General features: G+C 49.0%; 46 protein-coding genes, 1 tRNA gene and 1 pseudogene (2 of these 48 running past the window's edge). 15 read left to right on the top strand and 33 right to left on the bottom strand.

What is annotated here, in order from left to right; all coding sequences use genetic code 11:
• The 5 genes from ACR32F_RS05600 to ACR32F_RS05580 all read right to left on the bottom strand — a co-directional run.
• Positions 1–1,588, bottom strand: partial view of a polynucleotide kinase-phosphatase gene (locus ACR32F_RS05600; RefSeq protein WP_440116938.1) — the 5' portion only. The gene continues 1,091 nt to the left of window position 1, outside the view; 1,588 of the gene's 2,679 nt are visible here — the first part of the coding sequence; the start codon lies at positions 1,586–1,588; its stop codon lies beyond the left edge, outside the window.
• Positions 1,585–3,168: a 3' terminal RNA ribose 2'-O-methyltransferase Hen1 gene (locus tag ACR32F_RS05595; protein ID WP_440116936.1), complete on the bottom strand. Its 1,584-nt coding sequence runs from the start codon at positions 3,166–3,168 to the stop codon at positions 1,585–1,587. Before ACR32F_RS05595 ends, ACR32F_RS05600 begins: the two co-directional genes overlap by 4 nt.
• A gap of 94 nt (positions 3,169–3,262) precedes the next feature.
• Entirely contained in the window at positions 3,263–4,063 is an 801-nt protein-coding gene (locus ACR32F_RS05590) for a nucleotidyltransferase domain-containing protein (RefSeq protein ID WP_440116934.1), read from the bottom strand.
• Positions 4,064–4,140: 77 nt separating this feature from the next.
• Positions 4,141–5,634 carry a TROVE domain-containing protein gene (locus ACR32F_RS05585; RefSeq protein ID WP_440116932.1) on the bottom strand — a complete coding sequence of 498 codons (1,494 nt, stop codon included), beginning with the start codon at positions 5,632–5,634 and terminating at the stop codon, positions 4,141–4,143.
• A 114-nt stretch (positions 5,635–5,748) separates the two neighbouring features.
• Positions 5,749–5,847, bottom strand: a tRNA-Asn gene (locus tag ACR32F_RS05580).
• A gap of 258 nt (positions 5,848–6,105) precedes the next feature.
• Between ACR32F_RS05580 and ACR32F_RS05575 the strand changes: the two genes are divergently transcribed.
• Both ACR32F_RS05575 and ACR32F_RS05570 read left to right on the top strand, forming a co-directional pair.
• Positions 6,106–7,461, top strand: coding sequence for a helix-turn-helix transcriptional regulator (locus ACR32F_RS05575; protein WP_440116930.1), 1,356 nt, complete (start codon positions 6,106–6,108; stop codon positions 7,459–7,461).
• Positions 7,409–8,302, top strand: a complete 894-nt coding sequence (locus ACR32F_RS05570) for a WYL domain-containing protein (RefSeq protein ID WP_440116928.1) — start codon at positions 7,409–7,411, stop codon at positions 8,300–8,302. Before ACR32F_RS05575 ends, ACR32F_RS05570 begins: the two co-directional genes overlap by 53 nt.
• A 52-nt stretch (positions 8,303–8,354) precedes the next feature.
• On the opposite strand, the gene ACR32F_RS05565 is transcribed toward ACR32F_RS05570, so the two are convergent.
• The 5 genes from ACR32F_RS05565 to ACR32F_RS05545 form a co-directional block, all read right to left on the bottom strand.
• Complete coding sequence (locus ACR32F_RS05565) at positions 8,355–8,852, bottom strand: hypothetical protein (protein ID WP_440116926.1); 498 nt, start codon at positions 8,850–8,852, stop codon at positions 8,355–8,357.
• Between the two features lie 306 nt (positions 8,853–9,158).
• Positions 9,159–9,899 carry a hypothetical protein gene (locus tag ACR32F_RS05560; protein WP_440116924.1) on the bottom strand — a complete coding sequence of 247 codons (741 nt, stop codon included), beginning with the start codon at positions 9,897–9,899 and terminating at the stop codon, positions 9,159–9,161.
• A complete protein-coding gene (locus tag ACR32F_RS05555; RefSeq protein WP_440116922.1) occupies positions 9,896–10,594 on the bottom strand; it encodes an ABC transporter ATP-binding protein in 699 nt (232 codons plus the stop codon). Before ACR32F_RS05555 ends, ACR32F_RS05560 begins: the two co-directional genes overlap by 4 nt.
• On the bottom strand, positions 10,587–11,003 hold the full coding sequence (locus ACR32F_RS05550) for a GntR family transcriptional regulator (RefSeq protein WP_440116920.1): 417 nt from the start codon (positions 11,001–11,003) through the stop codon (positions 10,587–10,589). The genes ACR32F_RS05555 and ACR32F_RS05550 overlap by 8 nt, the downstream gene beginning before the upstream one ends.
• Before the next feature lie 293 nt (positions 11,004–11,296).
• Positions 11,297–12,163 (bottom strand): aldo/keto reductase, encoded by an 867-nt coding sequence (locus ACR32F_RS05545; RefSeq protein ID WP_440116918.1) that lies wholly within the window; start codon positions 12,161–12,163, stop codon positions 11,297–11,299.
• A gap of 512 nt (positions 12,164–12,675) precedes the next feature.
• Here ACR32F_RS05545 and ACR32F_RS05540 point away from each other — a divergent pair.
• Complete coding sequence (locus ACR32F_RS05540) at positions 12,676–14,682, top strand: S9 family peptidase (RefSeq protein ID WP_440116916.1); 2,007 nt, start codon at positions 12,676–12,678, stop codon at positions 14,680–14,682.
• A 221-nt stretch (positions 14,683–14,903) separates the two neighbouring features.
• Here ACR32F_RS05540 and ACR32F_RS05535 read toward each other — a convergent pair whose 3' ends face one another.
• The gene (locus ACR32F_RS05535; RefSeq protein ID WP_440116914.1) at positions 14,904–15,596 is read right to left on the bottom strand and encodes a stalk domain-containing protein; all 693 of its coding nucleotides are present in this window, start codon (positions 15,594–15,596) and stop codon (positions 14,904–14,906) included.
• 508 nt (positions 15,597–16,104) lie between these two features.
• Between ACR32F_RS05535 and ACR32F_RS05530 the strand changes: the two genes are divergently transcribed.
• Positions 16,105–17,295 (top strand): MalY/PatB family protein, encoded by a 1,191-nt coding sequence (locus tag ACR32F_RS05530; protein WP_440116912.1) that lies wholly within the window; start codon positions 16,105–16,107, stop codon positions 17,293–17,295.
• A gap of 287 nt (positions 17,296–17,582) precedes the next feature.
• On the opposite strand, the gene ACR32F_RS05525 is transcribed toward ACR32F_RS05530, so the two are convergent.
• The 5 genes from ACR32F_RS05525 to ACR32F_RS05505 form a co-directional block, all read right to left on the bottom strand.
• A complete protein-coding gene (locus tag ACR32F_RS05525; RefSeq protein ID WP_440116910.1) occupies positions 17,583–18,608 on the bottom strand; it encodes an alpha/beta hydrolase in 1,026 nt (341 codons plus the stop codon).
• 80 nt (positions 18,609–18,688) lie between these two features.
• Positions 18,689–19,720, bottom strand: coding sequence for a hypothetical protein (locus ACR32F_RS05520; protein WP_440116908.1), 1,032 nt, complete (start codon positions 19,718–19,720; stop codon positions 18,689–18,691).
• Positions 19,721–20,038: 318 nt separating this feature from the next.
• On the bottom strand, positions 20,039–22,066 hold the full coding sequence (locus ACR32F_RS05515) for a hypothetical protein (RefSeq protein ID WP_440116906.1): 2,028 nt from the start codon (positions 22,064–22,066) through the stop codon (positions 20,039–20,041).
• On the bottom strand, positions 22,041–22,943 hold the full coding sequence (locus ACR32F_RS05510; RefSeq protein WP_440116904.1) for an ABC transporter ATP-binding protein: 903 nt from the start codon (positions 22,941–22,943) through the stop codon (positions 22,041–22,043). Before ACR32F_RS05510 ends, ACR32F_RS05515 begins: the two co-directional genes overlap by 26 nt.
• Positions 22,936–23,325 (bottom strand): GntR family transcriptional regulator, encoded by a 390-nt coding sequence (locus tag ACR32F_RS05505; protein WP_440116902.1) that lies wholly within the window; start codon positions 23,323–23,325, stop codon positions 22,936–22,938. The genes ACR32F_RS05510 and ACR32F_RS05505 overlap by 8 nt, the downstream gene beginning before the upstream one ends.
• Positions 23,326–24,000: 675 nt before the next feature.
• On the opposite strand from ACR32F_RS05505, the gene ACR32F_RS05500 reads away from it, so the two are divergent.
• Entirely contained in the window at positions 24,001–24,831 is an 831-nt protein-coding gene (locus ACR32F_RS05500; RefSeq protein WP_440116900.1) for a futalosine hydrolase, read from the top strand.
• On the top strand, positions 24,828–25,670 hold the full coding sequence (locus tag ACR32F_RS05495; RefSeq protein WP_440116898.1) for a 1,4-dihydroxy-6-naphthoate synthase: 843 nt from the start codon (positions 24,828–24,830) through the stop codon (positions 25,668–25,670). The genes ACR32F_RS05500 and ACR32F_RS05495 overlap by 4 nt, the downstream gene beginning before the upstream one ends.
• Before the next feature lie 487 nt (positions 25,671–26,157).
• On the opposite strand, the gene ACR32F_RS05490 is transcribed toward ACR32F_RS05495, so the two are convergent.
• Together ACR32F_RS05490 and ACR32F_RS05485 are read right to left on the bottom strand one after the other, a co-directional pair.
• The gene (locus ACR32F_RS05490; protein ID WP_440116896.1) at positions 26,158–26,778 is read right to left on the bottom strand and encodes a pyroglutamyl-peptidase I; all 621 of its coding nucleotides are present in this window, start codon (positions 26,776–26,778) and stop codon (positions 26,158–26,160) included.
• Between the two features lie 21 nt (positions 26,779–26,799).
• On the bottom strand, positions 26,800–27,801 hold the full coding sequence (locus ACR32F_RS05485; protein WP_440116894.1) for a Gfo/Idh/MocA family protein: 1,002 nt from the start codon (positions 27,799–27,801) through the stop codon (positions 26,800–26,802).
• A gap of 412 nt (positions 27,802–28,213) precedes the next feature.
• Between ACR32F_RS05485 and ACR32F_RS05480 the strand changes: the two genes are divergently transcribed.
• The 5 genes and pseudogenes from ACR32F_RS05480 to ACR32F_RS05460 all read left to right on the top strand — a co-directional run.
• Complete coding sequence (locus ACR32F_RS05480; RefSeq protein ID WP_440116892.1) at positions 28,214–29,932, top strand: AraC family transcriptional regulator; 1,719 nt, start codon at positions 28,214–28,216, stop codon at positions 29,930–29,932.
• Between the two features lie 199 nt (positions 29,933–30,131).
• Complete coding sequence (locus ACR32F_RS05475; protein ID WP_440119698.1) at positions 30,132–31,106, top strand: FecCD family ABC transporter permease; 975 nt, start codon at positions 30,132–30,134, stop codon at positions 31,104–31,106.
• A 2-nt stretch (positions 31,107–31,108) separates the two neighbouring features.
• The gene (locus tag ACR32F_RS05470; RefSeq protein WP_440116890.1) at positions 31,109–32,125 is read left to right on the top strand and encodes a FecCD family ABC transporter permease; all 1,017 of its coding nucleotides are present in this window, start codon (positions 31,109–31,111) and stop codon (positions 32,123–32,125) included.
• 104 nt (positions 32,126–32,229) lie between these two features.
• A complete protein-coding gene (locus ACR32F_RS05465) occupies positions 32,230–33,177 on the top strand; it encodes an iron-hydroxamate ABC transporter substrate-binding protein (RefSeq protein WP_440116888.1) in 948 nt (315 codons plus the stop codon).
• 162 nt (positions 33,178–33,339) lie between these two features.
• A pseudogene (locus ACR32F_RS05460) lies at positions 33,340–33,447 on the top strand (ATP-binding cassette domain-containing protein); the annotation flags it as partial.
• A gap of 47 nt (positions 33,448–33,494) precedes the next feature.
• Here ACR32F_RS05460 and ACR32F_RS05455 read toward each other — a convergent pair.
• The gene (locus tag ACR32F_RS05455; RefSeq protein WP_440116886.1) at positions 33,495–35,066 is read right to left on the bottom strand and encodes an ATP-binding protein; all 1,572 of its coding nucleotides are present in this window, start codon (positions 35,064–35,066) and stop codon (positions 33,495–33,497) included.
• A 558-nt stretch (positions 35,067–35,624) separates the two neighbouring features.
• Entirely contained in the window at positions 35,625–36,512 is an 888-nt protein-coding gene (locus ACR32F_RS05450) for a tyrosine-type recombinase/integrase (protein ID WP_440116884.1), read from the bottom strand.
• A gap of 156 nt (positions 36,513–36,668) precedes the next feature.
• Between ACR32F_RS05450 and ACR32F_RS05445 the strand changes: the two genes are divergently transcribed.
• Both ACR32F_RS05445 and ACR32F_RS05440 read left to right on the top strand, forming a co-directional pair.
• Positions 36,669–36,869 (top strand): cold-shock protein, encoded by a 201-nt coding sequence (locus ACR32F_RS05445; protein WP_440116882.1) that lies wholly within the window; start codon positions 36,669–36,671, stop codon positions 36,867–36,869.
• A 150-nt stretch (positions 36,870–37,019) separates the two neighbouring features.
• Positions 37,020–37,292 carry an HU family DNA-binding protein gene (locus ACR32F_RS05440; RefSeq protein ID WP_440116880.1) on the top strand — a complete coding sequence of 91 codons (273 nt, stop codon included), beginning with the start codon at positions 37,020–37,022 and terminating at the stop codon, positions 37,290–37,292.
• Positions 37,293–37,604: 312 nt separating this feature from the next.
• Here ACR32F_RS05440 and ACR32F_RS05435 read toward each other — a convergent pair whose 3' ends face one another.
• Complete coding sequence (locus ACR32F_RS05435; protein ID WP_440119697.1) at positions 37,605–38,255, bottom strand: Vat family streptogramin A O-acetyltransferase; 651 nt, start codon at positions 38,253–38,255, stop codon at positions 37,605–37,607.
• 243 nt (positions 38,256–38,498) lie between these two features.
• Positions 38,499–40,892 carry a glycoside hydrolase family 95 protein gene (locus tag ACR32F_RS05430; RefSeq protein ID WP_440116878.1) on the bottom strand — a complete coding sequence of 798 codons (2,394 nt, stop codon included), beginning with the start codon at positions 40,890–40,892 and terminating at the stop codon, positions 38,499–38,501.
• A gap of 299 nt (positions 40,893–41,191) precedes the next feature.
• On the opposite strand from ACR32F_RS05430, the gene ACR32F_RS05425 reads away from it, so the two are divergent.
• Both ACR32F_RS05425 and ACR32F_RS05420 read left to right on the top strand, forming a co-directional pair.
• On the top strand, positions 41,192–41,692 hold the full coding sequence (locus ACR32F_RS05425) for a MarR family winged helix-turn-helix transcriptional regulator (protein WP_440116876.1): 501 nt from the start codon (positions 41,192–41,194) through the stop codon (positions 41,690–41,692).
• A 29-nt stretch (positions 41,693–41,721) separates the two neighbouring features.
• Positions 41,722–42,663 carry an NADP-dependent oxidoreductase gene (locus tag ACR32F_RS05420; RefSeq protein ID WP_440116874.1) on the top strand — a complete coding sequence of 314 codons (942 nt, stop codon included), beginning with the start codon at positions 41,722–41,724 and terminating at the stop codon, positions 42,661–42,663.
• Positions 42,664–42,877: 214 nt separating this feature from the next.
• Here ACR32F_RS05420 and ACR32F_RS05415 read toward each other — a convergent pair whose 3' ends face one another.
• The 11 genes from ACR32F_RS05415 to ACR32F_RS05365 form a co-directional block, all read right to left on the bottom strand.
• Entirely contained in the window at positions 42,878–42,961 is an 84-nt protein-coding gene (locus ACR32F_RS05415; protein ID WP_440119696.1) for a stalk domain-containing protein, read from the bottom strand.
• Positions 42,962–42,986: 25 nt separating this feature from the next.
• Positions 42,987–47,375: an alpha/beta hydrolase fold domain-containing protein gene (locus ACR32F_RS05410; protein WP_440116872.1), complete on the bottom strand. Its 4,389-nt coding sequence runs from the start codon at positions 47,373–47,375 to the stop codon at positions 42,987–42,989.
• Between the two features lie 31 nt (positions 47,376–47,406).
• Positions 47,407–48,957, bottom strand: coding sequence for an extracellular solute-binding protein (locus ACR32F_RS05405; RefSeq protein WP_440116870.1), 1,551 nt, complete (start codon positions 48,955–48,957; stop codon positions 47,407–47,409).
• A 142-nt stretch (positions 48,958–49,099) separates the two neighbouring features.
• The gene (locus tag ACR32F_RS05400; RefSeq protein WP_440116868.1) at positions 49,100–51,469 is read right to left on the bottom strand and encodes a DUF4962 domain-containing protein; all 2,370 of its coding nucleotides are present in this window, start codon (positions 51,467–51,469) and stop codon (positions 49,100–49,102) included.
• 34 nt (positions 51,470–51,503) lie between these two features.
• Entirely contained in the window at positions 51,504–52,271 is a 768-nt protein-coding gene (locus tag ACR32F_RS05395) for an SDR family NAD(P)-dependent oxidoreductase (protein WP_440116866.1), read from the bottom strand.
• A gap of 31 nt (positions 52,272–52,302) precedes the next feature.
• Positions 52,303–54,141 carry a cache domain-containing sensor histidine kinase gene (locus ACR32F_RS05390; RefSeq protein WP_440116864.1) on the bottom strand — a complete coding sequence of 613 codons (1,839 nt, stop codon included), beginning with the start codon at positions 54,139–54,141 and terminating at the stop codon, positions 52,303–52,305.
• The gene (locus tag ACR32F_RS05385; RefSeq protein WP_440116862.1) at positions 54,138–55,175 is read right to left on the bottom strand and encodes a response regulator transcription factor; all 1,038 of its coding nucleotides are present in this window, start codon (positions 55,173–55,175) and stop codon (positions 54,138–54,140) included. The genes ACR32F_RS05390 and ACR32F_RS05385 overlap by 4 nt, the downstream gene beginning before the upstream one ends.
• Positions 55,176–55,217: 42 nt before the next feature.
• A complete protein-coding gene (locus ACR32F_RS05380; RefSeq protein ID WP_192264128.1) occupies positions 55,218–56,096 on the bottom strand; it encodes a carbohydrate ABC transporter permease in 879 nt (292 codons plus the stop codon).
• 12 nt (positions 56,097–56,108) lie between these two features.
• The gene (locus ACR32F_RS05375) at positions 56,109–56,993 is read right to left on the bottom strand and encodes an ABC transporter permease (RefSeq protein WP_440119695.1); all 885 of its coding nucleotides are present in this window, start codon (positions 56,991–56,993) and stop codon (positions 56,109–56,111) included.
• A gap of 89 nt (positions 56,994–57,082) precedes the next feature.
• Positions 57,083–57,292, bottom strand: coding sequence for a tautomerase family protein (locus tag ACR32F_RS05370; protein WP_440116859.1), 210 nt, complete (start codon positions 57,290–57,292; stop codon positions 57,083–57,085).
• Positions 57,293–57,496: 204 nt separating this feature from the next.
• On the bottom strand, positions 57,497–57,671 hold the 3' portion of the coding sequence (locus ACR32F_RS05365) for an S-layer homology domain-containing protein (RefSeq protein WP_440116857.1). Its footprint extends 6,797 nt past the window's final position; only the last 175 of its 6,972 coding nucleotides appear in the window; the start codon falls outside the window, past its right edge; it ends in the stop codon at positions 57,497–57,499.

The following is a 57,671-nucleotide window of genomic DNA, read 5'->3' as shown; positions in this document are numbered from 1 at the left end:
CTTCCTCCAACGGTACGGTAAAATGGGAAAACGTATCAATCGCCGTCTTCGCTACCTCAGCATGAATGGACACATCCATCCGCGACCCGGTTTGCACTGTGAAGCCTTCCTTGAATTTACGGATGTTTGGCGGAGCAAAACGTCGCTGTTCCCAGCGCTTTAATGGGCTATCCGGATCTCCAGCATAATCCTGCTTGGCGGGAACACTGACTGCCTCACGTTCCGGCATTCTCCACGCAGTGAGCATGCCACCAAAAACTACGCCTTGATCAATATTGATCGTATCGTTCACAATCGTAGGATATGGACGTGGATCGTGTCCCCAGACAATGCATTCACCCGAAGCGTGATCCACGTACCAATCCTTGCGAACAGGCCGACCCTTCTCATCCGTCCCTTCCACATCGCCGTAACGGCAGTAATCCTGAATTCGTTTGGACTGTTTTCCGATAAAATGGTCTCGAATCCCCGCGTGTGCCACAACCACCTGCCTTACCCCGTTCCGGGAAAACACCAGATGTGATGGTGCATTGAGCAGAAATGCCCTTAACTCTGCGCGTACTCGCTCTGCCGTCTCTTGACCTTGCTCCTGCTCCAACTGAAGCAGTTCCATCTCCACCCGTTCGTCGCCATGACTCAATGTGACGTCACGACCATCCAGATAACGTGCGATCTTCCAGCCGTGATTGCTGTCAATCATGTAAGCAAGCTCGGCGGCACAATGTTGCTGCCAGAATAATAGACACTTTAACGATTCTGGCCCACGGCTCGTTACGTCCCCAACCGACACCAATTTCCGTCCTTCAGGATGACGGTACAGGCCACTCCCGTCCTCGTTCACATACCCGAGTCGGACGATTAATTCCATTATTTCTTCATAACAGCCATGAATATCTCCGATGATATCAATGCCTGTGTCCATGTCCATCACCAGCGGATTGGATGTGCGGACAAACGTAATATCATCTGGCTTCTTCAGCACATAGCTGGCATCAAAGCCATCCTCACGAATGGAGCGCAGCGTGCGCTTGAACTGCTGCACCTGTTGCTTTACCCGCTGACGTCCACGCGGATACTCTCGCTGGGCATCACGTTCCAGCAGTTCTTTTTCCGGGATATCCAGCACTACAGCAATCACGGACACATGAGCTTTCCGGGCCACCTGAATCAGACGTTGACGATCCTCAGGATATAAATGTGTGGCATCGACCCAGGTCAGCTTGTTCAGACGGCAGCGGGTCGCAAGCATCGCCTCCATGGCTTCAAATGCTTTGGCCGATACTTGCTGATACTCCGCATAAATCACATCCGCTTCGCTGCGGGGACGATGTTTCCAATCCACATACTCGTCATCTCCAACCAGCATGCGGAATTGATCGGACGAGACTGCTTCCGTAGGGACAATGACGCTTTCTGCAACGAGACGATCCAACAACGTACTTTTGCCACTATTGGACGGGCCAACTAACACAACCATACCTGCATGCGGCAGACGAATCTCACCTCGTCTTTCCTCCTTCTCAATTTCCCGATCCCACTGTCCCCTGCCTGTATCTGCTATTTCGTTAGATTTCGTTTCTTTCCTCATGAATGACTCTCCTTTCTCCGCTCAAAAATGACCAGTTGTGTAGGTTGTCCATAGCCTTTTGCATTCTCACCGACACCCCTAATTTCATAGCCATAGTTCCCCTGCTGCGTCCATTCCTCACACCGGGAAGCCAACTCCGCACGGGTCCACTCAAAGCGGTGGTCATGGTGACGGAAACTTTCCTGCTCCATCGCGTACACTTCGTTGTATTCCTTGTTCGGCGTAGTTACCAGCAGCACTTCTGGCTGATAATCGTTCATGATCGTATCCATAATTCCGTTCAGACGATATTCCTCGATATGCTCAACTACTTCGCACAGGATCATGACGTCCTGGTTTTGCATCTGCTCATCAAAATAAAACAGTGAACCGATGATCGGCTCCGGCATAGCAACAACTCCCGAACGACCCTCCAGCTTTGCGAAACGCTCCATGGCTCGAAGTCGTGACTGACCGGATGGTTCGACTGCCAGAATCGATTTCACGCCTGGAATGTGCGCCAAGCGGGCAGAAAGCTTACCTTCCCCGGCTCCCATATCAACAATGTGCCGTTTGATTGGCAACGCAGCAACCACATCTGTAATCGCACGATAACGCAACTCGTTTAACCGTACAGCCGGTTCAGACTTCTCCGGATCTCCTCCGGCTGCATCTGCTATATCTGTATTTGTGTCTATATCTTCTATCTCTGTATCTGCGCCTTTATCTGTAGAATCTGCATTCAGTTGCTTTCCATAGCTATCAGACTCGGACCCAGGTTTCTGTTGTTCTCCGTCATCCTGAAGCTCCTTTCTATTCTCCTGAATAACCGTGTCTGAGGTGTGACCTATTCCACTCTCCTGTCTAAGGGAAGTGGACAAAGCACCCTCTTGACGCTCATACTGACGGATCAGTTCGGCAAATCGCAGCGTACGCCTTACAATGAGTTCTTTCAGTGGATGAGCATCCAACCACCCTTCACCGTAACGTTTGATTTTATCGATCTCATCTTCACTGATGAAATAATGTTTGTAATTATCCAGCACTGGAATTAACAGAAAAAGCTGACGCAGTGCATGCTGTACCGTGTTATGACCACGCAGGATGATATGGCGAACCGTACTCCTATTTTTCAGATCAAATGAATAGGACAGCTCTCCACGTTCCACCGAAACCTCATATCCTAAAGGCGAGAATAATTCCTCCACAACCCGATCCGGCAGATCGGATGCCACCGGGCCAAAAGTCAGTTCCAGCTCAAAGGCATGACTCACCCACTGCACGTAGTCTTCCTTTGGCTTGCCATTCAGAGCGGTCCCTAACGCCGCACGTATGTAGGAGCAGAACAGGCTACTGGTCACGAACTCACGATCATTGATATATTGCGTAATGTCATACCCATCCGGTGTGCCCCGGACCAGATCAACAGGATCAGGCTCGGCATGGATCAGCACTTCCGTTTCGTTCTCTGTAGCTGTGGTGTACACCATTCTTACACGCACGCCTTTGTCTACACGGTCATATATATTCAGCGGATTCTTCGCCAGCAAATGGGATACAACCCCCGCATCGGCGCCGCTTGCTTTTAAGATCAGATGCATGGATTCTCCTCCTTCTTCTGTGAAAATGTCTTGAACGTAAACGTTTCTTCGGATCGATTCCGTTCCTCTTCACTACTTTCGTTGTCATCAAGCACTAAGTCGTTGCCCACACCTCTTGCAGCGCAAAACGAAAAATCCGATCCAATTCTTCATATTGTATAATCTGCTCATTCTCCATCTGGGAGGCCTGTCGTTCAAAATGTGCTATCTTCTCTGCCAAAAAAGCATGTATTGCTGGAAGCTGCGGTTCCAGATCCAGTTCCTCGCCTGCCTTTTTGCGGCGCAGCAATTCATGGATTTCCGTATAAAGCGGTGTTCTCTGAGGAACAAGCTCTTGCACCAGCTTTTCGAATGCCATCGGCGGCATCGCATCATAACGTTCGATCCAGCCGCAGGCGAGCAGTGGGCGCAGCACATAGAAATACTTTTTGATCTTCACCTGCTCACCCTGCAAATAATCCCGAAAATTCCCCTTCGCCATATTCAGATAATGGTACATACAGGACTTGGGCGAGAAGGTCAAAGGCGACAAGGCCCGGATATGCTCTGCTACATTGTAGCGCTCATCGTACTGAATCGGGGATTGCAGCCACTCCAGCAGCGGTGGGTTCGACTTGCGAAACAGCTTCAAGGCTTTGCGCAAATCCCAACCGTTGATATCCAGTTGATCGTTGATCGGACGTTCGATGACATCCCTTTTATCCTCAATGGACAAGTACCATTCCAGTGGTCTCACATACAGAAAACGCACATCATAATCGCTATCCTGTGAAGGAAAACCCCAGGCCCTGCTGCCCGATTCACAGGCATAGATGATTCGCACCTGCTCCTCCCGTTCAATCTGCTTCAACTGCTGTCTAATCGTATCTCTCATTTCTTCATGAACATGGGTCATGTCCTTGCCTCCTTCATATCCACTCACGTCTCGCCTGGTGGATCTTCATTTCCACGGTGCATTGTTCTTCGGTTCTATTAAATGTCCATCTCCCGCACCCGATTCGCGAGTGTATCATATCCCGCTACCGTCTCAGCAATATACGTCAGTACTGTTTCACTCCAACCGTAGATGTAAAAGGTTTGACCATCCCGTGGCGGTACCATCGCCTGCTGATAAGGTGCAATATCCACGATAAATGCCTTCAGCTCCGGATTCATCATCCGGCGATAACGCTCAAGCTCGGCATATAACGAACTGCCTTCATTCTGCTGTTCATCGGTGATCATAATAATCTGATCCACTTTCTCTCCGAGATCCCGAAGCTCCCGTACAGGCCGCCCCGCGTCTGTTCCACCTTGTGCACAAATACGATCAGCCTGGGAAAGGATGCTTTCATTCATCTGGGGACGAGCGTCCTCGACGATATGATTGAATAACCAAAACAGCGAGTTGCCTCGTGTTTGTTTATAAAGCGCCAGTGCCAGCACCGAACCAATTCGTAAATAATCCCCTTGCATAGAGCCCGAACGATCCAGGAAAATGGCCGTTCTTCCCGGCAGCGCCGGCAGGTTACCCATGGTCAGCTCTACCGATTGACGCAAGGCATCACGCAATGCTTCATTGAATATCATCTTATACGCACTGGCGAATCGAAAAGGTAAGATGCGCGACTTGCGCAGGGCTTCCGCATCCGTTAGACGACCCGTTACGTACTCTATATTTTTCCGTTTGGCAAAGACCCCCGCCCGATCCATCGCATTCAGATGACGTAATAATGCAAAGGTCGGCATCTGGGACATCAACACTTCCCATACCGTACGTGTCGGCTGCATGATTGAGGTGACCACCGAATACGGCAGTTTGCCTTTCTCGATGAGATGCATCTGACTTGCCGGGTTTGGGGTAGCTTTCAGCTTCTCCAGCGCCTGCAACTGCGGCAAGCCCTCAAGATTCACCTCATGTCCGCGCAAATAACGGAACAAGGCTTGTTGCTTTAGATCTTTCGGCTTGGGATGTGCTGTAGCGATCATATCGCCCAGACTGTATCCACGCCCACGTCCGTTGTATTTGATCGCCCAATATTCGCTGATCCCGTTCAAAAAGAGACTCATCTGACGCTTCACCGCACGACCACCCTGCCCCCGACCTGATCCTCTCAGAATCGTCAAAAAATCGGAAAGGTCAGCCGGAGTCTGCACCACTTGGGAGAATACCTTCGCAAACTGATCCGGGTTTACCTTGGATAACACTGCCAACCCGAATAGAGGCTGTAACCGCATCATGCCTTCATTACGAGCATAGACCAGCGCCAGCGCCATGAACTCCGCACCGACCTCAGCCATCTCCTGATGACTAACCATCGCATCGTCCATCAGTTGCTGTGTATCTGCATAAAACGTATTGTTCAATGTATTGGTCATCAACATCTGTATATATTGTTCCTCCACCAATCGCTCGTAGGCTCCATAGCCATCATAATTACGTGTAGTTGGCTGAGGTTGATTGAATAATTGTTTCGCTCTGCTCATCACGCATGACCTCCCGGTGTGAGTCTAATTACTGATGTCCCATAATAAAATGTTCCGAGGAAAAAGGTGGGAAGGTATAATACCCGCTCTACCACTGAGCTACACCGCCATGAACGGCGGCGATTGGATTCGAACCAACGACCTGGTCGATTAACAGTCGAAGTAACCCTCCCTGGCGCCTCGGAACCTTGATCCACTGAGCTTGTTGCTGCCCCGCTTCACAACCTTATTATGCCTCACGCATCTGCATGCGAACATGGTGGAAGTATGGCGACCTCCTTAAGTTTAAATGAAACCAGCCACTCATCCTGATACAATGGAGGGATAACAGCGACCTTTAAGATGGTTCTGAGCAAGTAGTAATCCAGTGTAAAATCATGTGTTTAACTTTATAATTATCGCAGAGTTGATCTGCCAATATAGTCATCTACTATATCCGCCTGGCTCCAGGCCACCAAGGAGTGAATGTTCATGGCAAGAGAGAGCTTTGACAAAGAAATTCAATTTCTGCGCATGTTGTCCCTGACAAGCGGAGCATATAACCGTAAACAGTATGCCGAACGACTCGGCATATCCGTACATACCTTTGATAAGACCCAACGCCGATTAAAAGAAATCATGCAGACGATCGCCGACCAACGCTCAGGCTCCGAACAAAGTAAAGAAATGGCAGACCTCGTACGCTTCCAGTATGGGGAATCCGCTGAACCCCTGCTGCTCTTCCTCTTCCGCGCCAAGTCGATGAAAGAGACTGAGGTTCAACGTCTGTCCGTCCTTTTGCATACCTTACAGGATAAAGCCCTAACCGCGATGGAACTGCTGGACGCCTGCTGTGCTGACCTGCCAGAGGATCTGGCTCTGCCTGATGAGAAAACAATCCGCTCCGATCTAAAGTATCTGGAGGAAGTTGGAGTCATCCGCAAGGAGCCCGGCGGCAGGCCTTATCGCTATCTGTTACAGCAGGATATCCTTATCAAATTAACGGTGGAAGAACAACTGGAGCTGTATGATTTTGTGGATATTATGGCAAACACCCAGGTTCCTTCTGTACAAGGATATATCTTGCGGGACAGTCTCAAAAAAGCCATTGCTGCAAGTTATCTGCAGGGAGAAGCCACCGAGCCTTTTATATACAAGTATCATTATTATTCCCGCATTCTGGACGAAGCACATCTGTACACCCTGCTTAGTGCGATTCGTCAGCATAAACATGTGCAGTTCCTGTATTATTCACCTAAAAAACCGTCCAGCTATAGCTCGCAGAATACGAACCCACGCTTTGCACGGGAAGCAGGTGGACGATCCAATCGGATTGTGCCGCTTGAAGTTGTTTATGACCATCAGTATGGCCGCTGGTATGTCATTGGATATCAGGGGCGCCGCGGTTTTGTGAAATTCCGGATGGAAGGCATTACGCAGCTGGAGGAACAGGATTCGGCCAAAGAAGAATATATGCTCGAACTGAAGCAACAATGGGCCGAGATTAGCCGTTACAGCTGGCTGGTGGATACGGGGAACACCGTGACGGTTCAAGCTCGATTTTTCCATCCTCAGGATGGTCAGCGCAACTTCATACTGGATCGGGTATGTCTGCAAGGCCAATGGGGAACGATTACACCCGAAACGGATCATACCTTTCTGTATGAAATTCAGGTGAACGGTACCACCGAGATTAAGCCGTGGCTTCGGAGTTTTGGCTCAAGCTGTGAGGTGATCGCACCCCAAAGGCTGCGTCAGGAGATGATTAAGGAATGGAAGGAGATCGCGCAATATTATGAACCTGTTCGAGAAGATGTTCAACTACCAGATCATGACGAGATTGAATGAAACCGGACTGTTCACCTGGACTGCACAGGAACGGGCCTGGCTGCGCATGATGCTAAATCACCCTGCCGCACCAGAAGCGCTGAACCCTGATACGTTGGAGAAAATGCACACCATGCTGGATGCAGAGCAGGATCTGAATCTTCAGGATTACCTGACCGAAAAAGCCAAAAGTGAGGAGCACACCGTCTTTCACCCGCTGCTCAAACCATTACGGCAGATGATTCTGCATCATCAGGGGTTTCGGTTGACGGGCCGTGTCCGCAACGGACGCATTAGCCAGGATCAATTCGGATTTCCCTACAAACTCGAATATTCCATGGTCAAAAGGGAATGGTACGTGCTCTGGTATGCTCCACTCTACAACAAGCTGATGTCGACCAAGCTGCACAGTATTATTGCCGCGGAACCCCAACCCATTCAACCCGAAACCGCTTCTCAATACACTGCGAAAATCGCGATGTTAACAGAGAAACGTAAAACAACCGTGACCATTGAAGTCCTACCGGAATTTAACCAGGAGTTGTCGCGAATTCTGTATGCCTTCTCCTGCTTCGAGAAACAGGTGGAATATGTGGAAACACAACAAATGTACCGCATTAACCTGACCATTCCGCGCAGTGAGATGGATTATGTGCTGTCCAAAATACGTTTTCTGGGCAAACGTGTACGGATTGCAGACCATGCTGCGCTTCGAGCGCGAATGTCCGAGACCGCTGCCAAGGTATTGGCACGTTATGCTGAAACTGATCCTAAAGCACAGCCTGAACGTATGGATGGAACAGTACGGAGTCACCACGAGGAAGAATCTTTCGTCAAGGCGGAAGGCAGTGATTCTGCCTAACATGACCCTCGTTGGCCGATGACCTGCTGCAATAGACAAAGGTGTATTCTGTCTACGAACTGCTGCTGGCAGCCGAATTCCTCCTCTTATTAATCGCATGTACACCCATCACAACCGCAATCAACTCATACGTGTCCAGTTGTTCCGACTGGTTGTCTAACACAAATGCTCCCGAATTAAACCAGCCACTTGTGCGGCGGAAGCTGGCCACGATTTCGCCGCCATTCCCGGTAATCTCATATTCCTGCGAAAACGCCGGAGCGGAGACATCATACACACCGCGTGAACCGGCATCGTACTCATACTTTTTACTAAAAAAGCTAATTCTTGCCCGCAAAACACCCAAGTCTCTCCCATCGGCTGAGGTGATATCCCAGCGATTGCTTAACATGCGGAATTTAGCACTACAGGCCAGCCCTGCGTTATCGAATACATCCAGCGATGATCCAAAAGCACTTTTCAAATCGAGGTGCCCAGCCTGCTCCTGATTCGGATTCATAATCTCGGTATAACCAGCGTTAAAAAAATTATCCCTGAAGTATAGTTCCATAACGATCTCTCCTTTCTCTTGCATATCCTTTTATTATCTTTAACCTGATCTCGCATCGAGTGCACAGTATATCCTATTTACGTATAATTATTGGAAAACGATTCGAAAAATAGGGGATTTCAAATATAAAAAAACGAGCATCCCTCGTCGCTCGTGTCATTTTATCGTGTTTAGTTGTACGGAAAGATCGATAGTTTCCCCTGGGTAACGGGTGATTATCGATCTGTCCAATTCCATGCAATGACTCGCTTATTCTACCCTGCCCCCATAGGGGTTGTTTACCAGGGGCATGCCTTTAATTTGTCATCAAACTTCAACTTTTTTGTTGTTCAGGTAAATGGTAGCCCACACTAATATAACTGCCACGATGATTTCAAATACCGTGCTTCCCCACATGCCGTCCGACCATAATACTCCATTGGCTGTGATCGAGACTCCTGTAGTTCCATCCGTGAACTGGAACAGCTCATTTGGACTAAAACGTCCTGCAAGGATGACATTCTCCAACCAGCTAATCAGATTAATGAGGACAAAGAATGCAACGATTCCGATCCATGGCCCAGTTCTCCAACGGAAGCTGCCTGCAATCGTGATCGAAAGGAAGATGATGACGGTCATGAAAACAATAATCCATCCGCTAAACAGCAACAAACTAATATAATCCGAAACATGCAGGCCCGAAAAATCAATATTGGTAGCCATGTTCATTCTGAGCTTCATTGAAATATAGATGTAGGCATGAATCGTAAATATAATGACTAAGCCCAACCCACAGAGTGCTCCAAAGATCAAAGGAGACAACACATGTGACAAGCCCGTTACGGGTAAAAGGCGGCGATTATAAGAACGGATATTGGACGTGTATGTTTTGATCATTTTCACATAAATAGCCACACCTACTCCAACATAACCCATAATGCCAATCACAAGCCCTGTTGTCTCAGACATGAACAGTGCCAGCCCCATTTGAACGATGATTAATATGGCTAAACCAGCCAGCAGTGTATTCCAATTCCTTCTAAAGTCATACTTCAGCAATGTCATCATTCTGCATAGACCTCCTTGAACATCTCATCCACACTTTTACCATACTTGAGACGCAGCGTTTCTACTTCTTCCCGCATCACCAGTTCACCTTCACGAATGAAGATCACTTCATCAAAGATTCGTTCGATATCGTTCACAAGATGTGTGGAGATGATTAAGCTGCTATCTTCGTCATAGAATTTCACGATTGCATCCAGAATCTTGCCCCGGGCAACCGGGTCAACTCCACCGATCGGTTCATCCAGCAAATAAAGACGAGCCTTCCGGGATAGGGCCAGTGTTAGTTGCAGTCGTTCATTCATACCTTTCGACAAATGCCTTACCCGTTCGGTCTCACCAAGTTTCATAAACTCCAGCATCTCCCGAGCCTTCTCTTCATCGAAATCAGCGTAAAAATCACGGTAGTACGCAATCGCATCCCGTACCTTCATCCAACTCTCCGTCAATGGGCGATCCGGCATAAAAGAGACGAGCGACTTCGTCTCCAGCCCAACAGGTTTACCCGTGACATGAATCGTTCCACTGCTGGGATGCAGCAGTCCCGCAACTAGCTTCATCAGGGTACTCTTGCCACTACCGTTACTGCCCAATAGTCCCACAATTCTGCCTGGTGCAATATCAAGCGTGATGTCATGAAGAGCTTTCTTGCTGCCATACGTTTTGTTTATATTATTCAGCTCTAGAATGTTACTCATGTATTGTTCCTCCCCTGCCTGGCTTGCTCGGCTGCTGTGATTGCTGTCCTTCTGCAACAGCATCCGCCACGATTTTGACAATATCCTGCTCCTCAATTCCCAGTTCCTGCATTCCGGTCAGAAAACGCTCTAGCAGTTCACCGGCCATCTCTTTTTTGATCGTCATAATCTTCCGCTCCTCACTTGTCACATATCTGCCCAAGCCCCGTTTGGTTTCAACCACTTCTTCTCGCTCCAGCTCCTGGAATGTCCGTTGTACCGTATTGGGATTGATCTGCAATTCAGCCGCCAATTCACGAACCGAAGGGATTTTATCGCCTGCCTTGAGTGTTCCGGTCACAATCTGTCTTTTGATGTACTGCATAATCTGCAGATAGATCGGTAAGTTATTATCAAATTCCATAGTCACAAAGCTCTCGCTCCTCTCTGTATCGGTGTGTTAGTTACATAGTACACTAGTGATTCAGTGTTGTAAAGCCCATTTATTTATTTTGATGGATATACCAAAAAAAAGAGCTGTCCCATAAGTCATAAACATGACGGGGGACACCCCTTGAAAACATTATTTTGGTCTAACGAACCGAGCGCACGCTATTCACTCCCATTTGCACAGGTCGTTAAATGTTGTATTCCTTCATCATCCATCTTTTAAGGTGCGGTAGGTTCGTAGCGCTTGGGGGGATCGGTCTAGCAAGAAGGAATCTACACGATATCCAAAGGTACTTTGCCCTCAGGCGTGGGGAATGCTTCATTCAATCGAGTCAATTCGTCATCAGTCAAAATAACGTCCATCGCTGCCGCATTATCTGCGACATGATCCAACTGCACAGCTTTGGGGATCGCCAGTACGTCTCCGTCTCTGATAACCCAGGATAACGCAATTTGCGACGTGCTGATGCCTCGATCATGAGCAATTTCCCTAATGACCGAATGTTCCAACAATTCTGTGCGAAGCCTGCCTCCCTGAGCGAGCGGGCAATACGCCATTACAGGAACATGCCGCTCACGCATCCAGGGGAGCAGATCATGTTCAATACCACGAGAAGCCGCATGATACAGAACTTGATTCACCATGCAATGTTTGCCACCCGGTATATTCCATAGCTCCTCCATATCCCGTGTATTGAGATTTGAGACACCCCAGCGCAAAATTTTGCCGGATTGCTTCAATTGTTCCAAGGCCTGAACGGTCTCTTCGAGCGGTACACCTCCGCGCCAGTGAAGCAAATACAGATCCAGACGATCCGTACCTAGACGTGAGAGACTACGTTCACAAGCGGTAACCATCTGCTTATGATCCGCATGATGGGGATACACTTTGGATACCAAAAAGACATCATCACGACAGTCTGAGATGGCCTCACCTGTCACCTCTTCTGCTCCGCCTTCTGCATACATCTCTGCCGTATCAATGACTGTCATGCCCAGATCAATACCGGAACGCAGAGCCCTTACTTCTTCTGCCCGGCTGGATTTCTTCTCTCCCATGTACCATGTCCCTTGTCCAATTGCAGGCAATGTTGTTCCATCTGGCAGTTGAATTGTTCGAGTCCGATTTCCATGCAGCATCTGTATTCCTCCAATCTGTGAGCTAGGTTACCCATCCATTCATACATAAAAATATTCTCAACATCTTTCCAGGCAATTAATCCTCCTGATGTGTATGACGTTGAATCCACAAACCCATGCTCATCCACAACAAAGGAAGGCTCCTTCTTCATCATTTTCACCAGACTGTAGCAAAAACCCACTCCAAAAAAAGAATTGTTACTTTGTACGAATGTTGTATATAAACGGAATACCGATAATTAAAAAAGCGGTCAGCCAAACAGAAATTGCATTGATTAATAAACCCATTAAACCTAAATTAAACATGATATTCAGACATTTTTTCGTCATTTTCATGACTATTCAACATTAGGACTCGTCCCCTTCCAGTAACTCCTTTTTGACATCGGCTATTTTGTTAAAAAGTTACCTTCTATTGTGCAGAACCGTGTTGTCCTGCCATACTCTTTCCGTTAATATAAATGGAAAGGTTAGGAAATTAACCATTCTGTATCATGGTGGGAGGACAAACAATGAACAGTCTGCGCGGCATAACATCGGAAGATCTTTATCAGATTACATGGGTTAACGATCCAACTCCGTCCCCTCAAGGTGGACAACTGGTCTATGTAAGCCGGAAAACGAATGAAGCACATGACGGTTATTGTTCTCACCTGAGACTGCTCAATCTGGAGAACCAACAGGACAGACCCTTCACCTCTGGAAATAAGGATCATGCTCCTGCATGGTCACCGGACGGCTCGCAGGTTGCTTTTTTACGAGAGCATGACGGGAAAACACAAGTGTGGCTGATCGCATCGGATGGTGGAGAAGCACAACAAATCAGCTACTTGAAGCATGGCGTCAGTTCCCTGCTCTGGTCCCCGGATGGCAGTACCCTGCTTGTGAAGTCTTCCGTGGATGGGAGCGGACAAGAAGAAGAGACAGGCCCTACAGATCAAGATGACAATAAACTGCTGCAAGAACTTGTCGTAGACCGGATTCGAATGAAATCGGATAGCGGTGGGTTGTGGAACGGAAGACGCACCCATCTCTTCGTTCTCGCGCCGATCGATGCGGAAGCAATCCCTGTAACTACAGGACATTATGATGTTGGAGATTATGCCTGGTCACCAGATGGAACATCGATTGCCTGGATTGCCCAGATGCCGGAAGAGGGCGAGGAACATAACGACTACACCCTGACCAATCATGTGTACCTTGCCAAGGCAGACGGATCGGACGTGAAGCAGTTGACCCCGGAAGGATATTCTTTCAGCCGAATAGCCTACGCACCAGATGGACAATCCCTTGCACTGCTCGCCAGTGACCGTTCCTATGGAAATGCCACACTGGTGAAGCTATACACCCTTCCGATATCAGGTGGTGAACCCGTATGTCTGAGCACTGATTGGGACGTACAGCTGAATCACAGTATTGTCGGTGATATGCGATCACATCTTACAGCTACAGGCCCCGTGTTCAGTCGGGATGATTCATCCATTCTTTGTCTGGCCACGCTGGAAGGCAGTGTCCGGGTCGCCAAGTTCGCACGAGATGGCAGCAGTGCCAGCTATATCTTGCCTGCTGAGAAAGAGATTTATCAATTTGCTGAGCTGGAACATGGACAGATTGTTGCTGCCGTGGCCGATACACAAAGTCCAGGTGACCTTTATCTGTATAAACAGCCTGAAGATGCTGGTGTAGAACCGATTCAACTCACTCGTAGCAATCCTCAACTCGAAGAGGAGATCCAGCTCAGTACACCAGAGACCTTCTGGTTTGATTCCTCTGATGGTCTGCGGCTGCAAGGATGGATCATGAAACCAGCTGGCATGGTAGATGGAGTCAAAATTCCGACCATCCTCGAAATTCATGGTGGCCCGCATATGATGTATGGTTTTACATTTATGCATGAGTTCCAGATCCTCGCTGCCCAGGGCTACGCTGTGGTCTACATCAATCCACGTGGTGGTCTCGGATATGGACAACAGTTCGTTGACGCGTGTCGCGGAGATTATGGCGGTGGGGATTATCGTGACCTTATGGAAAGTGTGGATTATGTCCTGTCTCAATATGGATTCATTGATGAATCCAGACTAGGTGTAACGGGCGGTAGCTATGGCGGCTTCATGACCAACTGGATTGTGGGTCATACTGATCGCTTCAAAGCCGCCGTCACCCAGCGTTCCATCTCCAACTGGCTATCGTTCTACGGTGTCAGTGATATTGGATTTTTTTTCACGGAAGATCAGATTGGCGGCAACGCGTGGGATGACACGGAGAAATTGTGGAAACACTCCCCGCTGGCTTATGTCGGCAACGTCAATACTCCGCTACTTATTCTGCATGGGGAACAGGACCTTCGGTGTCCAATTGAACAGGCGGAACAATTATATGTTGCCTTGAAACGGCGCAAACAGACCACTCGGTTCGTACGGTTCCCTGGAGCCAATCATGAGTTATCCCGGGGAGGTCACCCGCACTTAAGAGTACGTCGTCTGGAGCATATTACCGGATGGTTTAACGAGTACCTGTAGCGGCTGTTATTTTATTAGTATTAAATATACAAAGGGATTCTCCCTGCACTCCATTTCCAATTAGAGCAACGGTGTAGAGTCAAGAAGCCACCCGCAAAAGTCGATAATGACTTCAAAGGGTGGCTTTTGCAGTTTAGCTTTTGTATACGAGAAGATTACTAAATTTCTGTTGCGTGTTGATTTTAGAAAGGAAGGATACGAGAGCTTGTTATCACACTCACTTACTCTTCGCCCCACACAACTGTTACTTCATTCAGATCCTTGTTACTTGTGGAAGCTGTGCCCGTGATAGTCACGGCATACTTGTTTTCTTCACGACCAACGATGCTAAATCCGTCTTCCTGCACATCCTGACTGTTTTGAGTCAGGTTTTTAGTCTGGTAATAGTCTTTGTAGGATGTTCCAACCTTGATTAGTGTTTCTTTCGTGGTATACGTGAGAACCACTTTTTTCTTGCCGCCGTCTATACTGGACTCAATCAGATCGATTGTCTTAGCATCCTTCGGTAATGGGAAATCTGCTGGCAGATACTTGGACTTCACGCCCTCAGCCTGTGTATTCGTACCTGTTGACGGCGATGTTGATCCGCTGTTGCCTGTGGATGTTGACCCACCTGAGGAGCTTGTGGAACCGATGCTTACTTTGTTGTTTTTGGAATCATACTTCACTTCGGTCTTCAACGCATCGGCAATCGAACGAACGGGCAAGTATGTACTTCCTTGATACGTAATGGGTGCAAGCTTTTTGCCCTGGTCACCTGACGGTGTGAACTTCTGCCCATTCACTTCGATAGCAAGACCATGGTTCAGGTAAGCCTTAATCGTTTCCAGTTGCGTCCCTGCATATACTCCTGCTGATCCTGTTAAAACCATGCCGAATACGCTAGCAGTTATCAACCACTTTTTGCTTTTCATCCCAATACGCCTCCTAAATTCAAATGGCAGCATTTTGCATAATTCGATTCAAGTCGCTCTCGGTACCAAATATGGACAGGAAGAAGCAGTCTGACCCAACCAACGTATACACGAATAAAAATTTTCCGACCTATATCTTGCTGATCGAAAGACACTCTTTGGATTTATGCAAAATGCTCATGTAATTATGCTAATCATGTATGGACACGAGCTTGTTCTGATAACAGCCCGTTGTTCCATCAAATGTTAGAAATATAATAGCATCTGGTAAGGGATTGTAAACGATTTATGGACAAAACAGGACCAGGGACGTACAAAATTAGTCTTTGTCGTATTCCCACTGTTCTATGGCTCGTTAATTTGTTCTTATATGAATAAAGTCCCGAATTCCGGACCATACCTATGAAGCTCCTCATTGCACGTTCATCAGTTGCGAAAATAACAAATGTATTAGATAATGATTAGTCGATTGTGGTCGAAGGAACGGAATACAAGGGGGATTTATGCAATGAACAATAACAGTACATTTGACAAGTCTATTAACCGGATCTCAACCGGATCAGAGAAATGGGACGCACTTGAAAAAATCTTCGGTGTCGCTGATGCGCTCCCCATGTGGGTTGCCGATATGGACTTCGCTGCTCCACCATCCGTCATTCATGCTCTGCAAACCCGGATGGAGCATGGGATCTTTGGTTATACGGTGCGGACAAAGTCATATCATGAAGCGGTAGCCGGTTGGATGGAACGTCGCCACAACTGGAGCATTAACGATGACTGGATCGTATTCACTCCCGGTATTGTGCCTGCACTCAACATTGCTGTACAACAATTCACAAATCCGGGAGATGCCGTAGTCATCCAAACTCCGGTGTATGCTCCCTTCTATGAAGTGGTACGTGGTCAAGGCCGCGAACTGATGACCAATCCTTTAATAGAGAATAATGGTCATTACTCGATGGATCTGGAACAACTGGAATCCAGCTTGCAGACCGGCCGCGTCAAAATGCTGATTCTATGCAGCCCTCACAACCCGGTTGGGCGTGTATGGACTCACGAGGAGCTTGAAGGGCTTACGTCGCTCTGTCTGCAATATAACGTACTGATGGTTTCGGACGAAATTCATGCTGATCTTGTTCACCAGCGCGGAGCCCATACACCCCTGACCCTTATCTCGGACGCTGTCACTGATCGGAGCATCATCTGTACGGCTCCAAGCAAAACGTTCAATATTCCTGGCCTCTGTACCTCCAATATCATCATCCCCAATGCCAAGTTGCGGGAATCTTTCGCACAGGGTGTGAAAACGATGGGACTTGCCAGTATCAGTACGCTGGGAGCTGTTGCAACCGAAGCCGCTTACAACGGAGCCGAGGAATGGTTGGATGACTGCCTTGCTTATATCCGCGGTAATATGGAATATGTACAGCAGTATGTCGCGGAACACATGCCAAAGATCAAAATGCATCTGCCAGAAGCGACCTATCTGTTATGGATGGATTTCCGGGAGCTGAATATCCCTCATGCACAACTATGCAATATGCTGCTTCATGAAGCGGGGATTGCTTTCAATGACGGAAGCTTCTTCGGAGCGGAGGGCACAGGATTCATGCGCATTAATGTAGCCTGTCCACGTTCTACGGTTGAAGAGGCCATGCGCAGATTGTCTGTGTTGGTAAACAAGTTGTCGGACAAATAAGTTACTGATGCTAACGAATAGGATACACCTTATTCCGATGTTTAGCGTGAGATAAAGCGGCTAACGAACCTCAGTGACAATGATCATAATTATGGCAAAAGTCTGCGAAAATACAGACCAACTGAGAAAATAAAGCGTCTACGATTCGTTCCAATGTCGTACTTGCAAAATTTCAGCTAATAAAACGTGTTCAGTTCGTTAAAATTGTAAGAGGGTGTCACCTAGTCATGTCCATGATTAATGTTCATGATTGACTATGGGGGCACCCTTTTTATAGACTTATCCGCTCATCGACTATACTGTTCCATGAAGCGCACCGCCGAATGCATCGCCTGTTGTCCAGCTTCACTCTCCAGATCAAATTGATAATCATGTCCCAGCTTCTCCGAAGAGGTCGAGAAAAATAAGGTTTCCGCATCCACATCAAGGCGCTTCAAGACTTGTGCCAATTCAATCGATTGCTTGGTCAACGGGTCATCATTTCCTGAGGTAATAAATGCAGGTGGGTACGCTGCTGTAGCTTGAAGCACAGTCGACATTTCATCTAGACGTGGATATTCTTCAAATGTTTTGAGCCCCGTATATGACCAGAGAAACGTCCTTATTAGCGGAAATCCCGTTTTCCCTACTGTACTCAGATTGTAAGGGCCACAGAACAGAAGCACCCCGCGTAACTCTTCCGGCTTAACGGTTGGTGTTATATTCATCAGCTTGGCCAGGGATGGATTCGTCACCACTGCCGCGGTCTGACTTGCAATCTGGGCACCTGCTGAATTGCCTGCGAGAAATATGTTCTCCGGATCACCCTGAAACTCACTGGCATGCTTCTTCACGTAAGTCAAAGCCTGATCCGTCTGGATCACGGGCATGGGATATTTCGTATCCGGTGCGAGCGCATAATTCATACTGACAACAACGTAACCCTGTTTGGCTAATTGCACTGCATAATCTGCTATATCCTCTTTGTCACCCAAGACCCATCCACCACCATGAACCCACAACACTACAGGCAATGGTTCCGTTGTTACGGAAGGATAATAGATATCCAGCGTACTGGCATTACGACCCTCGTCCGCATAGGGCACATCCGCAACACGAGTTACCCCTTCCGAGATAACAGTGTCCTTACTGTTCGTGTCTGCACTAGCAAGCTCAATGAAGGAATTCAGTAAAAATATCGTTATTTTCGGTGTTAATTGTGTACCAATTCCAACAAAACCTGTAATCATGATTAGTAAAACGATGGGAATCCAGTACCGTTTACGTTTTAAACCTTTTGTCCCCGCACGTTTCGTTTCCAACTTTGACTGCAACAGCTTCACCTCGTTCCATCATCATCGAAGCGTCTTTACATCTAAAGTGGTTTACGTAGCGGAGAGAAACGGGTTTCCTCTTATTTGGGTCTATTGGCGAGTTCCTGTCTGACTTTGACGTACGTAGTAGATACTTTTTGCTCCAGTGTGTGGATATTTTGTTTCGAGCCTGCCCACTTCTCCGCTGCAGTACCCAATGAGTTCAATGAGCTTAGCACACGTGACGTTTGGCCTTGCTTCATACTTTGTTTGAATTGTTGTAACGCGTTTGAATATCGCTCTTTCGCCACACTCACCTGTTTTTTGGTCGTTTGAATCTGTTTCTTCACCGAATCGGCCCCTGCCAGCATAGCGCGTAAACGTTTCACTTCAGCTTTCTTCCGTTTACGTGCTTCGGCAAGTTCCTTTTTCTTGATCCGAATATCTTCTCTGGCAAGCTTCACAACCGGTTTCAACGTCTCGGCCTGGGTGCGGATTGCTGCACTCCATTCCTTATTTTTGATGGCTTTGGCTGCATCCAGCTGTCTATTGACTGAACTGTACAGAGTAAACAGAGGTTCATAGCGGGCTTGAGTTTGCTTTACCTTTTCGCTTAAACCTGTGATCTTCGCATCATCAGTTTGCCTTATTTCCACACGCAATCGTTCCAACTCCGCAATGTTGGCGGCATGAATTGTCTTTATTTTTTGTGTCCAATCCTGCTCTTGAGTCTTCCAGTTCCCAACGTTCTCGTACGCTCGTTGCAGGTTCAATTGGGTCTGTGCATCAGCCTTGTTCAGAACGGTATCCCACGCTTTCTGCGCTGTTACTCCAAGATCTATGCCCGCAGCATCAGCAGCCGAAGAAAAATAAATCGTGCCTAGGCCGAAAATAATAATTAACCCTATGAGCAAACGGGGCCATATGTTTAAATGAGTGACCGATTGCGACCTGACTCGACTTCTACCTACAACCATATGACATGTGGTTTCTTTCATTAAAGTTATGTCCACCATCTGCTGTACCTCCTCATTCCACCCAATCCTGTCGTCTTGCCTGATTCGTGTGAACAAATAATCATCTGCTTGTGCCTCTTGATCGTTATTCGCTTCCTTCCACATCCCTGTTTGCATCTACTTCTACTCCCCTTCTTTGAAATAAATCGTTAGATAGCAAGCTGTTAGATATCAGTGGCTATGTATTTCGAGTAGCCTTCATCACCTCCCTGTAGAAATCAGCTTAAACGACAAAAAGCACCCGCAAGTCAGGCATATTGCCTGCTCTTACGGGTGCTTCCCTCATAAGCCGTTCCATATGGGATTCGCCGAAATGATAATTATTTCGATTCGAATCATTACTTTTTCTAATATATTCCATACAATGGATCTGGTCAAGTCCATTCGGCAAGCAACATGTTATAACGGGAGAACCCTTCCCACATGAAGATGACCTTACGGTTTGACCAGGATGGCTTTCATCTCTTCCGTCAGGTCCTCTTCCTTCAGTATCATGTAGATGTTCTCCCCTCGGGTGACATTCAACTTGATCTGATAGACGGTATCTCTCTCTGTTTCATAACCGGACCGTTGACGTTTGAGCAGTTCGCTGATGATTTTTTTGTTTTTGGTAGCGACCTGTTTGTTGCCGTTGGCATTCCCGTCCACATATTCTGACTGAGGATACACCGATTGAGGATTTCCCGGACTATTGATCTCCTGCTTCACAAACTGCGCCGAAGCCACTTCATCTACCGGGAATTCCAGTTGTTCGTATAAGTTGTTTTCTTTCAGCCAACCCAGTGCCCGGTCATAACTCGGTTTAATCTCAAAATTCCACATTTCCTTGGGCCGAGAAGGATCATTTGACGCTGGCTCCTGATTCATTTCCGCATTTGCAAAAGACTGCCAAGGAGATCGTTGTTCCTCATAACTCTGGTCCATTATGTCCTGTTTCAGCAGTTCCTTAAACTCACGGACTTGTTCCGGATTGCTAATATATACTTTTCGGTATGAACTAATCATGGAGCGAATGCCAATACTTAGCGCGTCCTCATCCAGCTTATACGTATCAAATGCGAATTTTTTGTAAGCCTGAGACTGCTTCAGCGCCATTAATTCCTGACGAAATTCTGGTTCGGGAATGTAATATTTGCGTTTCATCACCTTGCCGTTATCCAGCTTGTAGTTAATAAACACATACTCTTCATTACGCATCCCTGCATTGATGGGGTCAACCAGCAAAGGCAGATCGGAATCCACGATCTTCTGATGAAGGGCGATAACAGCTTCCATATATTCCGGATCATCCGAATAGAATGGGCTATCATCCATTTTCACTGTGACACCATTGGTATAGGTATAACGTTCCCCGCCAAGTTTGATACTGTTGACCTTGTTTATATCAGGCACTCTGGCGGCATATCCATTCCAATCGGCGACGGGAATATACAGGATCAGACCAGCCACGATACTATACAGTGCAAGCTTGGGCAGCAGTCTGCTGCTCCAGATCAGCCAAGTCTTGCGGATAATCATCTCGGCACACACATAACCGACAACTCCACCAAGGACATATCCAAAGATGCCCCACCCTGATGATCCTTTTGGAGCAATAATAGTGAAGTAGGCTCCGCCAATCAGAACCAGCGTAAACATTAAACCAAAGCGGAATATCGGTTTGATCAGGGCAAATGTAACCGCCTGGGTAGCGGATTCCACCTGTCTCTTTGCATAGAAAAGGTAAGTCAACGGGATGAACAACAACGTCAATATGGAATAGACAATGAGTTCCCAACGAATTACCGGATATCCGCTGATCGAAGCCATGCGAAGGACCAGAGATATTTTTTCCGCACTGCGTCCTACTTCATCGTACGGATATCCGAGCAGATAATGCTGAAGATGCAGGGACAAAATAAACCATACGACTACAGGTAACAACAGGAGCGCATACACGGTAAGTCCCTGTAATACGGACTGTCCAATGCACATGCCTACCACCACGGTCAGCATGAACATAAACAGCGAGTAGATGCTCATACTGAGTCCCCACATCCAGATCTCACTGCCTCCGAATATAAATACGGGTTGATCGAGAACAGCCCATACCCAGCCTGTAATTGCAGTCGTTATCCAAATCGGAATCAAGATCATAATAAATCCGGTGAGCAGATTAACGGTGAGCAGATGCTTGCGGCGCAGCGGCAAACTGTGGAACAGATCCGAAGGTGCACCCGATTGCACATATCGGAACAGAAAAATGCCCGCAGCTACCGGGAACGTAATGGCAAATAAAATCTGCACTTCCCCATTTGCCTGGAACAAACTCGAAATCTGCTGTGGCACGTCCCTGTACTCTGTACCGATGTAAAGCGGCAGCGAAAACAACAATGTGATCAGATACAAGATGCCGATCCATCCATGCTGCCTGAAATTTTGGATCAGGATGCCCCGGTTACAGAACAATCGGTTGAATATCATACCCTGCGTCCTCCATTTCATAGATAAATATTTCTTCCAGTGTCAGGGGCAATACATCCAGCAGATACGGATCAAATGCACGGAATCGTTCCGTTACAGCCTCACGATTACCTTTCACGATAAACAGGGATACACTTCCCCGTTTCTCTTCGTGCAAAATATCCACCTGCTCATCCATAGCTTTGGCATGGTCCGAGTGACGGAAAGCAACCTGGATTTTATGCGTATCAGCCTTCAGATCATCCAGATCTTTCTCTACAATAATCCGGCCCTTGTGCATGATCGCTACATGGTCACACAGATCTTCAATTTCACGCAAATTGTGGGACGAGATGATGATGGTTACCTGACGTTCTGCTGCTTCCTGGAATAATAGATTTTTGATCTGCTGCCGCATCACCGGATCAAGTCCGTCAATCGGCTCATCCATAAGTAGCACTTCAGGCATACAACTGAGTCCCAGCCATACCGCTGCCTGACGGCGCATGCCTTTGGACATGCGATGCAGTTTTCTTTTGACATCCAGTTTGAATACACTGCCCAGTTGCAGGAAACGCTCCTCATTCCAGCGCGGATATATGGAACGGTAGAACGATGCCATCTGATGGATGGACGATTGCGGGAAAAAATATGGCGCATCTGCCATAAAAATGGTGCGTCCCTTAAGGTCCATATTTTCATATATTTCTTGCCCATCCATGCGAACCGTCCCGCTATCCTGACGATAAATGCCTGCCACGATTTTGAGCAGTGACGTTTTGCCTGCCCCGTTGGAACCGAGCAGACCGTAGATCGATCCCTTATGTACTTGCATCGTTACGCCATCAACGGCTTTCTCTTTTTCAAACGCCTTAATAACCTGATTCAGCTCAATCATTCGGCTCCCCCCTCTCTATACGGGCCATCGCTTCCTCAAATAAAAGCGTCATATCGGCTTTGGTCAAACCGGAATACGATGCTTCCGCAATCAGCTTCACCAGAGCCGCTCTGATTTCATCTCTCATGGCTGCATTCGGATGTTCCACGGACGATGATACGAAGCTCCCTTTTCCCTGCAAAGAATAGATGTAACCTTCACGTTCAAGCTCGCGGTACGCTTTCTGAATTGTATTGGGATTAACAGTCAGCTGCGCGGACAGTGTGCGAACGGAAGGAAGTTGCTCATCGGGTTGGAGAACACCGTATACGATCATTTCTTTGATTTTGTCCACTAGCTGCTCATAGATCGCCTTACGGCTGCGTACATCTAATTCGAACATCCCGCACCTCCTTTCTGAAAATGTTGTAAATACCCTATTGATGAAAGATGTCTGTATATGAGGTGTATGGTTCCAACGTTAAGGTGTATTGACTGTACTATCATTATTAATACAGTTGATACAGATTGTCAACAGTTAACTTTGACTTCTCGGGTTATTCGCGTTAATTTTAGTTATGATTAAAATGACATATTCACTGGCGGGAATAGAACTGTCTGTAAATAAAAAAAGCCGTAATTTCTCGTTTCGTTTTGTTTCGGGCGGGCTGTTACAGTTGGTTAAACCGCTTTTCGAGCTTATTACGTCCAAAGCTTGTTCTGATCTTTGCCCTTCCGTTATGATGGGGAAGAGGTAAGTACTTGTTCACTTACTAACCACGCTCATGGAGAAGATATACGCTTTTTCACTCTTCCCTAACTTATTATCACTGCTGTACGCACTGTATAGCATCAGAAAACTAAACAACTATATACCGTGTGTATAGATCGAAAAATTCTATATATAGTGCTCCATCTGTATTGATGATGTATTATCTTTGGGAGAAACTTGTCCAGTCTTTGAAAGACAAAGTCGGATAAAATGTCTTGTTCAAGTGGACATCTTGATCTTGCAAACCAAATTCGAGATGACCTTCATACAGCTTTGAATCTAATGCCTCATAAGGGAGAATCCGGGATGAATGAATCGAAACAGAATGAGTCCATAGAACATAGTCGAACAACAGCTTCCACACTACGTGTATTAATCGTTACCGCCGTTGACGCGGAAAAAGATGCTGTACTCCGCGGCTTGGGTGACCAAGCTGCGGAACGATTTGATGTGATCGCTGCGGGCGTAGGCCCGGCCTCTGCCGCAGCAGGAACCGCAGCAGCGCTGGCATTTGCCTCAGCGGCTGCGGGCGCAAATGCGCTGGCGCAAGGCTTTGCCGCGCCAAGCGAAATAGATGCGGCACAGGCATCTGCCGCATCTTCTAGGCCGGGGCCCCTGGCCGGGACCGGACGGACACCAGCGTACTCGCTGGTGATCAGTGCCGGCATCGGCGGCGGGTTCCCCGGCCGGGCGGACGTCGGCTCCCTCGTGGTGGCCGACACCATGGTTGCAGCCGATCTGGGCTCGCAGACGCCAGACGGCTTCCTAAGCGTGGACGAGCTCGGATTCGGCTCGTCCCATGTGGCGGCGGACGCGGAGCTTGCCGCTCGCCTACGCCATGAGCTGCAGCGGGCCGGGCTCGCTGTCAGCGGAGGTACAGCGGTCACCGTATCCACGGCGACCGGAACAGCTGAGACGGCCGCGGAGCTATTGCGCCGCGTGCCGGATGCCGCCGCCGAAGGCATGGAAGGCTTCGGCGTGGCGACAGCAGCCAAGCAATTCGGTGTGCCAGCGCTCGAACTGCGGGCCATATCCAACGCGGTCGGTCCACGCGACCGCGACGCCTGGCGCATCAAGGATGCACTCGATGCGCTCCAGGCAGCAAGTTCCATTTTACGGGAGGTCATGACATCATGAAAATTGCATTTTCCCCTTGTCCCAATGATACCTTTATCTTTCACGCCTGGGTGCATGGACTGATTCCAGGTGCACCTGAGCTGGATGTCCGTTACGCGGATATCGATATTACCAACGGGCTTGCAGCTAATCCGGATGGACCAGATACACCCGAAGTCATGAAAATATCCTATGCAGCGCTACCCTATGTGCTGAATGAATATGCGCTCTTGCCTGCGGGCGGTGCACTTGGCAGAGGATGCGGACCACTGGTTCTGACCGCAAACGGTACAACCGATCCGGCCTATCTCTCAGGACGCCGAGTTGCCGTACCAAGTGAACGTTCAACAGCTTACCTGTTGTTCCGTCTGTGGGCAGCGCAAAATGTTCCCGGCGGCGTAGGTGAGATTGTAGTCATGCCCTTTGACCAGATTATGCCTGCTGTCCGTGATGGCAAGATCGATGCCGGCTTGGTTATCCATGAAGCACGCTTCACATACCAGAACTATGATCTCAAACTGATGACCGATCTCGGTAACTGGTGGGAAAGCGACACAGGTTTGCCAATACCGCTTGGAGCGATTATTGCCCGCCGCAATCTGGATGCTCACGCTCTCGCTGGTTGGGCACTTGCCTCGGTGGAATACGCATGGGCGCATCCGGATGAGTCCAAAGCATACGTTATGGAACATGCGCAAGAGATGGACCCTGATGTAGCTGCACAGCATATCGGCTTGTATGTTAATGAGTTCAGCGCCAACCTGGGCGATGACGGTTATGGTGCAATTACAGCGTTGCTTGGACGCGCGATGAAAGAAGGACTTGTTCCCGAGTTCGATCTCGATTTGTTACGGATCTAACTCGCCTGGCATAGATACAAAACATCAATGAGGCTGTGCGTGAATTTCGTTTTCCATTCTTCGGTGGGATACAGTCTCAGTGCCGATCGCTCCATGCCCAAAACCAAGACGCTAACGAATCGATGACACTTTATTGAGCAGAATCAGGTGCAGTGAAAATACTACTGAATCTCAGCCACGTTATTCCGGTAGAACTCTGCCAAAACACAGTCAGAACGGGCGCAATAACTGAAATAACGCTTCTGTGATTCGTTAGATTCCTGTATCTCTTGACGAACTCCTTTTGCCGCACGGCCGTCATTGCCACGAACCATTACAAAAAAGGCTGTCCTATAAAGTCATATTCATGACAATAGGACTGCCTTTTTAATCTATTTCAACCAAAAAATGAACCTATCCCCAATGTTGATCTACCAACATAGCGGATCTGACCACACAGCGTTCCAAAGTGATATCATTCGTTCATATTACATCGACTCACAATTAATTACTTAGCCACTACCGTGCGAATCATAATCCGCAGCGCATCTAGCATCATGGAGATGGGCAGTGATGGCACAGAAGGCTGCGACACAGCCATCTCTGTTGATGCTGGAAAGTGCACAAACCCGGCACGGATGGGTAGCTGCCCTACTTGAATGTGATCCAGCACCCGGTACATCGTATTATTGCAAATATATGTCCCTGCCGTATTGGACACCACAGCCGGGATACCTGCTGCCAACATATTATTCACCATGGCACGAATGGGCAATGTGGAGAATAGGCCGTCTGGACTGCCTTCCACTATGAGCTCGTCCACTGGACGCTGTCCCTGGTTATCCGCGTAGGAGCCCGGAGGAATGTCTTTGATATTAACGGCAATCCGTTCCGGTGTAATGGCCGTCCTTCCTTTGGCAAGTCCACAGGCGATGACAACATCAGGCCGATAGGACTCCATCTCTGCGATTAGCAGATCCGCACATTCATTGAAGTGCACAGGCAACAGCACTGTTTTTAACTCAGCTCCCTCGATAGCTTCATGCGCAAGTGCCTCCATCAGCTCTCCCGTCGGATTCACCGCATCCCCACCGAAAGGTTCATACCCGGATATCAGAATTTTCACCATCGCACGACCACTCCAGTCCATCTACTCAAATTTGTAACGCAAACCCCACTGTCCTCGAATCGTGTCCATCAACTTCATGATTTCCAGTGATTCGTCCAGTTGGATGGTTCTACTTTCCGTACGACCTTCCAGAATGCAGCGACCCGCTTCTTCCGCCTCGAACGCATATCCAATACAAGTCCGGTCGTCGGTAAACTTCTCCGGTTCGTCCTGCCCATTCACATGCAGATAGGCTTCTTTGCCTGCCAGGAAAAAGGGTAACCGAATGTATCCCTCTGTGCCATAAATGATCGCTTCGTTACTCATGTTAAGACGAACAGCTCCATTTAGCGATGCCGAGCGCCCCTCGGAATAGGACAGCAGCACAGAGAATTGTTCGTCCACACCTGTCTGTCCAATGTTTGCCGTGCTCCATACATGCTGGGGCTGCTCGCCAAAGATCATGGACGCAAATGAAATGGGATATACGCCTGCATCAAGCAATGCACCCCCACCCAAATCCGGGTTAAGCAGCCTTCCTTCTGGCTCCCAGCCTACACGGAAACCAAAGTCTGCTTTGACCAGACGCACCTCACCGATTCGACCTTCTGCTATCCACGCTCTGGCTTGAGCAATCGGCGGCAGAAAGCGTGTCCACATGCCTTCCATCAGAAATAGCTTGCGCTCCCGAGCCGTCTCGACCAATTGCTCCAGCTGGCGCGCATTCATCGTAAATGGCTTCTCACAAAGTACCGCTTTTCCCGCCTCCAGACAGGCCATCACATTCTCCTTATGTAGTGGATGTGGGGTTGCCACATAGATAATATCCAGTTCAGGGTCCTGCAGCATTTCATCATACGAACCGTAAGCGCGTTCAAAACCATATTCAGCTGCAAACTTCTCTGCGCTTCCCGCTGTCCGTGAACCAACAGCCGCCTTCACTGCGTTCCCTGCATGCCCCAAATCTTTCGCGAACTGGGATGCAATCCACCCCGTGCCCATAATGCCCCAGTTTACTTTGTCCCGTCCCACTACTTCTGTCATATTAAAGCCTCCCCTAATACCAAAATGAGTTAAAAAGGATCATAATCTTGATCAGGCCAACATGGTTTCCCCTTTATTTTACCAAAAAGAAACGCTTACGTCAGACGATGGTTCAGATCGACGCATGCAAAGCATCCATTGAGATTCACTCTCATTTCAATTCTTCGGTATTTTTGCTAAGATTATCAGCAGATCACGGATGAAAGGACGACTCCTAGACAGGCATGATTATCGCAATTGGTGATCCGTCGAAGCCGATCGTTAACAGCTTCTCATTATATTTACTTTTACCAGTTCAGCCACCAGGACCCGTATTCTGCTTAGCTTGATGACATACCCACAGTGGTTCAGATCGGATAGGCGGCTGCGCTCTCTATAATAAATCCAACCGTTCAAGAGAGGAGGTTACACGATGATAACCAATCCAGAGACTGACCGGAACAAAATCACTCCGCAAGTATTAAACCAGCAGACGAATCCCAATCCTGGGACCGAATCCACAACCCGTATTGAAGTGGAAGCTTTTCTGAACGAAGCACTGCTTGAACTTCATCATGCGGAGCTTGTCACCGTCAATGGGGAATGGCGCTGGCATGAGACGGAGCTTGCGCACCATACCTTCATCTATATGCACAAGTTCACGGGTAAGCTGATTGTAAACGGGACCGAATTCCATATCAGCCGCAAGTCCGCCTTCCTCTGCACACCGGGAGCCTCTCTGGAGCTTTTCTCTGATACAGATCATGAGATTGAACTATATATCATTCGTTATGATCAGTTCCGGGTTGCTGAGAAAACAAAGGCAAGGCGGATCTATGAACGGGAGCTCGGTTCACCGATTACAGGCTGGATTCAGGGTCCCTATTATGGGATTCAGCGAATTGCTGCACAATTGGCAACTGAAACTTCCCAGAACAGCCTAAAATCACAAATGCTCCTGACGGATCTGTTGCATATGCTCTGGCCGCAGGATGATCAGACCCATGCGGAAGGACTGGAAGAGCCCGAGCAGTGGCTACGGTCAACCATGCAATATATGCGGGAAAACTATAAGCATGAGATCAAGCTGGAGAAGCTGGCTGAATTGGCGGGTATGCATCCGTCATATTACTCACAGCTGTTCAAGAGCCGAATGCAGAAAAATCCGATCGAATACATCACTCATCTGCGTATGAATCGGGCCAAGGAACTGCTCATGACGTCCAATCTGCGTGTCCGTGATGTGGCCCGCGAGGTGGGCTACCGGGATGAATTCTATTTCAGCCGCCGCTTCAGGAATCATGCCGGCTATGCACCAACTTCCTATGCAAAGCAGGTCCATCGGAATATCGTGTCGCTCTCCTATCCATACACTGATCACCTGATGACACTTGGCATCACGCCATGTGCAGCTCAGATCCAGGGCCATCTGCCCCATTTGCCCAAATCGCTGACACTGCCGTTCCACGCCTATGAACCATGGGAACAGGGACGTCAGGCATTCCTGGATGTGAATCCCGAATTGATTCTGACCAAGGACAATGCAGCCGCTAAAGCGATGGAACATATTGGCGATGTCGCTCCAATCATCACCATCCCCTGGAACCAGACAGACATGTTCGGCCATTTGCAGAAAATCGCCACGATCGTGGATCGCACCCAAGCGGCCAAGGAGTGGCTGGATCGACATGAGCGCAAAGCGGAGCGGGCTCGCAAAAAGATCAGGGAGACCGCCGGAGATATCACCGTAGCAGTCTGCACCTTGACGGCCAAAGGGCCACGGATGTACAGCCACCGCAACTTCGGCCATGTATTTTATCGCAGCCTGCAACTGGCTGCTCCTCAGCGAATTCAGAACGAACTGGCTGGCAAGCCTGCCGGGGTGGGTTTCAACTGGATGTCCTTCATTCCAGGAGAATGGGACGGTCTAGAAGCAGATGTTCTGCTGCTGGCGATTACGTCTATGCATGAACGAGCCACATTGTTGCAAAAGATAACTACGGATCCACTGTGGATCTCGCATCCTGCGGTAAAAAATGGACGTGTTCATGTTATTGACTGGAATTCATGGGTGGTATATGCTCCCTATTCCATCAACATCCAGCTGGATGAAGCGCTATCCATGTTGACGAATAAACCTTCACTTTTGTAATCTAAAAAATGTCCATCTGCAAAATCTTAATTTATGCCATGTACGGGCCTGGATTAAGATTTTATAATGATCACTAATTGATAATGATAATCAATAACAACAAAAATGAGTTGTTGGTAATAAAGGAGTGACCCCCATTCAACATCCGGGACTGCCACATCGTCCGTCCAATTCACGAAAATCTGCAGTGACCGTTGGCATGATGTTCTTGTCTGCCATAGCCGCACTGCTGCTTAGTATGTTTGTCGCCATTTCACTGGGTGCCAAAGGGCTGACACTGGAAATTGTGTGGAGTGCCATATTTCAGTACAATCCGGCTTTGACGCCCCATCAGATTATTCACGAGCTACGCCTGCCCCGTGTTATTGCGGCAGCTGTCATCGGCGCTGCCTTTGCCGTTGCTGGTGCTCTAATGCAGGGTATTACACGTAATCCACTGGCTGACACAGGTATTCTGGGCATTAATGCGGGAGCCACTTTTGTCGTGGCGCTGAGCTTCGCCTTCTGGCCAGGATTGCCTTATGGCTGGATCATGTTCCTGTCATTCATAGGGGCTGTTTTGGGTACACTGCTCATTTTCCTGCTCGGAATGGCCGCGCCTGGAGGTCTGAATTCCATACGACTCACCGTTGCAGGGGCAGTTATTGCAGCAATGCTAAGCTCGCTCAGCACCGGTATCGCCATTTATTTTGATTTGAGTCAGGATTTGGCCTTCTGGTATGCGGGTGGTTTTGGTGGGATTGAATGGCGACATCTGAAGCTGATTCTTCCTGTGCTGCTGGTCACGCTGGTGCTGATCATGCCACTCGCTCGGCGCGTATCCCTCATGTCACTTGGCGAAGAAGTAGCGATTAATCTGGGGATCAACCTCCGCTGGACGAGGCTGCTCGCCCTGACAGCAGTCGTTGTGCTGGCTGGCGTGTCCGTGTCCGCTGTGGGTTCGATCGGCTTTGTCGGACTTGTCATTCCGCATATTTCCCGCAAATTAGTTGGTGTGGATTATCGGCTCATTATTCCGATGTCTTCCTTGCTGGGAGCGGTCTTGCTGGTACTCGCCGATCTGGGCTCACGTATCGTGAACCCGCCTCAAGAATTGGCGGTAGGTATTATGGTTGCCTTTGTTGGTGTACCGTTCTTCCTCTATCTGGCCCGTAAAGAAAGGAGGGCCTTGTAGCGATGAATTCCACTACCTCTTCACGAGGCAAACGTTCGATAACCGTCAGTGTCACGCTGCTCTGCATCGCCATTGCCGTTATCGTCATCAGCCTGAACACAGGAACCATTCGCCTGTCGCCTGTGGCCGTGCTTCACACCCTGCTTGGCAATGGTACGCCAGATGATCAGATCGTATTGTTTGATTACCGATTGCCGCGCATTCTGGTTACGGTACTGGCCGGAGCAGGACTGGGCATTGCCGGCGCTGCACTGCAAGGCATTACACGCAATCCTTTGGCTGATCCAGGTATTCTGGGATTGCATGCGGGGGCTGCCTTCGGGCTGATGGTGTTTGTAAGCTTCTCACATTCGATGGATGGCTCTGTTGCCTTGCTGATTCCGTTGTTTGCTTTTACAGGCAGCGTTGTCGCAGCACTGGTAATCATGCTGCTGTCCTATGATCGCCATAACGGAGTATCCCCGATGAAGCTGATTCTGGTGGGGATCGCGGTAGCAGCCGGGTTCCATGCCTTGACACTGTATCTGTCCCTGCGTCTGGATGAAGATACCTATTCCTTCGCTGCTCGCTGGCTGGCTGGCAGCGTCTGGGGCCGTGATTGGGTTCATGTGCAGGCGCTGCTTCCATGGATTGTTCTGTGCACCTTGTACATATGGAGCCGATCCAAAACGCTCGATGCCTTCAATCTAGGAGATGCTGCTGCAACCAGTATTGGTACTCCCGTCAGATCTCATCGTGTTATTCTGCTGCTATGCACCGTCGCATTGTCTGCCGTCAGTGTATCCATGGCTGGAGGCATCGGCTTTATCGGTCTAGCGGCTCCGCATCTGGCACGCAGACTTGTCGGTCCGATGCATCGGCATCTGATTCCTGCCGCCGGACTTATCGGTATGGTCATTCTGGTGACCGCCGATACAATCGGGCGAACCATCTTTCAGCCTAACGCCATTCCGGCAGGCGTTGTGGTCGCTGCGATTGGCGCACCTTACTTTTTGTATCTGCTGGTACGAACCAAGTAATTATTTTTGCTTTTAGAAAAACTTGAATTGCTTTCACCGTTATGCCTTACCTATACACAACAATAATGACATCCAAGAGATGTTCAAGGAGAATGTGACTACCCATGTTAAAGAAAAATCTTATACTTGTCATGAGCATCTGTCTGGTACTTGTGCTCACAGCTTGTGGAACTGCCAATAATTCATCCTCTGCCTCTGGCGGTTCCTCCACGGATGCTACAACCGAAAGTCAAGACAACAGCGCAAGTTCAGGAGAACAACGCATCGCCTCCATGTCCATCCATCTGACCAATGACCTGCTGTCTCTCGGTATTACTCCAGTTGGTTCGGTGATCGGCGGCGAAGCCAAAGCCTTTCTGTCCCATGTAGCCGATCGTCTTCAAAATACAACGCCGCTTGGTCCCGTCAAGGACCCCGATATGGAAGCACTGCTTGCCCTGAAACCGGACGTCATCTATCTGGACGAAGAATTCTCCGGCGATGACGTTGCCAAATTCGAGAAAATTGCTCCGGTGCATGTCTTCAATCTGGATGATGGCACATGGCGCGACCATCTAAAAGAGATTGGCAAGCTGGTGAATCGCGAGAAGCAAGCCGAGCAATACATTCAGGACTATGCATCCGAAACGGAAGAAGTGAAATCCCTGATCCATGACACCATTGGTGACGGCACCGTTATGGCCATCCGTGTTACCGCCAAAGAATTGCGTGTATTCAGTACACGCCGTCCAATGGGCCCTATTTTGTATGAAGATCTGGGTCTGACCCCAGCCAAAGGCATTAAGGACCTCGATACGTCCAAACCTTATCAAGTGGTCTCCCGTGAAGTACTGCCGGACTTTGATGCAGATGCCATCTTTGTTGTTGTGAATTCGGATGATGAGGCCCAAACCATGTTCAAAGAGCTGCAAAAAAATCCGATCTGGCAAGGGCTAAAAGCGGTCAAAGCAGGCCATGTGTACCCTATTGGCGCTCAACCTTGGCTGGATTATTCTTCGATTGGGAACAAAATGGCCATGGATGAAGCCAAAGAAATGTTCTCCAAAAAATAAAATGTCCCTGATACTCAACCTATAAAAAAACACCAAAAAACCTCTCTTTGTAGCCTGGAACAGAGTCCGTTATCACACTCTCTTCCACTCAAAGCAGAGGTTTTTTGTTCGTTGGTTCATCGTAAGGCGTAGTCGATTCGTTAGCGCTGGCGACCCACTACAACCGGAGCAGGCAAAACAACCATCATCAACTTGCTTCCGCGTTTCTACGAGATTACAGGTGGACGAATCACCATTGATGGGTGTGACATCTCAGAACTTGAGAAGAACCAGGGCGTTTATGTTTCTTTTGCTGGGTCAGTTATATGAGATATGAGTTAAGCACCCATAGGCAGATGAAGCGTAAACGTGGAGCCAACGCCCATTTCACTATAGACGGTGATTTTTCCGTTGTGGTCCTGGACGATTTTCTGGCAGAGTGCCAGTCCTAGCCCCGTGCCCTCTTCTTTAGTTGTATAAAATGGATTAAAGATCGTTGAAAGAGAATTCTCGGGAATGCCACTTCCCGTATCTGTAATCGAGATGACTGCCTTGTCCCCTTCATGCATCAAATCAATATGTACCTCACCGGGGTCTGTCATCGCTTCAAAAGCGTTTCGAATCAGATTAATCAACACCTGCACAATCTTATCCCGATCCATGTTCACAACGACTGGCTCACCAGTCATTTTAAGCGTAATACGATGCCCCCGTGATGCCGCATCTGACTCGGTCAAAGACATGACCCGCTCCAGGCACTGTCCCACCTGTTCCGGCTTCATATGGTTCGTATGTGGTTTGGAAAATTGTAAGAACTCGGCCGTGAGATCGGTTACCCGTGTTACCTCACCCATAATGACTTCATACCATGGAGCGATGTTGAATGCTTGTCCCCGGGACAATTGCAGGAATCCCCGAATCGCCGTAAGCGGATTGCGAATTTCATGCGCCATGCCAGCCGCCAGTTCTCCTACAGCCCGGAGCCTTTCAGAGCGGAAGACCTCTTCTTCATTTTTTAACCACTTGCTTCGCTGCTGTTGGAATAGCCTGTCCTCCGCAACTGTAATAAAATGCTGTAATGTCTCAGACATTCCTGGATATAGGGAGATGCTATAGGTCACTTGCAAGCCTCGCAATTCACCTGAAAGCAGTGAAGTCATCCGCTCTTCGACATCTTGTATCTCTGGAATAACGACGGCATAACGATCCCCTGCATATCGGGATATTCCGTACGCATCCGAAAACTGTCTCTCAATACTTTCGCCCGTGCTTTTGATGACGCTGCACCAGTTGTCTTCGACCTCTTTGTTAAACCCGTTGAAGTTCTGAATGTTTAGGATAATGAGCAAAAATGATCGCTGCTTGTCCGCAGTTTCTCTGAGTACATCCATATATCCTTCATAATTCAGCAGCCCGGTGAGCGGATCATGGACAGTGAGAAAATAGTTTTTCTCCCGAAGCTTGCGCTGCTCGACCTCACTGTTAATCAAGGTATGATAAAGAACAACAATGACAACTGAGGTTAACAAGTCAAATAAGGTGACCAGCAAAGCGTATGCATCTATAGGTACATAGGAAAGCCGAATCACCGTGTATTCCAACATGAGCAGTAGCGAAATGGGTAAGGTATGGGCTAAACGTTGTTTGTTCTGAATCATTGAGATAATGAGCATATAATACAGCATGTTGCACCAGTTCAGTTCACTGAAATAATGGAATATCCCGAGGAAGATCCATTGGATCTTTTGAAGCGCAGGATTCCACCTCTCTGCATAGATACTTGCTACAAATAGTGAACCCGCGATTATCGTTATCGCCAGATGGGGGGTAAGTCTAAGTACATAAGAGGACAGAATTACAAGCAGACATCCTAACGGGAAAATAACCATTTTCATCGTGTAACTCAGCAAACAGCCTCGCCCCCTTTGACATATTACTCACATCCAATACCTTATTCACATGTATTATATCGATTATGATTAGCTGATGTTGTCGATTAGTGGAGGCTCGTCAAATTCGCATGAATGTATAATTTATGAAGGCAATAGGACAAATGATTTAGTATTCAAGCGGAAAATACGACCATCTCCCAAACATATTGATTATCATTGTGGGGAGGTCAGCTCCAGCAACTGAGAGAAAAGCTGTCTACATTCTTCCGAACTAAAGAACAATTTTCCTTCATTGAAGCTTATTATAGTAAAGAACGGGGAATCATACGGGATATGGAGATATCATGCCGGGTCTGTTCGTCCATTCTGATCATAGCTCTGGCGATACAATTTTGGGGAAAGCATGATGGAACCTAGGTCATAATTACAATGAATTGCCGGAGAATAAGACAAAACGGAGTGGTATGTAAGCAGCTCGCAGATCATCAATAAGCCCTGATCCGCTTACAGCGAGTCAGAGCTTGATTCAATGATATATTGGCAAACCTTGAGTATCCATTCGTCTCCACCGTTCGTTCACAGATTCATATTTAACCCTTTGACATAAATCATCGTAGTATCCGGGTTTGTGTGCCCCATCATTTCCGCCAAACGATGCAGTGGTGTGCTCTCCGCCATAGCGTATCCGAATCGATGACGCAGATCATGTGAGCTTAGTCCTTCGAGTCCAGCAGCCATCATATATTTTTTGATCAAATGACGCAACGCCCTCTCGGTTAAACGATCACTGGTTTTTTCAGAAGGAAACAGATAAGGACTATTAGGAATAAGGACTGCCATATATTTCTCTAATATAGCCATACACGTCAGGTTCAGTGGTACTTTCCGCTGCAAGTTTCGTTTATCGGCTCGTACTACCAGTTCTCCGCCTCGTGCTCCCATTTCAATATCTTGGGGAGCAAGGTTGCAGATCTCCATCGTTCGCAGACCTGTATGAAACATCACGGTAAGAATCGTCTGATCCCGGAGTGAGTTGCCATTCTCGATCGCAGAGAGGAATGAGCTTACTTCCTTCGTTGTCATTCGGCGAGGGCTTACCTTATCTTCGGGAATGAACTTCAAGGGTTTGGAAGGATCACTACTGATTATGGATTGCGAGGCAGCCCACTTGAAGAAACGTTTCAGTGTAATCAATCTGCGGTTGATTGTAGCTGGCTTCAATTGCATGACGTTATATGCATCTTCCCGATAACGTACTAAAGTCGATGTAGCCACGTCTTCAATTTGAAACATATTCTCTCTCTCCAAGGTATCGCTTCCCTTGTACCACTCCACAAAATGCTTCATATCACTTGCATATTGCTTTAATGTTTTGGGATTCAAATCTTCCCGAATCATAAGCATATATATGAATTCCTGAACCACCATTTCCCCGTGTACCGATATACCAGATGCCTCATTCAATGAAAAAACCTCCAATTCTTGACTTATATTAGCGGACATGGTATTATCATATTAATCGATACATTAGCGGACATCAAATCTGCACATGATGAGACTTAATTCTTATTAACACTCATCAAAATGATCGTTAAAAAACTTATTTTTTGGAGGAATCACATGCAAACAGGTACAGTGAAATGGTTTAACGCGGACAAAGGATTTGGTTTTATCGAAACTGAAGAAGGAACAGACGTATTCGTTCATTTCAGTGCAATTCAAGGTGAAGGTTACAAATCTTTGGACGAAGGACAACGCGTCCAATTCGAAGTAACTCAAGGTAACCGTGGACCACAAGCTGAGAACGTTACTAAAGTTTAATTATAATAAAGCTGCCTTATAAGGCAGCTTTTTGTTTATTTAGCGTCATCCGTAACGATTTAGATGAATCTGGTACTTCAACCGACGTGATATGTGGTAACATTTTCTTGGTCAACATATAATACAAATAACCAAAGCGAGGTATTACAAATGGATAAAGAACAATTGATAGCAGAAGTAGCCAAAACTGGTGGATTCTCAAAAAAGAATGCCGAAAAAGCCGTAACGGTTGTCCTTGATTCTATTTTTGAAGCCCTAAAAGAAGGTAAAGAAGTTCAGCTGGTTGGATTCGGGAAATTCGAAGTGCGTGATCGTGAGGCACGTACGGGGAAAAGCCGGAGAACAGGCCAGGAAATACAACTGCCAGCAGGTAAAGTTCCTGTATTCACAGCAGGATTAACAATGAAAGAAGCTCTAAATTAAAACAGCAACAACACGATTAGAAAGAAGGTTTTTATTCAAACATATAACGATAATCTAGATGCAAATGTCGTGTTTTCTACGGTTGATGATATCATTAACTTTTATTCCGGTAAGCATAATAACGCGGAAGAACACACTCACTCAAATCCCCCAACAACAGAGTCTCAACAGACGCTACAACCACCCACTCGCTAAACGAACCTTTCATCTTGGACAATAAGAAGCCCTGTTCCGCTCAAAACGGTCCAGGGCTTAATTTGTGCTGGCCCCGTCAGGAACCAGCCGTTACCTCGCATTCTTTTCAAACCTATCCTACTTGCTGTTTAGAAGTTCACGTAATGTCTGCAGATCATATGTAGAGACAAGCCGTTCCAAATGAGTGTCCAGCCATAGCTCATCCTGATCCCACCACTTCAGCTCCAGCAGCATGACAATCGTTTCATCATCGAAGCGCTTTTTGATTGGCTTGGCCGGATTGCCACCCACAATGGTATAAGGCTCGATATCCTTAATGACCGTCGAATTGGAAGCAACAATGGCACCGTCTCCGATGGTGACACCCGGCATGATCGTTACATTTTGCCCAAGCCAGACATCGTTACCCAGAACCGTATCCCCCTTATATGGGAGCTGTTCCAGCGTGGGTGTCACTTTCTCCCACCCTCCACCGAAAATATTGAATGGATAGGTCGTCATGCCCTCCATCCGGTGGTTCGCGCCATTCATAATGAATGTCACACCTTCCGCGATCGCACAGAACTTGCCGATTACGAGGCGATCACCAATAAAATCATAATGATGCTGAATCCGATCATAGAATTGCTCTGGCGGATTCGTGTTATCGCTGTAGTACGTGTAGTCCCCAACGTCCACATTGGCGCGTGGCGGCAGATTTTGAATATAACAGACCGTGCGAATATTCTCGTTTGGGAAAAGTTTTGTTTTATCAGGAGCCATATCTATTCCCTCCTTTTCCACCATTGTAACAGATATTAAACCTTGAGCGGACTTAACGAGGTCTGAAGCTCTGTCGAGATTTTTAACCGGAAATGAAAGTGTAAACGTCAAAGTTCAGCTAACACTACATATTGGAACATTGAAGAGATAAAAAGAAAGTCACACCTTTCCCGGTTATACGGAAAGGGTGTGACTCGTGATACGTTTTGGAGAAGATTAGAAAAAGATTAGGACTCTTATTACGTATTCCTACTTCGTTTCAAGTATGATCCGATATCGCTCACCAGGAGAGGTCTCAAAATGATATACCCCTGTTTCCTGATTTGTTGAATCCAGCCCAACGTTGGAGCCATTGGCCGCGATGATGCTGAATGAGCGTGACCCGTGAATTCGGAGAGTACATGTCCCCCCTTGCTCAGACAGAACTTCCGCCTCCGTCAGCTGGCCTTCTGCCCAATGAATGTTGACTTCGAATCCGCCTCTGGCTCGTAGTCCTTTCACATAACCTTCCGGCCAGATATCTGGCAATGCGGGAAGCAGTTCCAACTGCTCCTGATGGGATTGCAGCAGCATCTCAGCAATGCCCGCCGTTGCAGCAAAGTTGCCATCAATTTGGAATGGTGGATGGGCATCAAACAGATTCGGGTACACCCCGCCCCTCTGGGATGTTTCATCATTCTCCCTCACCAGATTGAGCAAGTTGTGGATCAGCCGGAGCGAACGGTTTCCATCACGGAAACGTGCCCACAACCCAATCTTCCAGCCCAGACTCCAGCCTGTTCCGCCATCTCCGCGTCGTTCCAATGAACGCTGAGCAGCCTGAAACAGCTCCGGCGTCTTCTCTGCGGTCAGCTGGCGACCGGGAAATACGCCGAACAGATGGGATACATGACGATGATGTACATCCTCATCTTCAAAATCCTGCGACCATTCCTGTAATTGACCATGGCTGCCAATCTGCAGAGGCAGCAAGCGCTCTCGGGCATTGAACAGTTCTTTACGGAAATCCTCATCAATCTCCAAAACAGTAGCGGCCTCTATACAATTTGTGAACACATCCCATAATAACTCCAGATCCATAGAAGAAGCTGCACTGATGGCTGCCATGCCCTGTGCAGTACGGAATTTGTGTTCCGGGGAAGTAGCAGGAGCCGTGATCAGATTCCCACGATCATCCTCATGGAGCCAATCCAATCCGAACCGTGCCGCTTCTTTCATGATGGGATAGGCCTGCTCACGCAAATAAAGTTCATCCCGCCCAAAGGCGTAATGCTCCCACAGATGTTGGGCAAGCCATACTCCACCCATCGGCCACATCACCCAAATCGGATCGCCATCACCAAAGTCGCCGACGGGACAGGTCTGCGCCCAGATATCCGTATTATGGTGGGCTGTCCATCCGCGTGCGCCGTAATTGACTGCCGCTGTGGTCTTCCCGTTGTCCGCCAGATGCCCGATCAGGGTAAGCAGCGGTTCGTGGCATTCCGCCAGATTACTGGTCTCCGCAGGCCAATAGTTCATCTCGGCGTTAATATTTAGGGTCCAGTTGCTGCTCCATGGCGCACGCGTTTCCTTGTTCCATATGCCTTGCAGATTCGCCGGTTGCGAGCCAGGACGCGAACTTGCGATTAACAGGTAGCGCCCATACTGGAACAATAGCTCAACCAGCCCCCGGTCACGGCTGCCATATTGTTCAATCCGCTGATCTGTGGACAGCTCATCCGACGCGCGCTCTCCCTTGAGATGCAGTTCAACGCGATGATACAAGCGCTGGTAATCCTCCACATGAGCTTGACGCAGCGTTGCATAGTCCTGCGAAGAAGCCTGACGAATCGTTTCCAGTGTAATTGGAGACGGGTCTCGTCCCTCTTTTCCCGGTGAACGATCAAAGCCGCTGAAGCTGGTTGCCGCACTCACCCACATCGTAGCCGCCGTTGCACCGGTTACATGGAGCCCGCTCGCGTCCACCTGACTGCTGCCTCCCTCCAGAGCGACATGAATTCTTGCTTCAAACGACATCGCCTCCGTTTGCCCTTCTTCTCCATACACAATCGGCTGATCCACCCGGGTGTAGGATGGGGCAACATGCTCGGGAGCAATGCCTCGGAGAACGGATTGTCCTTCGGACACGGAAAGGGACGCCCTCAACGGGCTATCCATTTGCGCCCGGAAGCTAAGCAGACCTGGAACACTTGAAGTCAATCGGATCACAATGACCTGATGCGGATACGAAGCAAATATCTCACGCGTGTATTCCGTCTCACCAATCAGGTAGGACGTGCGCGCAATCGCTTTATTCAGATCCAACTCCCTGCTATACGAATGGTAGGAATCCCCATGCTCCATACGAAGATGCAGATTCCCAAGCGGCAGATAGGATTGAGTATAGGCACCCATCATTTGTTTACTCAATGCATCAGCCTCGACATAACGCTGCTCCTGAATGAGTTTTCGAATCTCGGGCAATCGGTTCTTCGCTTCTGCATTATTACTGTCACGCGGGAAGCCGGACCATAAAGTGTCCTCATTCAATGCGATCATCTCTTGTTCTACTCTACCGTATACCATGCCGCCAAGTCTGCCATTTCCGACTGGAAGCGCTTCCGTCCAAACCTGTGCGGGTTTGGTATATTGAAGTTTCATTGGGGTGTTTCCTCCTTAAATTACCGTTATCGGTGATCTGCTATGTATTATATCTTATTTGCCAGGAGATTGAAGTAGATAATCCATCTTTTATTGTGGATGCAGGAATTATTCAGAAATCACAACCTTGATCATTTCTTCTCGGTTTCTAGTAGAATGCACTTCGTGTTCTCCGTAAATGTGTAAGAACGTCCTTGGGTCTGGGAATTTGTTGACTCCAAATTATATGTTGCCAACCATATATTTATAGTGATATATTTATGTTGCCGACAACACAAATAAGAAAGTTGAGGTCTACCATGACAGCTAATGAAGAATTTCAAGGACATCGTGAACATCCGACATCGAGTAATAAAGATGAATTCAGTGCAGTAGATACCTACCCGATCAGCTTTAGCATTTTCGCTTTGGCACGCTCACACAAGGGTCTCGCTGCGCAATTGATTCGGGATACTGGCCTTTTCCCGGGGCAAGAGATCATGCTGATGCAACTGTACACGCAGGATCATCAATCGCAGAACTCTCTTGGCCGAACACTTCGTCTCGATCATTCAACGGTAGCCAAGTCTGTCCGCCGTCTGGAAGATGCCGGTCTCGTTACACGCAGCCGCTCCAAGGAAGATGGACGGGTCACGATTGTGTCCCTGACTGAAGCCGGACATGCTCTGGAAGATCAAGTGAATGCAGCCTGGGCACGGGTAGAGCAGATCACGACTGAAGGACTTTCAGACGAAGAAAAAAACTTATTGCTTTCCCTTTCGCAAAAAATTGCTTCACAGATTGATTCATCCTTATCTTAAATTTCCTTAACGATTGGAGAGTATAAACCATGCGTACAGCTAAAATGAGCGCTATTCAAGTCCATCAATATGGTGGTCCGGAGGTATTACAGTTTGAACAGAATGTTAATCTCCCTCAGCCACTTGCGGGTGAAGTTCTCGTCCGCATTCAATATGCAGGTGCCATTCCGCTGGATTGGAAAATTCGTAATGGATGGTTACAGAATGTATTTGTAAAAAGCCTGCCTTACACCCCCGGAACAGCCATGTCTGGCATCGTTGAATCTGTGGGCGATGAAGTAGATACATTTCAACCGGGAGATCACGTTTTTGGTAATGTGAGTGGAAGTTACGCGGAGTTCGGTATAGCTCCAGCTCAGGATCTGGTTCATATGCCGGACAGCTTAAGTTTCGAAGATGCAGCAACTATCAAAGGCGGAGCCGAGTCCGCATGGAAAGTGCTGTTCACCGAAGGGGAACTGGAAGCCGGGCAAACGGTGCTCATCCATGCTGCTGCGGGAGGTGTAGGACAATACGCCGTTCAACTGGCTAAATGGAAAGGTGCCCACGTTATTGCTACAGCTTCAGGGGCCAATGTTGATTTTGTTGCCTCGCTGGGTGCTGATCAGGTGATCGATTACAAAACATCCGTGTTCGAAGAACTGGTCAGCAACGTTGATCTCGTCGTTGAAGCTGTGGGTGGAGATATTGAAGACCGTTCATGGAGCGTTCTGAAACGCGGAGGTAAACTGGTATCCTTGACTCAATTACCTTCCTATGAAAAAGCTGAACAGTACGGAGTTACTGCCAAGTTCAATTCGAAATTCCCTACGTCAGAGGACCTGTACACGATTGCCGAGCTTATGGCTAACGGTACTATCCGTTCGGAGATCGACTCGATCTTCCCCTTAAGTGCAGCGGATCAGGCGCATGCCAAAAGTGAGTCCAGACATGGGCGAGGCAGGATTTTGCTGGACGTGCGATCTGTCTGATTGCCCTCACTGGATACATGGACGAAATTTAGATGATGATCTGGAACATGTGGAATAAGCAGACCAAAAAGGGATTCGATGTAACCATCGAATCCCTCGTTTTCTGTAAAACCACTACGTTTAAAACAACTACGTTCCACAGGAGATACTTCTTATTTGGATGTAAGACTTCTTGTGCAGCCGTTTGATCCCAATCCACTGTAAGTCCCAGTCCTTAAGAGATAAAACGTACCGGCACAAGTGTGCGACTGTTTTGGATCATGGCTGGTGCATCACTTTCAAGTGTCTCACCATTCACTGTTGCCGTGCTGCTTTTCCGAATTTTACAACTCCGTTACCGTCACACCCGCCGCCTTGTAATAATCCTCATTCAAGTTACTCAGTATATTGTCCTTCAGCAAAATGCCAACCCCGGCGAAGAGTCCGATTCCGTTCGCGTTACCTTCGATTCGGTTATTTCCTATCCACACATTCTCGGGGTCCCCTTCGCCGATATTGCCCGCTCCGGCATCGCCTTTGTCACGCTCAAGCCGCACGCCCCAATAACCGCTGGCGGTATTGCTTCGAATCACATTGCCGCGAATCATCGTACCCGGTCCGTTCAACACTTTGATCCCTGCTGCCTCTGCAATCGTGGTGGTATTCTCTATGAGGTTATCCTCGATTAGGGTATCAGGGGTGCCCATGGTCACCGAAATGCCGATTCGGCTGTTCGTGATTGTGTTGTCATGAATGTAGTTTCCTTTGCCTGACTTGCTGTGGTTGCTGGGCGCTGAACCCCCTGTATTACCGAGTCCAACCCCTGCGCCTGTCAGCACATCCGTAATAACATTTCCGGAGATTTCATTCAAATACTCCAGTTCACCATGAAGATCGATGGCATCCAGCTTTGTTCCGTTAAACGTATTGCCACGCAGCACGTTGTTGTGGGCGACAAACTGGATCAGTGCCCCATGTCTGAGATAAGGACCCTCAAACGTACTGTCCTCCACCACATTCCATAACGTATCATTGTCAAAGCCGAGCCGATCGGTCTTGGCCGTTCCCTGAATGGAAATCCCGTAGCCTGAGCCTCCAGGGCCCAGGTCTGTTGCATTGCGGAATGATGCATGCTTCACAACAACATCGCGACTATGCTCAATGCGGATAGCCATTCGTTTGAATTTCTCCACAATCACGCCGTCGATTGTAATGTCATACGATGGAGCCTCACCATAGTTGGCGATGTGAATCATGCTATCCGGCCCGCCTGCGGAGGGATTATTGGATTGGTGATCGGTTGTGTAGCTGCCAGACCAGGATGAAGTTAGGGTCATGTTGGATACAAGAATGCTATGCTGGGCCGATGCTTTCAGAACGGCACTTCCCGTCACTTGATCCAGCGATGTCTTGAGCACGGTTCCTTCACGGCTCTCACCTCTCAGATTCACCCCGGATATGAGCATCAGATTGGTGGTTCCATCCGGCCCGGATAACAAATTGTACACTCCATCGGGTAAAAACACTTCATCACCGACGTTGGCCTCGTCCATGGCGGCCTGTATTGCAGGTCGGTCATCACTCGTATTGTCAGCCGGATCTGCTCCATAATCCCGTACATCAATTGTACGTCCATTCACGGCATGTGGAGAATGGACAACATGTGGTGTGCCATCTGTTTCCGTCAGACCTGGAGCGATAAATGGCATCGTTCCCTCAGGTGGTTGTGGGACGATGTATGGAATCAGGGCAACAGGCGTTCCTCCCCCTGCAAAAGGGGCATACAGATGCACATCGGTCAAACTCGTATAAATACTAGCATCGGAATTGCCATGCCCGGTGATCCGTACATAACGTGCAGAAGTGTCCGGGATATCAAACGCCTGCATTTCTGTTGTATCCCCACTGCTTTCTCCGCTAAACACCTGAGTCCAATGATCACCGTCCACAGACGTTTCCATCTCAAATAAGGTCTTCCGGACATCCCCTTTGTAAAAACCGATCCCAACATAGCCCACTTGCTGTGCTTGCCCCAGATCAAATGTGATCCATTGCCCCTCTCCTGCAACAGACCAGCGTGTATAGCTGTTATTGTCGATGGTATTGGTCGCCAGATTGCCGTCACTGCCGCTTGCCGAGACGGAAGCCACAGGCAGGGACGATACCGGAACCGCAAGGGTGGTTATATCGGTTGATAGAGCACTACTGACATTGCCCGCCTCATCAATCACCCTCACTTGGAATGTATACGGCGTTCCGGCTGCAAGTCCGCTGTCCCGGAATGACTGCTTACCTTGTTCGGCCAGCAGAACTCCATTCCGATAGATCCGATAGGCAGATACACCCGTATCATCGCTAGCCGTAGGCCATCTCAGTTCCGCAAAATCCGTTCCCCAGTTGCGAATATCCAGCTCGGCTCCCGGCTCCCACTCCGGTGACAGCGTATCACTGCCCTCTTCGACTAAAGCAATAACAGATAACTGTGGACGCGGATTGCTCGTTCCGTTGGCTTCCTTGGTATATACGTTCATGGAGACGCCTGTTGATCCTGCATCCGCGAGCAGAAATGCCACCTTCCCGCCATCTGGACGACTTTTCACATAATCGGTTACATCCACTTCATAGACTGCCGGGCTTCCATTACGATCTGCCGTGACCTGGAATGTGCCAAGCAGCGAATTTTCGCTGAGACTTTGGACTGGGGCATTCGACCAGGTTAACGATGATTCGCTCCAATCCGTCGCATCCAAGCCATATAGAGACAACTCCGTGTCGATATTCGATGTGCCTTTCTTCGCGGCAACCTTTAGTCGATAACGTTCTCCTTCGGGCTCATTTCCGGTCATATCAAACTTGAGATACACATACTTCTTGGTGGACGAAGTGGAAGAAATGCTGAGCAATCCAGTGCTGGAACCCGTAGCCTGATTGAAATTCAGATCAGGCTTGCCGCTGTCAATCGCTGCATCGTCGCTTGGCAGCTTGCTGGCTATCACTTTCTCAATCCTCGGCGGATCTTCTTCATCTTCTTTCTCGCCAGATGTAGTGTCTTCCCGATCACTTTTGAATATAATCGGCTCGGTTACGACCCGGTTCTTCACATGCTCATCAAGAAACGCCCACGCCTCCGCATTGGCAATCTCGGAAGCCGTTCCCGTAAATCCGTGGCCCTGACCGGGTACGATTTTCAGATCCACAATCGGGACACCCGCGGATTGAAGCTGCCCCGCAAAAGTAACGCTGTCCGTGTAGGGAATGGTGGCGTCAGCATCCCCGTGCCGAATCCAGAACGGCGGATCATCTGGTGAAGCGTACGTGCCCGGCATCGCAAGTCTGGCCTGTTCCGGTACATCGAATGCGCGATGCCCGCCAAGCAGAGCCGTAACCGAGCTATAGTTATTGGCAAATGTCGTCGTAAAATCAGCGGGTCCGTACCAGTCGGCAACCGCCTGCACTTTGTCCGAATATTCAGGCCAGCCGCCAGAACCTTCGAGATCAGGTACCTCTACTGTCGCTCCTGTATCGAGCACAACGGGATCGCCAGCGACCAAGTCCCCTGTGGTCCCGAGTAATGCAGCCAGGTGACCGCCCGCAGATGATCCCCAGACGCCGATACGACTTGGGTCCAGATTGTACTGTGGTGCATTAGCCCGCAAATATCGGATAGCGAGCTTTACGTCCTGAATCTGAGCAGGGAAAGGTGCCTCAGGCGTTAGCCGGTAGTCCAGAGATACACCGATGTAACCGCGTTTGAGTACATAATTGCATATGGAGTTCAATGCCTGCTTCCGATCCCCGTGGTTCCATCCACCTCCGTGGATATAAACCATGACCGGCATCGGTTCAGCTGCCGCTGTCTCGGGAACGGCAATGGATGAATACATCGCCCGCCCACCACGGGCAATGGATGAATACATCGCCCGCCCACCAGCCATGCCAATCTCTACATCCTCGTATAAAGTCACTCCCTGCGGTGGCGTAAATTCAGTATTCTCTTCTCCAGGCAGTACTGGGGATGGGGCAGGCGTTATGCCGGGAATGGGCTGACCGTAAATGGCTACATTGTCGATATACATGTTGGCCTGCATGGCATCTCCTGTCCGAAATCGAATGTTCACTGTGCTGTTGTTGTTCGCTTCTGAACCCAGCGTCCAGCTTTTTAAGGTATTGCCTTCCTTATTTTTCACATCCGGAGTGCCTGGAGGAAGTTCAAACGTCTCTAGCGTTGTCCAGGAAATGCCTCCGTCCTTCGACCATTCGACAATGATGCTTCCGCTTATATAGGACGAAGCACGCGTGTAGTAGCTTAGTCGGATATTTCCATATCCAGTTAGATCAAGCGGCAGCGCGAGTGCATCGGTACCGTCCATCTTGATCATGTTGGGCAGCGAGGGTGCGGTTGTGGATGATGACGTTTTGGCCTTGCTCCCTCCCGCCCCTTCCTGAAGCCAGGGAGCTCTCAGTGCAATTCCACCCGTAGAGCCAAAATGGTCCGGGTCATCAAAGTTTTCTGCATAAATCTCCATCTCTGGACCCTCGGGGTCTGGGACATTTCCTTCCTGCGCAGCATTTAAAACAGAATGAGGAACATCGTCTTCCATCGCCTGGGCTTGATGCACAGGGACGGCGGTACCGCTAATGAGTATGAAAGACATGGCAACAAGTACAGCCCGCTTCGTCCACGTTTTGAACAAGTCCTTCACTTGTATCCCCTCCGTATTCACCTGACTCACTGCACTGGTTCCCTTCATTCTGCTATTCTAGTTAGCGGCGCGGGGACGATACGCCTTCTCCGTTCTTGAATTTCTCCGTGGCTTCCTCAATGGCTTGATCACCACCTTTGGCTTTCCATTCCTCAACCACTTTCGGCCAATCGGAGATCGGCTCCTTCCCATAAACCATCTTGATCATGTGTGTAAGCAATACTTGAGGAGGTGTATCCGAATTGGGAGCAATATCGGGATTCTGTACAAATGCTTCCAAACGCGGATCAAAGTTGATGCCATCCCGGCCTTCTTTGGCTAAAATGGTATCGTAAATATTCATCAGCTTTCTGCCTTCTTCTGTCAGCGATAACGAGCCTTTGTTGTATGTCGTGTCCTGTACGAACCATAAGAATGACTGACGGTAACGCTCTTCGTCCACACCAGTAGAGTCCGTTGGAGCTGTGTATGAAATCACACCATTATCCTCGGTGTAGGTCTCTCCTTCCGTGCCGTACGTGAAAAATTTCTCCGCTTCATCGGACACCATCCAGTTAAAAAAACGGATAATGGAAGCCGGATCAGCCGCATCCTTATTAATAAAGTAGGCACGTGTCACCGGACCGTACAGATAATAACCGCCCTTTCCGTCGGGACCAACAGGGGAAGGGATAATTTCGATTTTGGCATCGGGAACCGACGCTTTAATCTGTTTCTCCCATTGGATCAGTTCGTTGGCATTCATGGACCACATGCCCGCCTTGCCGGAGAGAATCGTATTTTTGAATACGGTGGAATTGATGGTCGCGAACTCTTTGTTAATCAGCCCTTCCTCATACATCGTCTTATAGACAGTCAGAGCTTGCTGCATATTCTCATTATCCATAAATTTCGGTACAATCTGATCGCCCTGCTGCTCCATCATGGACAGGAACTGCTGCACGTCATAGGCGCCAAAAAAGGTATCTGCATATTTGAAATCTTCCCGCCCCATATACGGGTTCTCCACACCGAGTTTCTTAAAGGCGCGCAGAACTTCCAATGTTTCCTCCACCGTGGTAGGCACCGGCAGTCCGGTTTGATCCAGTAAATCCTTCCGAATCCAGGTAGCCCGTCTGGACGGATTGGATAAATATTCGGGGATGGCATAGATCTGGCCGTCATGGGTCACCTGGTCCCAGGCTTCCTTTGGTACGGCTTTGAGCAAATCCTGCCCGTATTGCTGCAACAGTTCATCCAGCGGCTGGAATACTCCAGCTTCGACTGATCCGGCCATCTCTTTGCCGTTAACGCCTCCGTCACCCTGCACCACATCAGGAATATCGTTGGTGGCAAACATCTGGACCATTTTCTGCTCATATTCCTTATGAGGCACCAGGATGATTTTCAGATCGGTATGGGTCAGATCCTCCAGCTTTTTCACCCATTTATCCTGGTTGATGTCTGGCGATTTCTCCACATACGTATACGCCAGCGTACGCAGTGACATAGAGAACCTCGTCTTGCCGTCTCCCCCATTCTCACCGGATTCCGCCCCGCCTCCCTTGCTGCATCCCGCCATGACGGTTGCCGCCAGCAATAGCGCCATGCCTGTGACCATCCACTTTTTCATGCTACCCCTCTTTTCATCCTGTTTTAGGTTTAGGTACCACTTATCAGTGAAGCGCTTTCATATAGATGGTAAAACATCCCCACCGCCTGCAACAATGGGGATGTTTTAGATGAGATTGCGTTTTCTTTAGGTCACCACTTATCTAGTACGTCTTAGATACCTCGATCTTCTTTGTTACACCGTTGTCGGTAAAATAGAGATGGATGCCATGATCCTGGTCATCGATGAAATAGGGTACATACTTCGGCTCCTCGATCTTGTACGGTACAAGTAGAGTCACAATCCTGTGGCTTGAGGCTGGCCGGGTTTCCGCGCTTAGATGATAATGTCTTTCCAGCCCTTCATACTCTGCCGGGTCGACCTCTGCGAATTGATCCGTCTGGCTGAGCGACAGCTCACCGGAGGAAGCATAGACAAATGTCCCCTCTAACCCTGCCTTATTACCGTTTAGACGGAAGCTCTGCCCTTTCAGTTGTAGCGGGTGCAGCGCATGGAACAGCCATTGGATGCTATCCGGCTTCTCCAGATCAATGTGGTCCACAATGACGAAGTAGGATGATTGCAGAAAATGGATCTCCCGTACAACACGTTTCACATGGGGTACGGTGCTGGCATAGGCATCGGTCGCTACAGCGCGCACATAACCATCGCCGTCCCGCCAATAGGCTTCTTCAATCTGTCCGGTCGCGGACATATTCAGCACCTTGTTATTCTCGGCATACTGTCCTGCTCCGCCAATCAGCAGATTGTTTTTGGAGCGTGTCTGCCTGCGCCATTCCCGGTGAAAGGAGCTGCCGTGCGCGATATAATAACCGGTATCCGCGGCGAGCGGCTCACCGAATGCATGCAGAGTGAAGCTGTTCTGATCCGCATGGCTATGGCTGATGGAACCGTAACGGCTCGACTTGAGCAGCAGCATCATATGCTCATCCGGATCATCCATCCGGTGATGCATGGCTACCCAGCCCACATCCCGGAACCACTTGAGCGGCTCGATGTCTACGGGTGACTCTTCCTCCACCTGCGGATAATCATGGCGGTATACCAAGTCATCAAAGTGAAAGTCCCACCACCCGTAGTTATAAAAAGCACCCTCTGTCCCCGGGTCTGATTGACGCACACGCTCAAAGTACCACTGGTACCAGCGGTTGCCTGTAACCCCCGCCAGTTGGCGGACAAGATAGCCTGTTTTCAAGTTTACCGGGTCACCCAGCGTAGACTGATCCCCGAAGCTAGCGCGCCGCGCATCGGGCGGGTACACATAGAGCGGAAAATCCCCGGTTCGCTGGAAAAACGGCCGACGGAAGAAGTCGATGCCTGCATAGTTTCGCAACAGATTCATCGCTTCGGTCACATAGGCCATGCCTGTTGTCCAATACATCGGACCCTCGGCCCAACCCCCATCACTTCCACCCCAAGGGGAGTACAGACAGGCATAATAATCGATCGCATAATCCAGCCACGCTGCAGCCTGCTGCTCCTCATGCAACAAGGCCATACAGCAGGGCACAAGCACCGAAGATAAGGAACGCACCGCATGGCTGTCATACGGCACATGATGGATCTTCGAGCGAACCATCACATGCTGGGCTATCTGCTCTGTCCGCCGCAGCAAACTGCGCCTAACCACATCCTGCTCTTCACTATTCAACTCATCATGCAGCCAGTCATAACCCCAAGCAAGCGCGGCGGCGACACGAAAGGCTGCCTCATCGTTATAATCACGGGATGTCGTTCCCTCCGTATCCCAGGCCGCCACATGTAACAGCCAGGTTTTGGCCGCTTCAAGCAGCCGTTCGTCACGAAGCACTCGGCCAGCGATGCTCAAATGACGAATCGCATATAACACTTCCTGACAGTCAATGTACATTTGCCTCCACAACGTAGCGACACGTTTGTTCTCCGGGTAAGGCAGCGGTTCACGGATCGGCTCACGATTTGCCCACGGCTCCACCGAATTTGCCATAAACGCATCCCAGCCGCAATACGTGGAATCGGACGCGATGCCATCTGCAAGTGCCTTTAGCCCACTCTCACCAAGCCACAGCCTTGGGTGAGACGTGTCCGTGGAAACGTACCGTTCTGCCCGAGAAGGCAGCGGGCTCTCGGGTAATCCCGCTGACACCGTAAACCGCCGAGTCTCACTCCATGCCGACATTTCCTGCTGTTTCCCCAGCACGGCGTCCACTTCGGTTTCGCTTCCTTGCAGTACTGGATGATCTACAAGCAGCGCATATCTCCAATAATAATTGCCCGGTTCTAATACCCGGTCTGGCGTGAAAAAGTTATACGGGAGCGGCGCAAAGGTCAGCGTCTCTGCTTCCTGAAAAGTAGGGCTCGCCGACACTTGCAGCAGATAGGCATTCTCATCCTCCTGCTGTGCCGCCATCCAGGTAAACCTCGGCGGATTCTCTGCCAGAACGGTATGTTCGTCAGGCGCATAGTCCACATGGAACGGCCCGCTGATGGGTTGGTACAACGATCTTTCTGCAAGCTTCCGCTTCACTTCCATCGTCTTGTCCCCTCCTTATCGCAATGATGTAGCATCAACGCATATACATGCCGCCATTGATTTCAAGCGTTTCTCCGGTTATAAAAGAACCCAGCTCGGAACACAGGTACAACGCCGCACCTGCGACATCATCGGGATTCCCTTCCCGTCCAAGGGGGATGCTGTTTACCGCAGAAGATCGTCCCTCCTCCGAGGTAAACGTAGCATGGAACGCCGTTTGCCCGATGAAGCCCGGGGAGAGCGCATTAACCGTAATCCCGCCAGGAGCCAGCTCTTTGGCAAGCCCTTTGGTTAACGCCATGACAGCCGCCTTGGAGGCTGCGTAAATAGCTGCACCCGGACCGCCCCCATTGTGAGCCGCTACCGAGGTCAAATTGATAATTCGACCGCCTCCAGCCGCCTTCATGCCTGGAATGACCGCTTTGGAGACAAATACGGCGCTCTTCAGATTGACATCCATAATCCGGCTGTAAAGCTCCTCACTCATCGTTTCAATCGGACTCCGCTCCACCAGATGCCCCGCATTATTAACCAGCAGGTCAATCGGACCGCCGAAGCGCAGCGTAATATCCGCAACCATCGATTCAATCGCATCCGTATCCGTCACATCTGCCTGAAATGCCGCTGCTTCACCGCCGGCCTCCCGGATCGCAGCCACGACTTCCTCCGCCCGCTCCATATTATGCAGACCATTCACAGCGACCTTTGCCCCGCAACGAGCCAATGCTCCAGCAATGGCAGCGCCAATCCCCCCACTGGAACCTGTTACGAGTGCGATTTTGTTCTGTAAGTTGATATTCATGTTCTATCTTCCTCCTTGTTATTGGTTTCAATTAAATCCGTTTGCTATGCTGATCCGCTGGAAGCGCCATCGTGATGGTCGTTCCCAAGCCTTCCTCACTTTCAATCATCAAACCGTACGTTTCTCCAAATACCAGCTGAATCCGCCGATGGACATTCATAAGTCCGATGCCCCCGCGGTGATAGACATCATCGGAATCTTCACCTGCCAGGCGGTTCAGTTCCAAACGGCGACGTAGCTTCTCCAGGCGTGCCTCGCTCATGCCGATGCCATTATCCTGAACGATGACAAGAAATCGATCTTCAAGACGCCGAGCATCGATACGGATAAAGTGACCGGGCTCCATGCCTCGCGGAAACGCGTGTTGCAGCACATTTTCCACCAGTGGCTGGAGCGTGAGACGAACCATTTTTTCCAGCAATAAAGCCGGCGCAATGATAACCTCGACTTCAAGCTCCCGATCCATGCGATGTTTCATGATGGAAAGGTAAGCCAGCACATGCTTCAGCTCATTGGCAACCGTAATTTCCTCCAGATTGGTCTGAATGGAATAACGGAGCATATGAGCCATCGACTCCACCATCTGCGTAATTTCTTCGGAGTCCTGTACGACGGCATAACATTTGATCATCTCCAGGGTGTTGTAGAGAAAATGCGGATTGATCTGCAACTGAAGCGCCTGAAATTCCGCACGGTGTCGTTCCAGCGCCTCCTGCTGTAGCTCGATTTCCGACTTTTGGCGGCGCAGCTCCGACTCGTATACACTCTCAATCATGTCCGACAAGCGGCTAACCATCAGATTATAGCTGCGGATCAGTACACCAATCTCATCACGCCTTTCCTTCATCTCCACCTTATTCCAGATTCCCTTCTCCGTCTGTCTCATTCCGTTCATCAGCACACGAATCGGTTCCACTTGGGATGCTCCGATCCGGTAGGCCACAACAAGCGCAGCGAGCAAGGTCCCTGCACCAACCCATAATGTGGCCGAACGGATCGTGGCAATCGGTCTTTGAAGCTCCGACAGCGGCACGGAAGCGACAAAGCGCCAGCCCGAATAGGCAGAAAGCTCCGATATGAACAGCCGTTTGGTACCATCCGTGTTTTGTTCCAGTGACCCTGCCTCCATGTGCATAAGCCTGTTTACGGTGCTGGAAGGCATCGCCGTCTGCGCCTCTTCGTCCCCGGGTGTGTAGATGACCGTTCCGTTCTGATCCATCACATATTGAAATCCTCCTTGCCCGAGGTCGAGTTCTCCCCATATGTTGTCAAGCTCCAGCACATTCACTTCCATCGCCAGTACTCCGTTTGGCGTATAAGAGGACATTCCCCTGATCCGGCGCGCAATCGTAATGACATTGGCACTCTGTCCACTGCGAATACTGCGGGTAAGCAATGTCGATTCCCCATCGGCAGGGGTTGAAGCCAGCAACTCCTTGTACTGCTGTGCCGTGTCGATATCCGGTATGCCGGCTGAATTCTGGTTGTCATCAATGACAACTCGCCCGTTTTCCCCGATAACATACAGGAACTTGATCTGTGGATATAACATAAAAACAGGCGGAAACACGTTCGTTTTCATCTGACGGCTGTACTCGTAATAGGCATAACTGTCCTCCGAATTTATATCGAGGAAGTGCTTCACACTTCCGTTCGAGAGGATGGAGTAGGTTGCACGATCATAATTTTGCAAATACAGATCAGTCTGGTACGCCGTATTGCGCATCGTTTGGGCGATGTTGTCCGCAAGCTGGTCGTTCATTTCAGTCGAGGCATAGGTATAGGTAAACAAGCCGATAGCGGACAAAGACAACGTAATTACAATGGCAAAATGAAAGAACAGGCGGATTGACAGGCTGCGCTTCATCATTCAATGCCCAACTTGCTGCGGTATTCGGACGGAGTCAGTCCGGTAATTTTCTTGAATGTCTTGGTAAAATGGGGATGATCTGCGTACCCCACTTCGTAGGAAATATCCGTAATCCGGTTGCCCGGCTGTTCCAGCATACGTTTGGCCAATTCCATTTTGCTGCGTATGCGGTATTGGATAAAGGTCTGACCTGTCGTCTGCTTAAACAGTTGGCTGAAGTAGGACGGGTTAAGCCCCAGCTTGGCGGCAATCTCGTCCAGTGACACTTCACGGCGCAAATGCTGCTCCAGATAGGCCTTTGCTTCTTCCACCGGATGCTTACGCTTACCACTGCGCCGCTCCTTGATCGTATTCATTAACGTGCGGATCTCGTTGCCCAGAGCCTCGAAGCACTCTTTATGGGAAGCGCTTACATTTATCTCACAGGACGTACTCATCGTTCCGTTGCCACGTGCATTCATTCGGGCCACAATCAGTTCCAGCAATTCCTGAAAAAGCTCCGCTGTCTGCTCGGGCATCAAGGCATATGCCGGATAACGACTTGACCATGCTGCGAGCAGCTCCGTCACATCGGATTGCCTTAACTCCCATATGGCCTCTTCCAGACGCATGGCCCAATCGTTCAGCTCCCTCACGGGTACAAGGGATGCCGTAGGCTTATCCTCTTCTGACGCCAGCAATTTGAGCAGCAGTTCATGAAGCTCCTGTCGTCCCACAGGCTTGAGCAGATATCGCTTTACCCCATAATCCATGCAGGCTCTTGCATATTCAAAGTCCGAATAACCGGAGACCACAATAATACGCATCGTACTGCCTTTCTCGGATAAACGTCGACACAGCTCAATGCCATCCATCGTTGGCATGCGGATATCCGTAAACAGGATGTGTGGCCGAAAGACCTCCACCACCTGAAGGGCCTCTTCCCCATGCGCTGCCTGCCGAATCTCACAGTCGAACAGTCCCGCTTGCTCAATCATCTTTGTCAGACCCATCCGAATCATCGGCTCATCGTCCGTAATCAAGATTCTGAACATCGCCATTCCCCCGTTTCCGTCAGATCTGTATGCTGCTTGTAGTTAAGATTTGACGGAGCCGACCATGATTCCTTTTACAAAATGCTTTTGCAGGAAAGGGTAAATGATAATGATTGGCAAGGTGGCGATGATGATGGTCGCCATTTTGATGCCTTCTGGCGATGTATGTGCAAGGGTGCTATAGACAGCAGAACCCGGATCGACGGAAATATCGTCACTCTCAAACAGTTTCTTGAGGGTTACCTGGATCGGCCACCAGGCCGGATCATTCAGATAATATAGGGCGGTGGAATACGCATTCCAGTGGCCCACTGCATAGAAAATGCCGAGTGATGCCATGGCCGGTTTAGACAATGGAATGACGATACGCCAGATGATGCCAAACTCCCCACAGCCATCGATGCGGGCAGCGTCGATCAATTCACCCGGCAACTGTGAGAAGAACGAACGCATGACGAAAAAGTTAAAGGCGTTAATCGCTCCAGGCACAATTAGAACCAATGGATTGTTGACCAGATGCAGCTCCTTCATCAGGATAAAGTTCGGAATGAGCGGCGCCGAGAATACAACGGTCACCAGGACAAACATGACGACGAGAGAGCGCCCCTTGTACTCTGGACGGGACACGGGATAAGCCAGCGATGCCGTTGCGGCGAGATTGACCAGTGTACCGAATAACGTCACCCCAACCGATACCGCAAAGGCCCGCCAGAACGAAGCATCACCGAATACATATTCGTAGTTGATCCAGGTAAAAGCAACAGGCCAGAAGCTGACTTTTCCGCCCATGATTGCTTCCGAGCTACTGAGTGATTGGGCCAGCACATTAATAAAAGGCAAAATCATCGTCAACGAGAGCAGCGTAAGAAAAACGAGATTTCCAATGCGGAATATACGGTAACGGACACTGGGGGTACGCATCAATCCCGCCTCCTAATACAGGCTTTCGCCGGTTGTTTTTTTGCTGAAGAAATTACCGAGTACAATAAGCATCAAGCCCACAACAGATTTGAACAACCCGATGGCCGTGGTATAGCTGTATTGCTGTGAGAGAAGTCCGGCTTTGTAGATGTACGTATCGAGAATTTCGCCAGATTCCAGATTGAGCGGATTCAGGAATACAAACACACGCTCAAAACCCAGATCAAGGAACTTCCCGATGTGCAGCAGCAACAGAATCATAATCGTCGGCAGCAAGGATGGCAGGGTAATGGACCATATTTGCTTCAAACGTCCTGCTCCGTCCACCTCTGCCGCCTCATACAGATCGGGATTGATCCCCGCAATGGCAGCCAGGAAAATAATCGTGCCGTACCCGGAGTCGCGCCAAATCCCGGAACCGATCAGAATGGAACGAATGTACGAGTCTTCTCCAAGGAAGTAGATCGGCTGCATCCCCAGAAATCCGAGCGCCTTGTTGACCACACCGGCATCCATCGAGAAAATACCCATGAAGATCCCGCTAATGACAACCCAGGACAGAAAGTGAGGCATGTATACAATCGTTTGCAGCATACGCTTGAACATAATCATCCGCACTTCATTCAGCAGAATCGCCAGTACAATCGGTACCGGGAATGCAATCACCAGATCATATAGTCCAAGCAGTAGTGTGTTATTGAGAATTTGCAAAAAATCATAATGGCTGAACATCTTCTGGAAATGCTCCAGTCCTACCCAATCACTTCCGGTGATGCCTTTGAAAATGTTGTAGTTCTGAAAAGCAATGACCGAACCGAACAGAGGTACATATTTGAAGAGGAAAAAATACAGAATACCCGGTACCGAGAGCAGATATAGTATCCGGTATCGCCACAGATAACGTCCCGTATCTCCGAACCGAGCGCCTAGACCGGACGAGTGAAGTCCAGTTGTTCCCCGGCTTGGTGGCACGATATCCGCCGGCTTCACGTCTTCTCCCCTCCTTGCTTCTGTGACTGCATGCTTCTCAAGTTATCAGGAACATTCTCGTCCCATGGGATTTCATTGAACTCGATGGAAATGTAATCCGGCTCACGGTCGATAATACGCGAGAGCTCACGTGTGAACACCTCCACTATCTCCTGCTTTTGCTCATCCGTCCTGCCTTCATACAGCCTGATCGTAATCTCTGGCATCCGAGTTAAGCTCCCTTCATTACGTGATGTAAACGCTTTAACAACTTCATCTTAGCGTTCCTGGGGAAGGGCAACAATGGACTGTCTTTTCGTTCACTTGTGTTTTCTTTAGGTAATAACAAGCGCAAAAGGCCCCCATACACACGGGGACCTCATGGACCAGCATATTCTTATGCATATTCATCATTCATCACGGTATAGAAGTTACCAGAGCATTCCTCCGCATACCTGACCGCGGATCGAAAGCTCCGTTTTGGCTCCAATGGTGTTCGAGCTATCACGCCACAGATCCGATAATTTGGAGCCCAGCTCATTGAAATCGCCACCCACCGAACTGCCGCCAATGGGATCGGTCAGGTCGATCGATACCGGACCAACA

The sequence above is a fragment of the Paenibacillus hebaui genome, assembly GCF_051934385.1.
Lineage (GTDB): Bacteria > Bacillota > Bacilli > Paenibacillales > Paenibacillaceae > Paenibacillus.
Note: the sequence above shows the minus strand (reverse complement) of the source record. Positions and strands in the feature narration are given on the sequence as shown.

What these genes read in the sequence shown, in the direction of transcription:
- ACR32F_RS05595 (WP_440116936.1), bottom strand. Translation starts at nt 3,168, where the DNA reads ATGCATCTGATCTTAAAAGCAAGCGGCGCCGATGCGGGGGTTGTATCC.
- ACR32F_RS05590 (WP_440116934.1), bottom strand. Translation starts at nt 4,063, where the DNA reads ATGACCCATGTTCATGAAGAAATGAGAGATACGATTAGACAGCAGTTG.
- ACR32F_RS05585 (WP_440116932.1), bottom strand. Translation starts at nt 5,634, where the DNA reads ATGAGCAGAGCGAAACAATTATTCAATCAACCTCAGCCAACTACACGT.
- ACR32F_RS05575 (WP_440116930.1), top strand. Translation starts at nt 6,106, where the DNA reads ATGGCAAGAGAGAGCTTTGACAAAGAAATTCAATTTCTGCGCATGTTG.
- ACR32F_RS05570 (WP_440116928.1), top strand. Translation starts at nt 7,409, where the DNA reads ATGAACCTGTTCGAGAAGATGTTCAACTACCAGATCATGACGAGATTG.
- ACR32F_RS05565 (WP_440116926.1), bottom strand. Translation starts at nt 8,852, where the DNA reads ATGGAACTATACTTCAGGGATAATTTTTTTAACGCTGGTTATACCGAG.
- ACR32F_RS05560 (WP_440116924.1), bottom strand. Translation starts at nt 9,899, where the DNA reads ATGATGACATTGCTGAAGTATGACTTTAGAAGGAATTGGAATACACTG.
- ACR32F_RS05555 (WP_440116922.1), bottom strand. Translation starts at nt 10,594, where the DNA reads ATGAGTAACATTCTAGAGCTGAATAATATAAACAAAACGTATGGCAGC.
- ACR32F_RS05545 (WP_440116918.1), bottom strand. Translation starts at nt 12,163, where the DNA reads ATGCTGCATGGAAATCGGACTCGAACAATTCAACTGCCAGATGGAACA.
- ACR32F_RS05540 (WP_440116916.1), top strand. Translation starts at nt 12,676, where the DNA reads ATGAACAGTCTGCGCGGCATAACATCGGAAGATCTTTATCAGATTACA.
- ACR32F_RS05535 (WP_440116914.1), bottom strand. Translation starts at nt 15,596, where the DNA reads ATGAAAAGCAAAAAGTGGTTGATAACTGCTAGCGTATTCGGCATGGTT.
- ACR32F_RS05530 (WP_440116912.1), top strand. Translation starts at nt 16,105, where the DNA reads ATGAACAATAACAGTACATTTGACAAGTCTATTAACCGGATCTCAACC.
- ACR32F_RS05520 (WP_440116908.1), bottom strand. Translation starts at nt 19,720, where the DNA reads ATGCAAACAGGGATGTGGAAGGAAGCGAATAACGATCAAGAGGCACAA.
- ACR32F_RS05515 (WP_440116906.1), bottom strand. Translation starts at nt 22,066, where the DNA reads ATGATATTCAACCGATTGTTCTGTAACCGGGGCATCCTGATCCAAAAT.
- ACR32F_RS05510 (WP_440116904.1), bottom strand. Translation starts at nt 22,943, where the DNA reads ATGATTGAGCTGAATCAGGTTATTAAGGCGTTTGAAAAAGAGAAAGCC.
- ACR32F_RS05505 (WP_440116902.1), bottom strand. Translation starts at nt 23,325, where the DNA reads ATGTTCGAATTAGATGTACGCAGCCGTAAGGCGATCTATGAGCAGCTA.
- ACR32F_RS05500 (WP_440116900.1), top strand. Translation starts at nt 24,001, where the DNA reads ATGAATGAATCGAAACAGAATGAGTCCATAGAACATAGTCGAACAACA.
- ACR32F_RS05495 (WP_440116898.1), top strand. Translation starts at nt 24,828, where the DNA reads ATGAAAATTGCATTTTCCCCTTGTCCCAATGATACCTTTATCTTTCAC.
- ACR32F_RS05490 (WP_440116896.1), bottom strand. Translation starts at nt 26,778, where the DNA reads ATGGTGAAAATTCTGATATCCGGGTATGAACCTTTCGGTGGGGATGCG.
- ACR32F_RS05485 (WP_440116894.1), bottom strand. Translation starts at nt 27,801, where the DNA reads ATGACAGAAGTAGTGGGACGGGACAAAGTAAACTGGGGCATTATGGGC.
- ACR32F_RS05480 (WP_440116892.1), top strand. Translation starts at nt 28,214, where the DNA reads ATGATAACCAATCCAGAGACTGACCGGAACAAAATCACTCCGCAAGTA.
- ACR32F_RS05475 (WP_440119698.1), top strand. Translation starts at nt 30,132, where the DNA reads ATGATGTTCTTGTCTGCCATAGCCGCACTGCTGCTTAGTATGTTTGTC.
- ACR32F_RS05470 (WP_440116890.1), top strand. Translation starts at nt 31,109, where the DNA reads ATGAATTCCACTACCTCTTCACGAGGCAAACGTTCGATAACCGTCAGT.
- ACR32F_RS05465 (WP_440116888.1), top strand. Translation starts at nt 32,230, where the DNA reads ATGTTAAAGAAAAATCTTATACTTGTCATGAGCATCTGTCTGGTACTT.
- ACR32F_RS05445 (WP_440116882.1), top strand. Translation starts at nt 36,669, where the DNA reads ATGCAAACAGGTACAGTGAAATGGTTTAACGCGGACAAAGGATTTGGT.
- ACR32F_RS05440 (WP_440116880.1), top strand. Translation starts at nt 37,020, where the DNA reads ATGGATAAAGAACAATTGATAGCAGAAGTAGCCAAAACTGGTGGATTC.
- ACR32F_RS05430 (WP_440116878.1), bottom strand. Translation starts at nt 40,892, where the DNA reads ATGAAACTTCAATATACCAAACCCGCACAGGTTTGGACGGAAGCGCTT.
- ACR32F_RS05425 (WP_440116876.1), top strand. Translation starts at nt 41,192, where the DNA reads ATGACAGCTAATGAAGAATTTCAAGGACATCGTGAACATCCGACATCG.
- ACR32F_RS05420 (WP_440116874.1), top strand. Translation starts at nt 41,722, where the DNA reads ATGCGTACAGCTAAAATGAGCGCTATTCAAGTCCATCAATATGGTGGT.
- ACR32F_RS05405 (WP_440116870.1), bottom strand. Translation starts at nt 48,957, where the DNA reads ATGAAAAAGTGGATGGTCACAGGCATGGCGCTATTGCTGGCGGCAACC.
- ACR32F_RS05400 (WP_440116868.1), bottom strand. Translation starts at nt 51,469, where the DNA reads ATGGAAGTGAAGCGGAAGCTTGCAGAAAGATCGTTGTACCAACCCATC.
- ACR32F_RS05395 (WP_440116866.1), bottom strand. Translation starts at nt 52,271, where the DNA reads ATGAATATCAACTTACAGAACAAAATCGCACTCGTAACAGGTTCCAGT.
- ACR32F_RS05390 (WP_440116864.1), bottom strand. Translation starts at nt 54,141, where the DNA reads ATGATGAAGCGCAGCCTGTCAATCCGCCTGTTCTTTCATTTTGCCATT.
- ACR32F_RS05385 (WP_440116862.1), bottom strand. Translation starts at nt 55,175, where the DNA reads ATGTTCAGAATCTTGATTACGGACGATGAGCCGATGATTCGGATGGGT.
- ACR32F_RS05380 (WP_192264128.1), bottom strand. Translation starts at nt 56,096, where the DNA reads ATGCGTACCCCCAGTGTCCGTTACCGTATATTCCGCATTGGAAATCTC.
- ACR32F_RS05370 (WP_440116859.1), bottom strand. Translation starts at nt 57,292, where the DNA reads ATGCCAGAGATTACGATCAGGCTGTATGAAGGCAGGACGGATGAGCAA.